Origin of the sequence: Leptospira sanjuanensis, from assembly GCF_022267325.1 — a bacterium.
Classification (GTDB): Bacteria; Spirochaetota; Leptospiria; order Leptospirales; family Leptospiraceae; genus Leptospira; species Leptospira sanjuanensis.
The window spans coordinates 1,732,573-1,790,243 of the sequence record NZ_JAIZBG010000001.1 but is presented as its reverse complement, the minus strand read 5'-3'; the positions used below and the strand labels follow the sequence as shown (position 1 = coordinate 1,790,243).

Annotated in this window: 50 protein-coding genes and 1 tRNA gene (1 of these 51 running past the window's edge); 24 read left to right on the top strand and 27 right to left on the bottom strand. The window is 46.7% G+C overall.

Annotated features, from left to right (window positions below):
* The 6 genes from LFX25_RS08085 to LFX25_RS08060 form a co-directional block, all read right to left on the bottom strand.
* Nucleotides 1-746, bottom strand: the 5' portion of a protein-coding gene (locus LFX25_RS08085; protein ID WP_238729796.1) for a TolC family protein. It extends 664 nt beyond the left edge of the window; the window shows 746 of its 1,410 coding nt (coding positions 1-746); the start codon lies at nt 744-746; the stop codon falls past the left edge of the window.
* Nucleotides 747-894: 148 nt separating this feature from the next.
* Nucleotides 895-1,272, bottom strand: coding sequence for a hypothetical protein (locus tag LFX25_RS08080; RefSeq protein ID WP_238729795.1), 378 nt, complete (start codon nt 1,270-1,272; stop codon nt 895-897).
* A gap of 102 nt (nt 1,273-1,374) precedes the next feature.
* Nucleotides 1,375-1,815 (bottom strand): hypothetical protein, encoded by a 441-nt coding sequence (locus LFX25_RS08075; RefSeq protein WP_238731546.1) that lies wholly within the window; start codon nt 1,813-1,815, stop codon nt 1,375-1,377.
* Nucleotides 1,816-1,871: 56 nt separating this feature from the next.
* Nucleotides 1,872-4,592 (bottom strand): preprotein translocase subunit SecA, encoded by a 2,721-nt coding sequence (secA, locus tag LFX25_RS08070; protein ID WP_238729794.1) that lies wholly within the window; start codon nt 4,590-4,592, stop codon nt 1,872-1,874.
* A 51-nt stretch (nt 4,593-4,643) separates the two neighbouring features.
* Complete coding sequence (locus LFX25_RS08065) at nt 4,644-5,327, bottom strand: type 1 glutamine amidotransferase (protein ID WP_238729793.1); 684 nt, start codon at nt 5,325-5,327, stop codon at nt 4,644-4,646.
* On the bottom strand, nt 5,324-5,899 hold the full coding sequence (locus LFX25_RS08060) for a TlpA family protein disulfide reductase (RefSeq protein WP_406600487.1): 576 nt from the start codon (nt 5,897-5,899) through the stop codon (nt 5,324-5,326). Before LFX25_RS08060 ends, LFX25_RS08065 begins: the two co-directional genes overlap by 4 nt.
* Before the next feature lie 486 nt (nt 5,900-6,385).
* Between LFX25_RS08060 and LFX25_RS08055 the strand changes: the two genes are divergently transcribed.
* From LFX25_RS08055 to LFX25_RS08000, 12 genes are all read left to right on the top strand, one after another.
* Nucleotides 6,386-6,964, top strand: coding sequence for a DNA primase (locus tag LFX25_RS08055; protein ID WP_238729792.1), 579 nt, complete (start codon nt 6,386-6,388; stop codon nt 6,962-6,964).
* Nucleotides 6,965-7,129: 165 nt separating this feature from the next.
* The gene (locus tag LFX25_RS08050; RefSeq protein WP_238731544.1) at nt 7,130-8,374 is read left to right on the top strand and encodes a 6-hydroxymethylpterin diphosphokinase MptE-like protein; all 1,245 of its coding nucleotides are present in this window, start codon (nt 7,130-7,132) and stop codon (nt 8,372-8,374) included.
* Between the two features lie 116 nt (nt 8,375-8,490).
* Nucleotides 8,491-8,979, top strand: a complete 489-nt coding sequence (locus LFX25_RS08045; protein ID WP_118956773.1) for a response regulator — start codon at nt 8,491-8,493, stop codon at nt 8,977-8,979.
* Entirely contained in the window at nt 8,915-10,246 is a 1,332-nt protein-coding gene (locus LFX25_RS08040; RefSeq protein ID WP_238729791.1) for a HEAT repeat domain-containing protein, read from the top strand. Before LFX25_RS08045 ends, LFX25_RS08040 begins: the two co-directional genes overlap by 65 nt.
* A gap of 3 nt (nt 10,247-10,249) precedes the next feature.
* On the top strand, nt 10,250-10,777 hold the full coding sequence (locus tag LFX25_RS08035) for an LIC_11959 family protein (protein ID WP_406600486.1): 528 nt from the start codon (nt 10,250-10,252) through the stop codon (nt 10,775-10,777).
* Nucleotides 10,761-11,366 carry an acyltransferase gene (locus LFX25_RS08030; RefSeq protein ID WP_238729790.1) on the top strand — a complete coding sequence of 202 codons (606 nt, stop codon included), beginning with the start codon at nt 10,761-10,763 and terminating at the stop codon, nt 11,364-11,366. The genes LFX25_RS08035 and LFX25_RS08030 overlap by 17 nt, the downstream gene beginning before the upstream one ends.
* 58 nt (nt 11,367-11,424) lie before the next feature.
* A tRNA-Ile gene (locus tag LFX25_RS08025) sits at nt 11,425-11,498 on the top strand.
* Between the two features lie 76 nt (nt 11,499-11,574).
* On the top strand, nt 11,575-11,919 hold the full coding sequence (locus LFX25_RS08020) for a DUF6968 family protein (RefSeq protein WP_238729789.1): 345 nt from the start codon (nt 11,575-11,577) through the stop codon (nt 11,917-11,919).
* 278 nt (nt 11,920-12,197) lie between these two features.
* On the top strand, nt 12,198-14,069 hold the full coding sequence (locus LFX25_RS08015; RefSeq protein WP_238729788.1) for an alpha/beta hydrolase: 1,872 nt from the start codon (nt 12,198-12,200) through the stop codon (nt 14,067-14,069).
* 55 nt (nt 14,070-14,124) lie between these two features.
* Entirely contained in the window at nt 14,125-14,697 is a 573-nt protein-coding gene (locus tag LFX25_RS08010; RefSeq protein WP_238729787.1) for a bifunctional nuclease family protein, read from the top strand.
* Between the two features lie 37 nt (nt 14,698-14,734).
* Nucleotides 14,735-15,094 carry a phasin-related domain-containing protein gene (locus LFX25_RS08005; protein WP_406600485.1) on the top strand — a complete coding sequence of 120 codons (360 nt, stop codon included), beginning with the start codon at nt 14,735-14,737 and terminating at the stop codon, nt 15,092-15,094.
* A gap of 76 nt (nt 15,095-15,170) precedes the next feature.
* On the top strand, nt 15,171-16,466 hold the full coding sequence (locus LFX25_RS08000; protein WP_238729786.1) for an MFS transporter: 1,296 nt from the start codon (nt 15,171-15,173) through the stop codon (nt 16,464-16,466).
* A 134-nt stretch (nt 16,467-16,600) separates the two neighbouring features.
* On the opposite strand, the gene LFX25_RS07995 is transcribed toward LFX25_RS08000, so the two are convergent.
* From LFX25_RS07995 to LFX25_RS07965, 7 genes are all read right to left on the bottom strand, one after another.
* A complete protein-coding gene (locus LFX25_RS07995; protein WP_238729785.1) occupies nt 16,601-17,212 on the bottom strand; it encodes a hypothetical protein in 612 nt (203 codons plus the stop codon).
* 117 nt (nt 17,213-17,329) lie between these two features.
* Nucleotides 17,330-18,484, bottom strand: a complete 1,155-nt coding sequence (locus LFX25_RS07990) for an Lsa36 family surface (lipo)protein (protein WP_238729784.1) — start codon at nt 18,482-18,484, stop codon at nt 17,330-17,332.
* A 42-nt stretch (nt 18,485-18,526) separates the two neighbouring features.
* A complete protein-coding gene (locus tag LFX25_RS07985; RefSeq protein WP_238729783.1) occupies nt 18,527-19,657 on the bottom strand; it encodes an acyl-CoA dehydrogenase family protein in 1,131 nt (376 codons plus the stop codon).
* Between the two features lie 18 nt (nt 19,658-19,675).
* On the bottom strand, nt 19,676-21,829 hold the full coding sequence (locus tag LFX25_RS07980; protein WP_238729782.1) for a cAMP/cGMP-dependent 3',5'-cyclic-AMP/GMP phosphodiesterase: 2,154 nt from the start codon (nt 21,827-21,829) through the stop codon (nt 19,676-19,678).
* 25 nt (nt 21,830-21,854) lie between these two features.
* Nucleotides 21,855-22,169 (bottom strand): thioredoxin, encoded by a 315-nt coding sequence (trxA, locus tag LFX25_RS07975; RefSeq protein ID WP_118956785.1) that lies wholly within the window; start codon nt 22,167-22,169, stop codon nt 21,855-21,857.
* A gap of 50 nt (nt 22,170-22,219) precedes the next feature.
* Nucleotides 22,220-23,035, bottom strand: coding sequence for a hypothetical protein (locus tag LFX25_RS07970; protein ID WP_118956786.1), 816 nt, complete (start codon nt 23,033-23,035; stop codon nt 22,220-22,222).
* Between the two features lie 118 nt (nt 23,036-23,153).
* Entirely contained in the window at nt 23,154-23,330 is a 177-nt protein-coding gene (locus tag LFX25_RS07965) for a hypothetical protein (protein WP_238729781.1), read from the bottom strand.
* Between the two features lie 163 nt (nt 23,331-23,493).
* On the opposite strand from LFX25_RS07965, the gene LFX25_RS07960 reads away from it, so the two are divergent.
* The 3 genes from LFX25_RS07960 to rktP are packed head-to-tail and all read left to right on the top strand — an operon-like array spanning nt 23,494 to nt 25,647.
* On the top strand, nt 23,494-23,745 hold the full coding sequence (locus LFX25_RS07960) for a Sec-independent protein translocase subunit TatA/TatB (RefSeq protein WP_238729780.1): 252 nt from the start codon (nt 23,494-23,496) through the stop codon (nt 23,743-23,745).
* Nucleotides 23,746-23,759: 14 nt separating this feature from the next.
* The gene (gene tatC, locus LFX25_RS07955) at nt 23,760-24,554 is read left to right on the top strand and encodes a twin-arginine translocase subunit TatC (protein ID WP_238731542.1); all 795 of its coding nucleotides are present in this window, start codon (nt 23,760-23,762) and stop codon (nt 24,552-24,554) included.
* A 1-nt stretch (nt 24,555) separates the two neighbouring features.
* Nucleotides 24,556-25,647 carry an Arg-Lys translocation region protein phosphatase RktP gene (gene rktP / locus LFX25_RS07950; protein WP_238729779.1) on the top strand — a complete coding sequence of 364 codons (1,092 nt, stop codon included), beginning with the start codon at nt 24,556-24,558 and terminating at the stop codon, nt 25,645-25,647.
* A gap of 395 nt (nt 25,648-26,042) precedes the next feature.
* Here rktP and LFX25_RS07945 read toward each other — a convergent pair whose 3' ends face one another.
* The 6 genes from LFX25_RS07945 to LFX25_RS07920 all read right to left on the bottom strand — a co-directional run bounded on the left by LFX25_RS07945 (nt 26,043) and on the right by LFX25_RS07920 (nt 39,522).
* A complete protein-coding gene (locus LFX25_RS07945) occupies nt 26,043-28,031 on the bottom strand; it encodes a TRAP transporter large permease subunit (protein WP_238729778.1) in 1,989 nt (662 codons plus the stop codon).
* 19 nt (nt 28,032-28,050) lie between these two features.
* Nucleotides 28,051-29,052: a putative solute-binding protein gene (locus LFX25_RS07940; RefSeq protein WP_238729777.1), complete on the bottom strand. Its 1,002-nt coding sequence runs from the start codon at nt 29,050-29,052 to the stop codon at nt 28,051-28,053.
* 45 nt (nt 29,053-29,097) lie between these two features.
* Nucleotides 29,098-29,973 carry a hypothetical protein gene (locus LFX25_RS07935; protein WP_238729776.1) on the bottom strand — a complete coding sequence of 292 codons (876 nt, stop codon included), beginning with the start codon at nt 29,971-29,973 and terminating at the stop codon, nt 29,098-29,100.
* Between the two features lie 442 nt (nt 29,974-30,415).
* On the bottom strand, nt 30,416-32,008 hold the full coding sequence (locus tag LFX25_RS07930; RefSeq protein WP_238729775.1) for a BTAD domain-containing putative transcriptional regulator: 1,593 nt from the start codon (nt 32,006-32,008) through the stop codon (nt 30,416-30,418).
* Nucleotides 32,009-32,262: 254 nt separating this feature from the next.
* Nucleotides 32,263-35,625: an Ig-like domain-containing protein gene (locus LFX25_RS07925; protein WP_238729774.1), complete on the bottom strand. Its 3,363-nt coding sequence runs from the start codon at nt 35,623-35,625 to the stop codon at nt 32,263-32,265.
* 348 nt (nt 35,626-35,973) lie between these two features.
* Nucleotides 35,974-39,522, bottom strand: coding sequence for a hypothetical protein (locus LFX25_RS07920; RefSeq protein WP_238729773.1), 3,549 nt, complete (start codon nt 39,520-39,522; stop codon nt 35,974-35,976).
* A 558-nt stretch (nt 39,523-40,080) separates the two neighbouring features.
* On the opposite strand from LFX25_RS07920, the gene LFX25_RS07915 reads away from it, so the two are divergent.
* The 6 genes from LFX25_RS07915 (at nt 40,081) to LFX25_RS07890 (ending at nt 46,318) form a co-directional block, all read left to right on the top strand.
* Entirely contained in the window at nt 40,081-40,356 is a 276-nt protein-coding gene (locus LFX25_RS07915) for an RNA recognition motif domain-containing protein (protein ID WP_118956799.1), read from the top strand.
* A 73-nt stretch (nt 40,357-40,429) separates the two neighbouring features.
* Entirely contained in the window at nt 40,430-41,617 is a 1,188-nt protein-coding gene (locus tag LFX25_RS20845; RefSeq protein ID WP_238729772.1) for a helix-turn-helix domain-containing protein, read from the top strand.
* A 67-nt stretch (nt 41,618-41,684) separates the two neighbouring features.
* Nucleotides 41,685-42,767, top strand: a complete 1,083-nt coding sequence (locus tag LFX25_RS07905; protein WP_238729771.1) for a fatty acid desaturase — start codon at nt 41,685-41,687, stop codon at nt 42,765-42,767.
* 206 nt (nt 42,768-42,973) lie between these two features.
* Nucleotides 42,974-43,840: a DMT family transporter gene (locus tag LFX25_RS07900; protein WP_238729770.1), complete on the top strand. Its 867-nt coding sequence runs from the start codon at nt 42,974-42,976 to the stop codon at nt 43,838-43,840.
* 3 nt (nt 43,841-43,843) lie between these two features.
* Nucleotides 43,844-45,553 carry a glycosyl hydrolase family 67 gene (locus LFX25_RS07895; RefSeq protein WP_238729769.1) on the top strand — a complete coding sequence of 570 codons (1,710 nt, stop codon included), beginning with the start codon at nt 43,844-43,846 and terminating at the stop codon, nt 45,551-45,553.
* Nucleotides 45,554-45,598: 45 nt separating this feature from the next.
* Nucleotides 45,599-46,318 carry an MORN repeat-containing protein gene (locus LFX25_RS07890; RefSeq protein ID WP_238729768.1) on the top strand — a complete coding sequence of 240 codons (720 nt, stop codon included), beginning with the start codon at nt 45,599-45,601 and terminating at the stop codon, nt 46,316-46,318.
* Between the two features lie 99 nt (nt 46,319-46,417).
* Here the strand turns inward: LFX25_RS07890 and lsa20 are convergent, their stop codons facing one another.
* The 3 genes from lsa20 to LFX25_RS07875 form a co-directional block, all read right to left on the bottom strand.
* On the bottom strand, nt 46,418-47,101 hold the full coding sequence (gene lsa20, locus LFX25_RS07885) for an LIC11469 family lipoprotein adhesin Lsa20 (RefSeq protein WP_406600484.1): 684 nt from the start codon (nt 47,099-47,101) through the stop codon (nt 46,418-46,420).
* Between the two features lie 13 nt (nt 47,102-47,114).
* Nucleotides 47,115-48,680, bottom strand: a complete 1,566-nt coding sequence (locus LFX25_RS07880) for an NADase-type glycan-binding domain-containing protein (protein ID WP_238729767.1) — start codon at nt 48,678-48,680, stop codon at nt 47,115-47,117.
* A gap of 230 nt (nt 48,681-48,910) precedes the next feature.
* Nucleotides 48,911-50,353 carry a M20/M25/M40 family metallo-hydrolase gene (locus tag LFX25_RS07875; RefSeq protein WP_238729766.1) on the bottom strand — a complete coding sequence of 481 codons (1,443 nt, stop codon included), beginning with the start codon at nt 50,351-50,353 and terminating at the stop codon, nt 48,911-48,913.
* Nucleotides 50,354-50,521: 168 nt separating this feature from the next.
* Between LFX25_RS07875 and LFX25_RS07870 the strand changes: the two genes are divergently transcribed.
* The 3 genes from LFX25_RS07870 (at nt 50,522) to LFX25_RS07860 (ending at nt 51,989) form a co-directional block, all read left to right on the top strand.
* Entirely contained in the window at nt 50,522-51,142 is a 621-nt protein-coding gene (locus tag LFX25_RS07870; RefSeq protein WP_238729765.1) for an adenylate/guanylate cyclase domain-containing protein, read from the top strand.
* A gap of 130 nt (nt 51,143-51,272) precedes the next feature.
* Nucleotides 51,273-51,611, top strand: coding sequence for a hypothetical protein (locus LFX25_RS07865; protein WP_238729764.1), 339 nt, complete (start codon nt 51,273-51,275; stop codon nt 51,609-51,611).
* A gap of 75 nt (nt 51,612-51,686) precedes the next feature.
* Entirely contained in the window at nt 51,687-51,989 is a 303-nt protein-coding gene (locus LFX25_RS07860) for a hypothetical protein (protein ID WP_238729763.1), read from the top strand.
* 8 nt (nt 51,990-51,997) lie between these two features.
* Here the strand turns inward: LFX25_RS07860 and LFX25_RS07855 are convergent, their stop codons facing one another.
* The 5 genes from LFX25_RS07855 to LFX25_RS07835 form a co-directional block, all read right to left on the bottom strand.
* Nucleotides 51,998-53,392, bottom strand: coding sequence for a PP2C family protein-serine/threonine phosphatase (locus LFX25_RS07855; protein WP_238729762.1), 1,395 nt, complete (start codon nt 53,390-53,392; stop codon nt 51,998-52,000).
* 14 nt (nt 53,393-53,406) lie between these two features.
* A complete protein-coding gene (locus tag LFX25_RS07850; protein ID WP_238729761.1) occupies nt 53,407-54,789 on the bottom strand; it encodes a class I SAM-dependent methyltransferase in 1,383 nt (460 codons plus the stop codon).
* Between the two features lie 4 nt (nt 54,790-54,793).
* Nucleotides 54,794-55,165 carry a hypothetical protein gene (locus LFX25_RS07845; RefSeq protein ID WP_238729760.1) on the bottom strand — a complete coding sequence of 124 codons (372 nt, stop codon included), beginning with the start codon at nt 55,163-55,165 and terminating at the stop codon, nt 54,794-54,796.
* Between the two features lies 1 nt (nt 55,166).
* Nucleotides 55,167-55,700 (bottom strand): ATP-binding protein, encoded by a 534-nt coding sequence (locus LFX25_RS07840; protein WP_238729759.1) that lies wholly within the window; start codon nt 55,698-55,700, stop codon nt 55,167-55,169.
* Between the two features lie 63 nt (nt 55,701-55,763).
* Nucleotides 55,764-57,242, bottom strand: coding sequence for an adenylate/guanylate cyclase domain-containing protein (locus tag LFX25_RS07835; RefSeq protein ID WP_238729758.1), 1,479 nt, complete (start codon nt 57,240-57,242; stop codon nt 55,764-55,766).
* Nucleotides 57,243-57,671: the final 429 nt, after the last annotated feature.

The following is a 57,671-nucleotide window of genomic DNA, read 5'->3' as shown; positions in this document are numbered from 1 at the left end:
AACGAATCGTCGTTTAACAAAACTCGCAGGTCCGCTTCTTTTTCCAAAATTCGAATATTCAATTCTTCTCTTTCTTTTTTGAGAAAGAAATAAAGAGCCTTTAAACGAAGCACTTCCGCCTGCAAAATTGCCCTTCTTTTATAACCCATTTCCGCGGAAGTGACCGTTCTTCCCAACGCTTCCAGGCTTTGATCGTAAAAGGAAATCGCCTGTCTGTAATAGTAGATCGCGTAGAATTGTTTTCTCAGCTTGCTTACGAGTTCGCGCGCGAGATCGTAAAATTCCTGCTCTCCCATTCTCGCATTGAGTTCGGCCACACGCACCCGTTTGCCGATTTTACCGCCGAGCAAAAACAACTGTTGAATCTGGACGACGGTTTGTCCGGAACGGGTAAAGTCGAAATAACGCTGCGTAGGTTCCGCAAAGATACTCTGATCGATAAAGATGTTCGGGTTCGCATAAAGTCCGGCTTGTTCGATCCCGGCTTTACGCGCGTCGATGTTAAAACGCGAGGCAAGCAGGAGTAAGTTGTTTCTCCAGAGTTTTTCCTCCGCGGTTTTCAAATCCAAGGTTCTTTCTTTGTCGGGTAGAACCTCGGGAAGATCTCGCTGGATCGGATTTGAAGATTGGCCCGGCGATTCGGGAATACCTAATCCGGACTCTGATCCGATCGGTAGAGGCGTTGTGCCTTCGGACAGAATCGGAACCATCCATAAAAAAAGTAAGAACGTGAAAATCTTTCTCATAGGGTTTCCAGGTTTATTTGTTTGCGTATCGGTGTACGGTTCTCCGCGATCGTTTTCTTTGTTTTTCGTTTGTAATTGGCGCAAAACGCCAAAACGACAAAATACGGTCCTAGCTTTTTAGCTTAAAACCGTGCTCAGTTGAATTCGATTAAACGACGGGAGGGGGTAAGTTTAGAAGTAAAGAAGATAATAAATAGCTAAAGTGATTTTTAGTAGCGTTGAACTTACGAGAAACGTAATAAACTTCGCTTTTGGAAAGTTCGAAGGAGCCGGAAAAAACGAGATCCAAGAAGTCATAACGTCCTCTGAGACAAATCGCGAGATCTTTCGCTTCGATCCCGGATTGAAACTCGGTGCGAGTTTTGTGACGAGACTGTGTGTGGATCTTTTTGGCAAAGGAAGAATGGATTTCCCCACTCTGCACGTCTAGAAAGGCAAGGTCAAAGGTTCCATCTTCTTCGCACGGCAATACGATTACCGCGGTCAAAAACAGAATTAGAATCCGACTGATCCAATGGACCTTCATTTGAGTCCACGATTGAAAGGATGTAGCGCCCTTACAAACCTTTTTCGGGGTTCTATGCCTAAAAAAAGGGCACCGATTGATTCTTTTGGGGTCTAAACGAACTTACGGTGCAACGTGTTCTACACGAACCACCGTTCCATTGCGTAACAAAACTCGAATTTCCTGATCCGGTTTTGCTCCCGGCTTAAACCGGCTGATCGGTCTTGTATAAATAAAGGCCTCGATGCTGTTGGTACGAAACTGAACCTGATCCGGATTTCCTAAGAATTCTTTTACAAAGATCCTATTCTGTCCTTGTAACGTGTCTTTGATCTCGGAACGAAGACGAAGATTCTTTTCCATTTCCGGATCGAGCGAAGGTTCCGAAGTTTGGTTTTGTTCCGTTGCGTTTGCGGAAGAATCCGCCGTTTGACCGGAGCCGAGAAGTTGTTTGAGAACGAGCTTCTCGCATTTTTCCTTATCGCCGAAGGTTTCCATACAATCCGCATAAATCTGCTTTGCGGAGCCCTTCGGCGGAGGAGTTGTCACACAGAAAGCGAACATTCCGATAACGAGCAGGAATGTTCCGGCCTTCCGTGCGGCGCCGAGACAACGGAATTTCACCGCTTTCTTCTCCGGCTTGTCTTTCTTTCGGTGCCGCCGCCCGAGCTGGTCGTTACGGTTACCCCTGCGCCATTGGAACGAACGGTTTTTCCTCCGGAAAGTTCTTCAAACCCTCCGGTAATTTCTTGACCGACTTTCTTATATTCCTTTCTTTCTTCCGGCGGTTTGGAATTTTCGGAAACTTCCACCCGGAAGAGAAAGTTTACTACTTCGTTTTTGAGATTCTCGATCGCAACGTCGAACATTCTAAAACCTTGAAGTTTGTATTCCACGAGAGGATTTCTTTCGCTGTAACCTACGGTCCAAATTCCTTCTCGGAGATGATCCATGGAATAGAGATGTTCCTTCCAACGGTGATCGAGAATATCCAGGAAAATATTTCTTTCCAAGAGTTTCCAAATATCCGGTCCGATCGACTGCGCTCTTGCTTCGTAACGCGCCTTTGCGGCCGCGTTCACTTTTTCAAACAACGCAAGCTGAGGATTTTTGGTCTTCTTAAAATCGTCTTCGCTGATCGCAACTTCCAAATCCAAACCTTCGAGCCATTCTTTCAACGAATCGAGATTCCAGGCGGAAGGATTGTTTCCGTCGCAGTGAGTTACGATTTGATTCTCCACCGCTTCTTCGATAAACGTAAGAAGCAGACCGGAGATATCCTCGTTTTCGAGAACCTCGTTTCTCATTTTGTAGATCACGATTCTCTGACGGTTCATCACGTCGTCGTATTCGAGAAGGTGTTTTCGAATGTCGAAGTTGTGACCTTCCACCCTCTTCTGCGCTCTTGCGATCGCGTTACTCACCATCTTGCTTTCGATTTCCTGACCTTCGGGCATGTTCGCCCATTTCATTAAACCCGAAATCCGATCGGATCCGAAGATCCGCATGAGATCGTCCTGCAAAGAAAGATAAAAACGGCTGGAACCCGGATCACCCTGACGACCCGAACGCCCCCGGAGCTGATTGTCGATCCGTCTCGCTTCGTGTCTTTCGGTTCCGAGAATGTGAAGACCGCCCGCGGCCAAAACTTCTTCGTGATTGGCTTTCCAGATCTTCACCGATTGTAAAATCTCGGACGCGCGTTTTTGTTTTGCGGAAGAATCCATCTTCTGTGCAAGATCGTCCGCCCTGCTCAAGTCCTGTTTGAGGACCGCTTCCTTGAATTGGCGTACGAGATCTTCGTCGTCCTTCCAAGATTCCAAACTTTCTTTATAAAGCTGCGCACCGCCGAGAACGATGTCCGTTCCTCTACCAGCCATGTTGGTCGCGATCGTAACGGCGCCGGGCTTTCCGGCGTTCGCAACGATTTCGGCTTCGCGTTCGTGAAACTTTGCGTTTAAGACGTTGTGCTGGATTCCCGCGGCGGAGAGCATTCTCGAAAGGACTTCGGACTTCTCGATGGAAATCGTTCCCACAAGAACCGGTTGTTTTTTCTCGCGGAGATCGCGGATCTCTGCGAGAATCGCGTCGAACTTTTCCTTTTCGGTTCTGTAAACGCGATCGGGAGAATCCTTTCTTTGCACGGTCACGTTAGGCGGAATCACGATGACGTCGAGATTGTAGATCTTTCTGAATTCCTCGGCTTCGGTATCTGCCGTTCCAGTCATACCCGCGAGTTTGTCGTACATTCTAAAATAGTTCTGGAATGTGATCGAAGCGAGAGTCTGCGATTCTTTCGCGATGGTTACGTTTTCTTTCGCTTCGAGCGCTTGGTGAAGACCGTCCGAATAACGGCGTCCCGCCATCAAACGACCCGTGAACTCGTCCACGATGATGACTTCTCCGCCTTGAACGACGTAATCCACGTCCTTTTGAAAGATCTTGTGCGCCTTCAAAGCCTGGTGAACGTGATGTACGAGGTCGACGTTTTCGGGAGCGTAGAGGTTTTCGATTCCGAGAATCTCTTCGACATGGGAAACTCCCTTTTCCGAAAGAAGCACGTTACGCGCCTTTTCGTCGACTTCGAAATCCTCTCCTTCGATCAGCTTAGGAATGATTTTATTGATGCGAACGTATTTGTCCGTGGTTTCGTCCGAAGAACCGGAAATGATGAGCGGTGTTCTCGCTTCGTCGATCAGGATCGAGTCGACCTCGTCCACGATCGCAAAGAAATGGGAACGTTGTACTTTGTGATCCTTGTGAGAAACCATGTTGTCTCTCAGATAATCGAAACCGAATTCGTTGTTTGTTCCGTAGGTGATGTCCGCGGAATACGCGACCTTTCTCTGTTCGTGATCCATATCGTGCTGAATCACGCCGACGGAAATACCGAGGAAGTCGTAAATCGGCTTCATCCAGTTCGCGTCCCGCTTTGCGAGATAGTCGTTCACGGTAACCACGTGAACACCTTTACCCGCAAGTGCGTTGAGATAAACCGCGAGCGTCGAAGTTAGGGTCTTCCCTTCTCCCGTTTTCATCTCCGCGATGTTGCCTCCGTGCAGAGCGATCCCGCCCATCATCTGAACGTCGAAGTGTCTCATACCCATCGTGCGCAGAGAAGCTTCTCGAACCGTAGCAAACGCTTCGGGAAGAATGGAGTCCAAGGATTCTCCCTTGGAAATTCGTTCCCGAAAACGGACCGTTTGAGAGGAAAGTTCCGAGTCGTTCATCCCCTTCATTCTTTCTTCCAAAGAATTGATTTCCGAAACGATGGGGATGAGTTTTTTTAAATCTCTTTCGAATTTGCTTCCAAGAATAATTCGGAGAATACTTTGAATCATATCAATTTTCCGTTTGAGTCGTATTTAAAAATGGCGTTGCCGATTCCGGTTTCACAGATCCAGAATCGCGTCGAAAATCTTGCGACCGGACGTTTCCATCTGAGACCTCCGATGTTCCGTTTCCGGTCCTGGCACCCAGCCCGCCGAGCGGATAAAATCCGCATGAACCCCTTGCCAAACCTTGAGCATAGGAGCCGTCACTTCCAAGTGACATTGAATCCCGAAGATCCGATCCCTGTAAGAGAACATCTGGTTCGCATACATATCGCTCCTCAGAAGATGTTTCGCTCCCGGAGGAATCGAAAACACGTCCTCGTGCAGATGAAACGCGGGGAAGGAAGAAGTTCCGTTTAAAACGGAATGCGATTCTTGAATTTGAACGTCGTAAAAACCGATCTCCGGTCCTTTCTCTCCGCGTTTTACTTCTCCGCCGAGCGCCCGGGAAATAATCTGCGATCCGAGACAGATTCCGATGACCTTTCGATTCGGCATCGATGCCGCATAACGCACCAGATTGAACCAAGGTTCGAAGAAGGGAGCGAGTTCCGGATCGGCGACGGATTGAGGACCGCCTAACAAAACGATCACGTCGAACACGAGATGCCCGTCCGGAAGAGGTTGAACCCTCGTGTCGTATGCGTTGTGATAGGTGATTCTATAATTTCTTTTCTTTAAAGAATCGAGAATGATCCCCGGGCCTTCGCAGTCCTTGAAACGTACGATTAAACTTCTCATGAAGATCCGGCCATCCTTTTGAAAAAGAGCAGTTTCTGATCGACGGAAAGTCTTTGAGGATTCGCCTCTTCGCTGATCGGTCCGATAAAGTTATAATAGAGAACGAATGGTTTTGTTTTAAACAGAAGCGTTTCGGGAGTTCCCGTTACGATGGAACCGGTTCTGCTTACGCGAAAGGGCTTCTTCATCAAAAGTGTCGGGACTTGAATTCCGTATTTTTGGATTTCTTCCTTCACGAGAGGAAGAGCTTTGGTTAAAAGTTCCTCTTCCGACATGGTTTCCGGTTCGTCGAAAAAGAGAGCCGGATCGACGGCCATATAAAATTGGATCTTCGGATCCTTTTGCATTTCCCGATACAGATAATTCAACGCGGGAATTTCTTTGATACAAGGCACGCAGTTCGGACCGTAAACATTTACGACCAAACGCGGAGCGACGACTTCGGAAAGTCGGACGATCTTTCCGTCCAGGGTAACTCCCTGGAAGTCCTGAACTCCGAGATTCGGTTGTTCCGAAGGGGCGCAGACGTTGACAAAAAGGGTTAAAAGTACAAAAAGGAAACTGCGATTCATCAATGATACATAACTTCCGGTGAAACGAGAAAAAACGGGACGGAAAACGGGTTCCGAATTCATGGATAATACCAAAGGAAAGCCTTCGGTTCCTAAATTCAAGGAATAAAAAAGAATCAGGAATCCGCAACTCCGGGGGCCTTTTCTAAAAACGTCCCTGATTAATTCGTGATCCCAAGTTTTGTAGGAACTCATACGATTCCCGAACTTCGGTTTATCCCCCATGAAAATGTGGGAACTCCTCGTATTTTTCCAAAGAGAAGACATCAGATTTCTTATCCCCCATGAAAATGTAGGAACTCATACGATTCCCGAACTTCGGTTTATCCCCCATGAAAATGTGGGAACTCCTCCTTCTTCGGAAATCCATCCGAGCTTTTACAACTCGCTTCGCAAACTCCTTATGAGACATAATCTACACAATTCCTAAAGAATTTTTCTAGGATTCAAAAAAAGAAGTTTCCTCGGAATCGAGAGGATAAGCGGTTGACATCTCTCACTCCCCTGATTTCATGGTATTTTGAAGCTTCTTTCCAATCTATCCAGGGAATCCGAATGAACCAAAATCCTGAATTTGACATCGTAACTCTTATCGAATTAGCAAAACGTAACAAATATGAAAGAGCAGTTGCCGGATTCCATACGTTGGACCGAATCGAAAGACTCGAACTGCCTAAAAAAATCAAAGCTAGAAAATTAGCCGTTCAGGCGATGTTCGCACTTGCAAGCGAAGAAGTGCAATACCAATACTTCACCAGAGAAGAAAGAATTCAACTCGATCAAGAAGCCAATCTCAGCAACGCATCCTACTCTAAATTCAACGGACTTTTCGAAGCTCCGCAAGCGCCGATCGCGGAAGAAGACACCGAAGAGGATTTCATTCCGGAAGAAGCACCCCGTCCGATCCTCGACGGAGATGAAGACGAAGACTCTCTCGACGGCGACGACGATGAGGACGAAGATGATGATGATGACGAGGATGAAGAAGACGAGGACGATGATGACGACCTCGAAGACGACGAGGAAGAAGAAGAGGAAGAAGAATCCGAAAAGGAAGAGGACTAAGAGGTTCCTTCGCCTATCTACCGTCTCGTATCCAATCCAAACGGCACCTTAAACTTAGAGGAAACCCAATCGGGTTTCCTTTTTCATTCCCGCTTCAACCCCGTTTCCGAAGGAGAAAGAATCTCCGAACAAATTCCGATTCCCGCCTCACAACGGGAAACGATCCTGATCTTCGGATTCGGTTTGGGCTATCACGTGGAATCCTTTCTCAAAAAAGTTTCCGAACCCGTAAACGTTCTGATCCTGGAACCCATTGTCGCATTAAAACCGATCGCAGAAAAATTCTCGGAACGGATCTCCAAGTCCTACGAAACGGAAGGACACAAAATTCGGATGATCTTCGGACTCGAAGAATTCTTATCCAAACCCTTGTCCTCTTGGCTTTTCGAAGGCGTCGACAAAGTGACTCCGTTCTTACACCCCGTTTATTCGCGTAAGTTTCAGGATTTGGCGCTAGGTTTTCTGGATTCTCTCAAACAAACTTCCCAAAGCCGGATTTCACAGAACCAGGCCGCCAAGGATTACTTCCAAAAAATCTGGACCCGCAACTTTGTGCGGAATCTTTCCAGTATATTCAAGAATTCGAATTCTTCTTCGATCGTCGCGGGAGCTAAGAAGGATTTCTTCCGGGATAAAACCCTTTTGTTCACAGGAGCGAGCCCTTCCCTGGAAGACGAAACCGAATGGATCCGCGAACACCGAAATCGATTTCATCTTCTCGCGAGTGACACGTCCGTCGGTTGGCTTTTGAGTTCTGGAATTTTTCCGGACGCAGTGCTCAGCATCGATTCCTCGCGCGGAACCATATTCCATTTTCGGAATATTCTTCCTCCCGAAATTCCGATCCTGACTTGGTTAGGAGCTTCTTCGTATTTGTTCGATCTTCCCAATCCGAAATGGATTTATTTTTCCACACATCCACTCGACCAAATTCTCCGTTCTCTCTTTTTCCCGGAGGCTCCTTTGTTGGAAAACCCGTCTCTGAACATGGCGGGGATCGCCGTCTCGTTCGCCAAACGGCTTTCCTACGGAAGAATTCTTCTCAAAGGCGTGGATTTTTCGCGAAGCGGCGGACGTACGCATTGCCGTGCGAGCGGATACGAAGCGTTCGACCGGTTCTTTCTTTCGCGTAAGGTAAGTTTGTCTCGTCTTCGTTTTCAAAAAACGAAATCCTGGGAACGAAGATTCTCCATTTTAGAACTGCTAAAGAAAGAATCCCCGGAACTTTTTCAGTCCGATTTCGTGTCTGATTCTTCGGCAAGGGAAAGCGCATCGATTGCGGACGGTTTGATTGCGGTGGACCCGAAAAAGATCGACTCGGATCAGTGGATTCGATTTTGCATCGCACAGCCGGATTTAGGCGGAAAGAACTATTTCTCGCCCCGGATTCTCGGCATTCCGTTCGCATGAATCCCGGTTTTGCGGGAAGAGTTATTCTCTCGAAATCGATATAACCTCTTGACATTTCCGCGGAAACCGACGCAATTCTCTTTCTGAAGAGACTTTCCGATTCGGGAACGGGGATTATGAATAAAGGTTATATCATTTGTGTCGATGATGAAGTATCGGTTTTGGAAACGATCCAGCAGCAACTTCGAAACGAATTCGGAGACAGCCACGAAATCGAAACCGCAAGCAGCGCGGAAGACGGTTTGGCTTTGATGGAGGAAATCCAAAATTCCGGTTACGTGATCGAAGTGGTGATCGCCGATCAGGTGATGCCCGGCATGAAAGGTTCCCAGTTTTTGGAAGAAGTCCACAAACGGCTTCCCGATTCGATCAAAATCATGCTCACCGGTCAAGCCGGTCTCGATTCCGCGATCCACGCGATCAACTACGGAGGTTTAAGCCGTTATGTGGAAAAACCTTGGAACATCGAAGAACTCACGGGAGACATTCGGTTTTTAATCGAAAAGTTCCGCCAAAATTTAGAGAATCAACACTTAATCAATGAACTCAACAGAAAAATCAAAGAGCTGGAAGAACAAAACCAAAAACTCCAGCACGAAACCTGAAACAACGACCCGTATCTTCGTGAAATACATTTTATTTTTTGCATATTCGATTCTTATTATCTGTTCGGGAACCGCGCTCGTTTCCGCTCCCCAACAGACCAAACCCCAAAAGCTTACCGAAGAACAGCTCGTAAAGAAGAAGGAAATTCTTCTTCAGGTTTTGAAATTCGGAACCACGAAAGAAAGGGCCATGGCTCTTCGGGAACTCGAGGATTTTCCGCCCGAACATTCAGGCGCCCTGATCGATCAGCTCGGTAAAATTCTGGACAAGGACCCGGATTGGATGATGAGGGTCTACGCGATTCGAACCGTCGCCGAACTGAAACTCACCCAATACGGAGAATCGATTCTCAAACTGTTAAAAAGCGAACAAGCGGACGTTCAGCGCGAATCGATCTACGCGACTAAAAAATTGAAACTCGAAAAGGCCGCTCCGATCCTTTTTGAAATCCTGAAAACCCAAGACTTTACGAAAAACTCCAATCTTACCGTGGGACTTTTGGACGCTCTCGGAGAATTTCCTCCGCAAGACGATGCTTCTTCCTTTTTGCTTGCACGATTGGGCGAAAGTTTTAACGATCCGGAAATCCGCGCGCAGATCGCCCTCTTTTTCGGAAAGAGCAAGGATAAAAAAGCGGAAGGACAACTTCTCGAGATTTATAAGGATTCGAAGGAGCCGATCACTCTCCGCAGCTTTTCCGTAAGTTCATTAGGAAAAATGAAATCGATTTCTTCCATGCCCGCCATTAAGGAAGAGTTGGAAAAGATTCGAAACCTGAAAAGTAAGAACGACGTTAAGGACTTTCAACCGTTGAAGATCCATTCCGTCACGGCTCTCGTCTCCATGGGCGACAAGGATATATTAGAAGAATTGTATGCGTATGCCAGAGACGACGATCCGGTCGTCCGTCTCAGAGCGATCAAACATCTAACGGACACGGGAGACATGTCCGTTCTGGAAATTTTAGAATATAAGGCGCAACGAGATCCGAGCGAAAAGGTCAAAAAAGCCGCCAAAGCCGCGATCGAAAAGCTGAAAAAAGGAGAATCGGGAGGCGACGTCGATTTGAAAGAATCCGATTCTCCGAAGTTCAAACCGGGAAACAAGGAAAGACCGATTCGTTCGGGAGATTCTTCTCCGTTACCCGGAACCTCGAACTCCGCTCCTGAAAACGGAACCTCCCCTTCTTCCGGAGGCGGAGGCGGAAACCCGCCTTCTTCGGGAACGAGCGGAGGCAAGTCGGAATCCGAAGACTTAGAGGACTAAAATTTGTGCAACTTTCTGAATATTCAAAAAGCGTTGTGGATGTTCCTTCCGTTTTTGGGACTGATCGTCGACGTTCCGGTTCCCGGAAAAACGCTTTTCGCGCAGGAAGTGCATCGCGCCGCGGCGACGTATCTAGGCTCGATCTCCTACTCGACACCGCGCGTCGCCGACGTTAAAGAATCCTTATCTTCTTCCTCGCCCGAATTTCCGGAATCGTTCAAGCTTTTCTTTCAGGAACTCAAAGGGAATTACGCAGTCTTTTACGATTGGAACGGAGAAACGGTATATTACAAATATCGAATCAATAAATTCGACAAATCAAGATTACGGCAAGTTCGTAAACTCGCGGAAGGTGCCGCCTACGAAGTGCGCGGCAAATGGGAAGGATTGATCGTGTTTCAAGTTTCGACGATTCCCCTATTCAAAAAAGCGAATGCGGTCAGCTTAGAGGAAAAAAAGGATCGGTTCTCGATTCCGGTCTATGATCTTGTGGAATTCAGGGAACTCGCTCTGGATGAAATCATTTACTGATTCGTTTGTGAACGCGGATCGACTCCGATTGAAATCGGTTCCGTTCGTTTTTCATTTCACCTTTACGTTTGCACTTTCTATTTTTCTCTTGCTGCTCGTTCTCGTCCCAAGTCCGTACGCGGAACTGTTTGCAGTAGATCCGCTTGACTCCGATCTTTCCTATCAATCGGAATCGACTCCGTTCGTTACGGATCTCGTCAAGATTCGCTTCCCGGAAAAGGCGGAAGTCAGACGGTTGGGAACGCAGAATCATTGGAAAATAATCCCGAGACAAGGAAGAGCTTGGATGATGATTCTCCGCGAATGGGAAGGCGTGATTTCCAAGGAAGAAACTCTTTCCGCTTTACTCAAAGAATTATTTCCCGAATCGAAGGATATACCCGTTCCCGATTTACGAGGAATCAAAATCGTCGCGGGTGAAAGAAAAGAAATCGTATCGGGCAATCCTCTCACGGTTCGTTATTATCTTTTGGAACAAAAAGGAAAAACCGTTTCCATCTATCTCGGATTCGATTCCGACAATAGAACGATTTCGGATTACTTCCAAACTCCGAAAAACTTTCTCCGCACTCTCTCGGATTCTTTTTGATCCTTACTGAGAAATTCACTTGAAGAACAAGACTTCCCAGAAAAACTGGAAACTCTCCGGGCCTATAGCTCAGTTGGTTAGAGCGGCAGACTCATAATCTGCGGGTCGAAGGTTCAAGTCCTTCTGGGCCCAATGGAGAAAAACTTTCCTCTCTTTAAACTTAAACTAAAGTCGCCCAGAAGGACCTGAAGCTTTTTCGTGAAAGCATTTGCAGCGATCCCTAGAGAGTGTCGCAAATGCGACTCGAGCCACGGATGACGAAGAGCACGAAAAAGACATCGGCTTTTATTGTCCGGTTCAAATCGAAACAACCGAATCCAAAAAGAATTATACCGCTGGGGATTTCGATTCCGTAAGTGCGATCCAAAACGCGTTTGTGATGATCGGACAATTTATAATTCTCCCTTTACGGAAAATCGACCCGGAACGACTGAAATTTTTGAAAGCGAAACACTTCGACTTTCCGGATCTATATCCCGAAACCGATTCGAATGAACACTTCATTCAAATCGCCACTTTAGAGAAATTAAATATTCAAATTCGATATGAATGACTTATACAACTGACTTCGCTTAACAATCGTTCGTTACACAGCACTCAAGAAATGAGGCAAAACGTTTTTTCGTAAAACGAGAATTCCCGCCAAACACGATCAGGCGGAAACAAAAAGCATTTAAAACGACTTCGAAACGCAGTCGAGACTAAGACGCAAATTTCAACTGAGCTTCGAATATTTGAATCATTTTCTCAAAATATTCGGCTTAAAAAAGGTTCAAAACGGCTTAAATCCAGGTTGGCAGAGGAGATTTTCCCAACAATTCTGGCATCAGTATGGCTGAACTCTTGGAAAAAAAACCGGCGACCCGCAAGCGGCGGGGAAAAAGCGGACTTAACGTAGCGGCTGACGACATCTTCATTTTTCCGATTCCGGACTACACGTATAAGTTTTTGGAAAAGGTATGGTCTTCGTTCGTGAACAAGATCGTAGCTCTGACGTTTACGAACAACCAGCCCATGTTCAACTATGCGGTCTTTGAAGCGATCCAAGACAAGAATCTCAAAATCGTAACCTCCTCCACTCACTTTAAAATGAAAGAGGTCGCGACCCGGATCGGACTCAAAGATATTCAAGAATTTATTAACCGAACTCTTCCCGTTTCCATTCAAGATTCGGACAATCTCTCCGCGAATTTCATCCGCGAAGCGATCATCTCCGTCGAAACCAAAAAACGTCCCGAAGTAGTCTTCAGCAGTCTCAAGGACGAAAAGATTCACCCGAACTTAAGACATCTTCTTTCCGGAACGATGAACTATGCGGCGGGAATTCCTCTCTTCGTAAAAGGAAATCCGATCGGTATGATCTGGGGAATCCGCAGAGACAGAATGACCGACGAACAACGGGAAGAAGTCCGCGAGCAGCTGAGTTCTTTTTACGACGTAGTCGACTTCGTCATAGCGCGCGAGATGGACAACAAAGCCGATCCTTACATCGCAAGAAAGAATATCGAAAAAGCGGATCTTCATTCCTACGCAAAACATCTTTACTATACGAGAACCGGAGGACAACAACATCCGGTCACTTCGATCATCTTCGACTGTCACACGTACAACTGTTCGTACCGTTTGGACGCGAGTTACATTATCCCGTCTAACAACGGTTTTTCGGTCAGCTTAAAACGTTTCGAGCCGGAAAAGACGAACGACACGGGTAAGATTCTTCTTTTGATCCCGGGTTTTTTCTGTCGCCGCTCGGTGATGGACAAGGTCGCGCGGGAAATGGCGCTCAAATACGGCTACCGAGTATTCTCCATGGATATGCGGGGCCGATCGAGACAAACCCTTCCTTACAACGGAATCAAGGAAGGCTGGACCATCGACGATTTTATCCAAGAGGATTTTCCCGCCGTTCTCAATTGGATTCGGGAAAGTTTTCCCAAGGAAAAGATCGTAGTCATGGGTCACAGTATGGGCGGAATGATCCCCCGTTATTACACCGCGGCTTACGAAACCTTCGTCGCAAAATATCCTCAAAGCAAGGTTCCTCTTCCCGATCCGAAGGAAGCGATTTCCGGAATCATCTCCGTTACTTCTCCGAACTTCGTTTCCGTGGGAACGAACATCCCCGGGATGAACGCGATCAAAACGGGACTCAGCCTTTTGCCCGCAAAGTCGATCAGCGATTTTATCTTCGACCTTACGACCTTTTCCCTTCAATCCACTCTTCCGACCGTGGACCTCAATAAATTTTTTAAGTTCTTATTGGGACTTCATTCTTCGTTAAGAACCGTTTCTTTCGAACTCAGCACGAAGGTGGTGAACCTGAGGGACTTCGTCGGTTACAGACAAATTTCTCCTCCGGAATGGTATTTTCTAATCGAGGATATTTTCTGCGAAGAATCGACGAAAGTGATTCTTCAGTTTATTCGTTCTCAGCTGAGCAAGGACCACGCGTTTTTCTCCTTCGACGGTTCGATCAATTACACCGAGCTTCAGAAAAACTTTCAGCTTCCGATCTATTCCGTCTTAGGAACCTTGGACAAAATCGTTCCGGTCGATTCGGTGGAGGAAGAATTGAAAGCGCTCCCATCTCCGAACAATCAAATCGTAAAATTCGATCAGGGACATTTGGGAATTCTATTTCACATGCCTACGGTTCGGGAAATGTGCGCCGGTTTTCACGACTGGATTCAGAAACTGGATTGATTTCCGCGGTAAAGCATTTGACACCAAAGGTGTACAAAGATAGCCTCCAAAGGGAATGGATCTTGTAGAAGCAAAAATTTCAGACATTTCTTTGACAAACGTTGGGTTCGCGGTTTTTCTCAAAACAAAGGACGATTCCGATTCCAGAGTGGTTCCGATTTTTATCGGCCCGCTGGAAACCCATTCCATCACTTCCGTTTTGGACGGAACCAAACCGCCGAGACCGATGACTCACGATTTGATGACCGTGCTTCTCACCACTCTCAACGTAAGCATTCTGAAAATCTCGATCGAAGAAATCATCGATAACACATTCTACGCGAAAATCACCCTCCGTAAAGACGAAGACGTAATCATATTAGATGCAAGACCGAGCGACTCCATCGCCCTCGCACTTAGAGCGAACGCGCCGATCTATCTCGCCAAAAAAGTGATCGAAGAGGCGGGAATCGAAATGAAGGACGAGGAGATTCCGGGAGAATCCATCGCCCGCGAAAAGATTTCCCAACTTCCGAAAACCCAATTGGAAATCCTGCAAGAATCCCTGAACAACGCGTTGAAAACCGAAGACTACGAAACCGCCGCGAGAATCCGGGATCAGATCAAAAAGTTAATCGAGAATTCCTAATTTACCTGATACAGTTTAGAAATAGAGGAGAATTAGATTGGAAAAGCTACTGATGGACATTTTAAACGCGGGAATCGCCCTGTTTCAAAACGGAGAAGGAAAACTCAAACAATCCCTTTCCGAATTGGATGTGATCTACCAAGAACTCAGGGAAAAGGGAGAAGCGAATCAAAGTCTAAAGGCCAATCAGGTTCGCGAACTTCTCAATAAAACGGTTCAGGACGCGACCGACATTCTTTCCAAAGGCGGAGAAGGCAGACAACAAGCGCTCGCAAAACTTCAGGAGAATTTCATCCGTCTTTCCGCGGAAATCGAAGCGTCGATTCCGGATCAATTCAAGGCTACCGCAAAAAACACTTTGGACGAACTCAAACGTCTCTTAAGTAAAAACCAATAACCGATTCTTTTTTCGAAAATGTTGAGACAAGGCGGATGGCTTGGAAGACTATTGTCTTCGGGCCATTCTACCTAGCATGAATAAATTATCCTTCGTCCTTTTCTTTACCGTCTTTATCGATATGATGGGATTTTCCGTGATCTTTCCCATTTTTCCCGAAACGCTCAAAATCTTTCTCGCTAAGTCCGGCGATCCGGTCCTGGATAAGTTCACCGATCTGACAAGAATTTTAATGGAAGCCTCGTCGGGAGATTGGTCCTTATTCGTCGCTCTCTTCGGTGGAATCGTCGCTAGTCTTTATTCTCTGCTTCAGTTTGCGTTCGCTCCGATCTGGGGAAGAATCTCGGACCGTGTAGGAAGAAAACCGGTGCTCGTATTTACAAGTCTCGGAAGTTTTTTCGGATACGCGGTTTGGTTTTTTTCGGGAAGTTTTTCCCTCTTCGTTTTTTCCAGAGTGATCACCGGAATGATGGGAGGGAATATTTCCGTAGCTTCCGCGGCGATGGCCGACATCACGAGCGAAAAGGATCGTGCCAAAGGAATGGGTTTGATCGGAGCGGGAGTGGGCTTAGGTTTTATAGCGGGCCCGCCGACGGGGGGATTGTTTTCAAAAGTCGATCTGAGCTTTTTGGAACTCGCGTTTCCGGATATTCCGTTCACCGTATTTCCCGCCTCCGCTCTCGCCGCAGCTACGATCGCATTGATCAATTTGCTCATGATCGTTTTCTGGTTTAAGGAAACCTTAAACGTAGATCGGGGAGTTCAGGAAAAGAAAAAGATCCATCCGATCATCGGAGTATTCACTTCGAACAACAGAGAAGTGGTCTTGTATTCCCTTCTTTACTTCGTATTCGTGTTCGCGTTTTCTGGTTTCGAGTTTTCGATCAACTTTTATCTGAGTCAATTTTTGAATTACAGTCCGATCGCGATCGGTTTGACCTTCGTGTATATTGGACTGATCATCGTTTTGATCCAAGGCGGAGTCTTTCGAAGACTTTCCGGCAAGGTAAAGGAAACAAGACTCGTACGAGCGGGCGCCCTCTTCCTGATCGTCGGATTTTCCCTTCTCTATTTCGTATCGAACTCGTATCAGCTTTTTATATCGCTCACTTTTTTGGCTTCGGGAAGCGCACTGCTTCATCCTTCCCTTTCCACGTTAGTCTCTCTTGTGTCCGGAAAAGAGGAACAAGGCACAAATTTAGGAATGTTTCGAAGCCTCGCTTCTTTGGGAAGAGGTTTGGCTCCGTTCGCGTTTTGTCTGATCTATTTCAGTTACGGTCCGGCTCTCTCCTTTCTAACCTCGGGAATTATCTGCGCGGCGTTCTTAGCGTTTATCTGGAAGTTGAAACAACCCGGTCACGGACATCCCTGATTCGAAAGTTTCATAACGACGCACTTCGACGAAAAGGCTTCGAACGTCCGAATAATGTTGAGTCGTGTTTTCTTCGAGATCCGATTTTTGACTTCGGCTTAATAACGACAAAAAAAGCCGTTTTAACGTTGGAATTAAAGAATCGTTCTCAAAGCGGTGGACAATCTTTCAAAGTGAAGCGTTTCTTCGAGTTTGTTTCCGTTTTCGAGTCTCAGTAAAAACGTATCACGCACGGAACCGGAGTCGGTAACCGCCTTAAACGAAAGAATATCGATTCCATATAAAAACAGAAGCTGGGAAATTTCAAAAATAATCCCCGGTCTGTCCTTCATACGGAGATCCATAACGGTGCAATCGCTTCCGTGGGAATTGAATAAGAACAATTCGATATTGGATCGATCCTTGTTTTTCAGATATTCGGCTTTTTCGGGAAACCGTTCCAAATAACTCATAACCGAAACGCCTTGAAAAAACATTTCCTTGAGATCGGAATGAATCGTCTGTAGCATCTCGTCCGTCATCGGAAGAAGATCCACATTCTTAATGATAAAAATATCGCTGATATATCCGTCCTGCGACGTTTCCGCGACGGCTTCTCCGATATTCCAGCCTCTCACGAAAAGCGCCGCGGTCACTCGGTAGATGATTCCGATCTCGTTGTTCGAGATATTGACCTTCAGAGCGTACGAATCGTCTCTAGGGATGCAGGAAATATGAACGGAAGATTCTGTAGATGTTTGTATCATTGCGGTTCCCTCGAATACATTCTGTTTATTTCTAAAGCAATCATCCCATAAATCTAGAATCTATGGGATGAAAATCGGAAGATATAGATCAGAATGCAAGAAACGTGCCGCTTCGTTTTAGAGGGCGAACTTCACGCCGACGTTGGCGGAATAAATTTTTTCCGCAACCATTCCTTCCACCAAAACCTTAAAGGTAAGAAGGTTGATTTCAACACCGCCTATGAGATAGTTCAGACTGTCCTTTGCTCTTGCATCCCCTTGAGTTCGGATCGAAAGATTTCCGGTCGAAGAAGCGGAATATCCCTGTAAGAATTGCATCGGCAAACCGGCCGCGGCCGCATCCAAAGTCAAAGTAAGCGGTCCGCTCACGGCCAAACTCAAATTGGAACTTCCGCTATTCTGACTGATTCCCGCTCCGGCAAAGATCGTAAGAAAGTAAAACAAACGGACGCCGGTTCGGATATCGATCGGCAAGGATTCGGATTTCGCCCTATAATCCATCGTAAAGTCGGCGTCCCAACGTCCGCTCGCAGGACCGAAAGATACTTTCGGAATCGAAGTCGGAGAATAACCCAAACTCATTTCTTCGGTCTTACGATGGAATCCAAGTCCGAGACTCAACCCGGTAAAACCGAAAAAATCCAAACGTGTATAACGTTCTTTGATCAGTTGAAAACGAACCGTAGCACCGAAGGAATTATAATTTCCGGAAATTCTATATTGGTCCGTTTGATTGTTGAGATTTCTCAAATCGCCTTGATCGAGTTTGCCTTGAAATCCGTGAACGTAGATATTGATTCTATGAAGAAAGGAACGTTTCTCCTCTTCCTGATCGGAAGGACCGTTTCCGGTCAGCCAACCCAGGTTGACTCCCGCCATCAGAGTCGGGCTTAAGGAAGCTCCGCCATTCGGAAGATTCGGGAGAGTCACTCCCGCATATTGGATTTGAATGTCTTCGTTTTTAACGCCCGCAGCGGAAATCCCGCCACCGATTTGGAATCGGTTGATGGTTCCGGGCCCCATCATCGAGGAATTGATCGTTGTCAATAAAGCAGCGTCGGCCATGGACTTCACGACTTCGTTCAGATACTTGGTCCGAATTTCATTTTCCAGTCCGTTGAACTGGGAAGAAATGCTGCTCGGTATGATCGTACAAGCCTGTCCAGTACAGGTGACTTGTGCGGTTAAGGAACCCGCCGGAACCATTCCGGCAAAGGATAGAATTAAAATAGGAAGAATTCTTCCTACGCTAAAGTTACGGCAGGTATTCATTTTTATCCCGTTTGATTCGACGGGAACATCAGGAAATTTATTTCAGAGTCCCAGGCTTCTGCCTATGATCTCCTTCATGATTTCCGTCGTCCCCGCGTAAATTGTCTGGATTCTCGCGTCCAGATACGCTCTGGCAATCGGATACTCCATCATATAACCATAACCGCCGAAGAACTGCAAACATTCATCCGTATGACGTTTTTGCATCTCGGTCGAATACCACTTCACCATCGAAGCTTGTGCAGTATCCGATTTTCCTGCCATAGTATCCAGAGTCACCTTATCTGCGAAAGTTCGGCACATCTCCAGTTCCGTCGCCATCTCAGCCATCTTAAATTTGATATGCTGGAAGGAGCCGATTTTTTTGCCGAAAGCCTGTCTTTCCTTGATGTATTGAAGGGTTATTTTCTGAACGAGTGCGGTCGCTTCCACGGCAGCCAGTCCGAGGACCAAACGTTCCGTAGCCAACTTCTGCATCAAATATCGAAAGCCTTGTCCTTGTTTGCCGATCAGGTTTTCTTTCGGAACGATCACATCGTTGTAGTAAAGTTCCGACGTATCCTGCGCTTTCAGACCAAGCTTTTCGAGTCTTCTTCCTCTTTCAAAACCCTTCATCCCCTCTTCCACCATGAGGAGGGACATCGTGCCATTATCATGTTTAACAGCCGTAATCACTAAATTTGCCAATTGTCCGTTGGAAATGAAGGTTTTTTGTCCGTTGACCACGTAGTGATCGCTCTTTTCCACTGCGGTAGTCCGAATTCCTTTGAGGTCCGAACCGGCACCCGGCTCGGTCATCGCGATTGCAAGAATGCTATCCCCGGAAGCGCATCCGGGTAACCAACGTTTTTTTTGCGAATCGTCCGCGTAAGACGAAATGTACGGCGCGATCACGTCGTTGTGTAAGGAAATAAAGAAGCCGCTATTTCCCACTTTTGCGGATTCCTCTATTATGATTACGTTATATAGAAAATCAGCGTCGGATCCGCCGTATTCGGAGGGAATGTTCGGGCAAAGAAGACCGTTTGCGCCCGCTTTTTTCCAAACTTCTTTCGGAACGATTCCTACTTTTTCCCAAGCTTCATGATGCGGAGCGACTTCCGTCTCGAAAAATTTTTTAGCCATCTCACGGAACGCTTCGTGTTCTTCCGTGAATTGAAGGACTCTTTCCATTCTAATCTCTCCCTGCGTCTACGAATAGACTGTGTTCATTCTCATGTAAACGCCGGGATTCTTCTTCACGTAATCGATCAGATCATTCTGCTGAATGGAATACAATTCCGTATCCACTTCAGCTCTAAACGTATAATTCGACACAAAGTTTTTGGAGATGTTGTATATCTCTCCAACGAAGTCCCCGTCGGACAGTTCGGCTAACAAATTTCCGTTCTGATAGACGTTTACTTTTCCATTGCGGATGATATAGGCATCACCGTAAAATTCTTTTTCTCGCACAAGAATTGAACCCGCGTTCACTTTATGCAAGGTCATGATCAATTCCAGTTGTGTAATCTGGTGACTGGTCAATCCGCGGAAGTGTCTCGACTCTGCAAGCGCCTTCCAAGAGTTGGAATCTCGAATTTCGTTTAGTCTTGTTAGGTTATTTTTCAGATCCGAATTACGAATGAATTGTAAAAACTTATTCTTTTCGATGGTGAGAGCCAGAACGTCCGTCTCCGCGTATACGTCCGCCGCTCTCGGAAGATCCAGTACGAGAGAAGCTTCTCCGAAATATTCATAAGTTCCGTATCGTTTGATCGGCCCTTCTCCGTCTTGATTTAAACCTTCGAACTTTACGTTCCCGGATGCGATGATGTAGAACTTATCTCCCGGAGTTCCTTTGCGGATGATCTGGTCTCCTCGTTTGTATCGTTCCTCGTTTACGATCAGAAGAAATTCTTTCGCCTTCTCGATCGGAAATCCGTGAAAGATATCGATCTGAGTCATCACGTCGAGAAGGTTATACGCCTCGATATGTTTCGGCGGAGTGATTTCCGGATACAACGTATTCTCGATTCCGAAACGAGCCAGTTTCAGTTTGGTTCCCGCGGGCATATCTTTTCTCGCGATATGATATACTGTGATCTTTTCCTGAATTTCCGGAGGCAAGGACGCGAGGTAACTCACTCTCGTATGCAACGGAGGAATTCCCGCTTCGTGATAGATGATTCTGCGTTCCCAAGGAAATTCTTTGAAAAACTTCCAGCGGGATTCGGGAAGAATTCCGGCCGCATACATCTTATCGTGAATTTCGGGCTCGTTCAAATGATCCGACGTGTAGATGAAAGACTGATCCTGGAAGAAGAATTCGAATCCGACCGACGGAATCGAATGAAGCGCATAATGAAAGTTGAATTCTCCGCCGTTGATCATCGTCGCTTTTCCGATGATGATCGGCTGGAAGTGAAAGAGTTCCTGAAGTTCCTTTTTAGGAATTTTGGTGAGCGCCGAATACTTTCGCAAGAAGCTGTCCATCACGGTTTCGGTCGCGTGGATCGTGATCTTGTTTTCTTCGAGAATCTTTTGAAACGTTCCGGCGTCGTGATCCGCGTGGCAGTGCGTTAAAATGACGTGGTTGATGAGTTTCGGATTTACGTTCGATTGACGCAGCCACTCGGTCGAGTTGACCGGAGGGTCCACCATGATTCCCTGATGGTTCAACCAGATGATAAAACCGGAGGTATTGTCCTCCGGATCGAATCCGTGAGACGGTCCAAGACAAGTGATTCCGATGATCGGAGCTTGAAACGGTTCGGTCGGCCTTTCCCCGATATCGTATTTGATGTTGAATCCTACTTCACCGGGAACTTCGATTTTTCTTTCTCCGTCCTCGATGAGAAAGTCCCCGCTTTCCAGTTTGAAAAGAATTACGTTTCCATAATATACTTTATTGTCGTTGTCGAAGACCTTGAATTCTACGACGTCTTCTAATCCCTTGTATCCGCGGAAGTAGGCCATCTCCGCCTTCATATCGGGAAACCCGAAGGATTCTTCCCCGTTGAGATATTCGCTCTTGAGGTTGATATTGTCCGGTCCCATGAGAGACTCTCTGAGTACGGTAATGAGCTGAACTCGTTGTTCTTCCGTACATACGATACAAGTTTTTTTCTGTCTTAAAAAGAAGTTATAATAGATGGGGAATTCGAGTTCTGCTGTACTGATTCCCTTTTCTACGTGAAAGAATTTGTTCGGTAGAATAAAAACCAACGGGGTTTTTTTCTCGAACCCCATTGTGTCTTTGATCGTTTCCGGTGGAGAGCCGATTTGAAGGTATCCTTCGGAGGTATCGATCAGATACCCTCCTCTAGGCAATTCCGTATAACCTTTGTATGTTTCTTTCAGCATAGTACGTTCATGAAAGGAAAAAGAATTATTTGTGTCTTTCGATAAAATTCTTAATTTGAGCTTTCGGAAGCGCTCCGATCACCTTATCCACAAGTTGTCCGTCTTTGTATAGCAAGAGTGTCGGGATGGAAGAAATTCCCAAGCTCTGTGCCGTATCTTGGTTATCGTCCACGTTGAGTTTTTTGATTTTTACCGTTCCGTTCATTTCGCTGGAAAGTTCTTCAAGAACGGGAGCAACCATCCTGCAAGGGCCGCACCATTCCGCCCAGCAATCGATGAGGACCAATCCTCCGGATGTTTCACTCTTAAAATTTGAATCGTTGACTTCTGCCAATGCCATCTTTGATTCAGTCTCCTTTTTTCCTATAATATATATCAGACTCGTTCGGTCTATTTTTTCTTTTTCTTTTTCTCTTTATCCGCTTCTAATGATTCGACTTTCTCTTTGAGAGATTCGATCAATGTTTTTGTTTTTTCCAAATCCTCCGTTTCTCCGTCACCCGTCGTCTGAAGAATCTTACGGTTCACCTCGAGCATCGAGATGGACTTTTTCAGATCCCCTGCGTCTTGGGTGGAAAGGTCGAACTTGGCGCGGTATTCTTGTGCGGCGTAGTTACACAATTCGAGAATCAAATTAAAGTGTTCCTGTCTGATATAATAATGCGGGTTTTCCAAATCCCTTTCTTTTTCAAAAGCACGGAAGTCGAAGACGTTCTTACACAAAACCGCGATCTTAAAATGAATCTCGGGAAAGCTCCATTTCCATTTGCTGTTGGTTCCGAACGCATCGATCGTTTTGTTAGTTACCTGACGGATCGCTTTGATAAAATTCAATCTTTGAACCGGACTAAATTCGGTAATTTTTGCGAGAAGATCCTTATTTTCGGCTAAACTTCCTTCATAGTCGGCACCCACGATCTTCTCCATAACGGAGATGGCGTTGTAAATTTCTTTCCTTCCCGTATTCAGGTAGGTATCGCTTTTGATATCGAGAATCGCCACGCTTAGATCGTTGACCAAAAGGCAGGTGTTGATCGTTTTGATCGCGTTGATCGACAAGGCGATTTGATAATAGGGCTCGAGTTTGGGAACCTTCTTTAGTTGGGACTTAAAAAGGTTACTTTCCTTTTTGAGATCGTCTAAGTAAACTTTGAAGTCCGTCAGTTTTTCGGCGAATTCCTGCTTTTGTTCTTTGGTGAGTGCCATGCTAAAATCAGTTTTTTTCCCAATCGGATTTGTTATTCAGAGTATCGGCCATTTTCAAAGTTCAATGGATAGAACCGCCGGGAATCCCTCCGTTTTCAGGGAATTTTCTTTCCTTAAGCTACGCCTGCGTATCGACGATTCCGCCCGTGGACGAAATCGGATCGGAAACGGGAATTCCCTCTTGCTTTTCCGGCAAGATCGAAGAAGAAGCCGATCCGGTGGAAACCGGTTCCGGCGTTGCAACGACTTCGGGAGAAGCGGCGCCTGCGGAGGAACTGAGCGAAGATATTTCCATAAAATCAGCTTTCTCACGGATTCTCGAAAAAAGAAACCGTTTTCCGCATTCCAAGGAGAACCGTGACCTGACAATTGTCCTTACTTACTATTTGACAGATAAAAGCAAAGGGAAAGTCTAACAATCAGGCTTTGCTTTCAAAGCTGTTTTTGAGGTATTACTTATGTTAGCACCACTGGCAGTCTTCGGATCACTCGGTTGGACTGAAATTCTACTGATTCTTTTTATCGCTCTCCTACTCTTCGGAGGAAAGAGATTGCCTTCTCTCGCAAAGGATCTCGGAGACGGAATCCGTTCTTTCCGCAAATCCTTAACGGGAGAATCGGACGAACCGTCCCAGCAAATCAGCCAAGAACAATCCGTTCCTAAGGAAGAAGCGAAAGCTTCCAAATCCAAAAAATCCAAATCCGTTTGACGACCATCCGCGGAATGGCCGGAAAGAAAAAAACCAAAACGACCTCTCTCCCCCATCCGACGCCCTCGAAAGAATCGTTCTCTCGAGATCGGGAAAAGTATATGACCTTGGGGGATCATCTGGAAGAACTCCGGATGGTTCTCATTCGATCGCTTCTCGTAATCGCCGTCATCATGGGAATCTCCCTTTTTTTCGGAGAAGAGATTCATAAAATTCTCGTTCAACCTTACAAGAACGTTTTAGGTCCGCAGGCGACCTTCTATCAGATCAAACTGATGGCTCCGTTTATGATCTATCTCAAGAGTTCGTTTATGATCTCGGTTCTTTTGGGTCTTCCGTTCGTTCTGTTTTTTCTCTGGGGTTTTATTTCTCCCGCGCTCGACCCGAAAACGGATCGTTACGGTAAGTTCTTAATTCTTTTCAGTACGCTTCTGTTTTGGTTCGGAGTTTGGCTTTGTTGGATGGAAGCCTTTGAAAACCTTTTAAAAATCTTTTTGGTGAACTTTATCCCTCCCGACGTGGAAGCGAAACTTCCGATCGACGAGTATTACGAAATTTTTTTTAACATCCATTTGATTTTCGGTTTATCTTTTCAGCTTCCTATTGTACTCATTCTTCTTGGCAGTTTGGGAATCATCCGTTCTTCTTTCCTGCTTTCAAAGTGGAGGGAAGCGATCATCGTTCTGGCAATCGCGGCCGCGGTTCTTTCGCCCGGTCCGGATTTGATTTCCATGTTGTTCCTGTTCGTTCCTTTGACGATCCTGTTTATGGTCTCGATCGTTTTGATGAAGGTGATAGAGAGAGAATAACTTGTTAAACAAAATTCCTTCCAAACTCAAACTTCCCATCGCCGTTTTCGTTCTCAGCTTTCTGTTCTTTTTGATTTATACGGTAGCGGACGACATCATTTTGAAATCCCCATTGGGTCAAAACAAGGCAATCTCTCTTTCGATCCGTCTCGCATTTGCCCTTTCCTTTTCGATGCTTTTGGCCTCTCTCGTATTCTATTCCGTAAAACTAATATACGCTTCGATGCGTTCTCTTGTGACTCTCGTTCAAGACTGGGGAAGCGACGTTTATGAGGAACATCCGGTCGCCGATCGGGACGATGAAATCGGTGAACTCGTTCGCGCGTTTCGTCTGAAATTCTTTCAACAAAAGGAAATGGAAGACGAACCGGCTCAGGAAGCGATGAATGAAAGAACGAGGGAGATCGCGGACTCGGTGCAGCGCGCATTTTATCGGATTCAACTTCCCAAGATCCGCAACTTGGACGTTTCCCTTTTCCCGAGAATGAGCGGAGACTCTAACTGCGATTATGTGAACGTCATTCCGAGCGCGGACGGTTGTGTGGGAATTCTCGCGGGATTTCCGAGTCCCGGAGTTTTAGAATCCGCATTCAAAGCGAGACTCGAAGGAATTCTCTCCTTAGCCAACGAAACCTCCGGCGTCCGCGGAGAGGAAATGGTTTTAAAGATCGGAAAAATTCTTTCCAAGATGCCGATTCCGTTCTTAAACCTTTCCCTCTTTTATCTAGTCGCCAAAACGGGAGAATTGGGTTGGATTCATTTTCAGGAACTTCCCGCTTTCGTGTATAAAAACGAAACGTTAAACGCATTCGAAAAAACGAAAGTTCGTTACTTCGATTACAAAGCGGTCGATTTGGATCTCAAAAAAACAACCTTAAAAGCGGGAGAATATTGGATCTTGGTTTCGGACCGGATCTATTCCGCGATCGGAATTCCTTCCGGAGAGTTCACGAAACAATTTGAGACCGCTCTTGCGGGTAAGAATTTCGGAAATTCCAGAGATCTGGTTTTGGATTGCGGAAGAATCATCGAACGCAGATACGGAAAAGACGTCCTAGAAACTTCCGCGTTTTTAGCCGTTGCGCGAAAGTGATCGTTCGTTTGTCCGCGCTTGCATTTGCTTTGCAAGAAAATGGGAACGGAAAATATCCGATCGGGAATGTCTGGGATGCAATTTAAATCGGAAGACAATCTTTCATCGTTTTAGATCATTCCTATCAAACGGCCCTCATTGGATGTCAAGAAACCAGCCTCTGAATCCGGAAATCCTCAGAATTAAATTCAAAATCCATACTATTCAAACAAACTAAATCAACCAAACGCCGAGAAACAAACCCATAAAAATAAAAGCCCGAACGTTTCCGCCCGGGCTTTTGATTTCTGCGTCGCGTCCTTTTACGACGGATCGACCGCTAAATTTTTTAAAAACGATTCATCGGTCTTCTTATCGTTGTCACACCGTAAGAATCTCCGTGAATTGCCGGTTCTTTACTTGGAGCCCCAGCCCTGAACTATGATCGGACCGAAAGCCGTTACGATCAGTGTCAGAAAAAGAACGATGATCGGAACGATCACACGCTCGTATCTTGAAAAGAAAGTTGCGTGATGAATTTCCGGTTCGTTCTCTAAATACTCGCGCACGACGTGTTTTGTCAAAAGGTGATTGAGCGCAACCGGCGGAGTCAAATATCCCAACTCAAACGAAACGAGAGCCGTCATCCAAAAGTTCAACGGATGAATTCCGTTCGCCTTTGCGATCGGATACAGCGTAACGGAAACCAAGATCACCGCACCGTAAGGATCCATCAGCATACCGATGATTACGAGTACGATCGTCAAAACGATCATCGCGGACAAAGGAGAACCCAAATGTGTCGGAAAGAGATTGATCACGTTGGAACGTTCAAACACCCCTCCCATACAAGCCGAAAGCCCCATGAGCATCAAAAGGGCTCCGAGGTGGGAACCCGTGTCATACGAGGTTCTAGAAATCTTCACGACATCCCGCGCGTTCGAAGCCGGGTGATGCTCTTTCCGACTCTGTTTGTGATCCCAGTAAATCAAAGCAAGCATCGCGATCGGTAACATATACGGAGCCGTATGTTCGTCGAAATGAGTATTCAGACCGAACACAAGCACGAATACGATCACAACCGCGAGCAGAATATACAAACTAAACGGTTTAAAAACGGACCAGGTCGTTTTTATCGCGCCGGATTCGGGCTGAATCTTCCAGGATTCTTTGCGTAAAAACCAGCTTACGACCAAGAACAAGGTCGTAGAAACCGCGAATACTCTCCAGCCCCAGTGAAAGAGTTCGTCCGTGGTCACGTCCAAATTCAAAGAAGCGACGATCACCACCAAAAGACAAGGAGGAAGGACCACTCCCAAACTTCCGCTCATCGCGGTTGCGGCTAACGCTCTTTCTTGGGAGGCGCCGGCCCTTCTGAGTTCGACGAAGATCGTCGCACCTAACGCCAATACGACGATCCCCGAGGCGCCGCTGTAGGCGGTCGGAAGCGCGGCCGCGATCACGACGATCACCGCTAAAAGTTCCGCGGGAAGTTTCCAAGGTTTCAGAAGATCGAAAAATCTTCTTCCGAGAGAAGTGTCTCGGAGTAAAATCCCCGTCCAAACATACAAACCGATCTGGATATACAGAGTCGCATGCGCGGTCAATTTCTGCAAATAAATCGCGAGACCGGCGGGATGATATTCGATCAGAGTAAAATAAACTCCGCAAACCGCCGCCATCCAGCAATACAATGGGATCGAGAGAAGAATCTCGGAAACCCTGCTTTTTTGCCGGTCGGCCGGGATATTGTTAAATTCAGAATTTCGAATATTATAAACGTTCAATGCGCCCAGAAAGACGAGTCCTACGATCCACAAAATCTGGATCTGCGCGTCCACCCCCTTGCTGAACGGAAGCATGGAGGCCGCAGAAAAGACAAGGATCGCATTCGCGAGAATCTGACTTAACTCCGAAGCGAGTTCTTCCTTTTTATTTTCGGGGTTTTTGAGAGCGATATGATAACGTCTCGTAGTCGAGACGATCCCGGCGACCAGAAGAAGAATCACCATCGTCATCGGAATATAATCGATGGCAAAGATCGTGATCGAAGAAAGTTTTCGTTCCGTTCCGCAATAGAGTTTTTGTCCGAAGCTGAGTTCCATCGGAGGGAGAACGGAAGAAGCCGCCGTCGTAGCCGCGCCTTCCTTTTTCGGAGGAGCTTTAGAAGCGGAATCGGTTCCTAAATCCAGTTCTTCCAAAAGGGCGGAATCGGAAGCGCTGACTTCCACCTTTTCCAAAGAATTGATTTCGGACGCGATGCAGTGAATCCGAATCTCCGCATAACGCGGCCAGATGGATTCTCCAAGCTCGAGCATTCGAGCCTGGACCAACTGACCGAAACTTTGAATCAAAGGAACAAAAAGAAAGAGCAGTACTGCCCAAGATACGATTTTTTTTGCCATGCGTTCTCGTTCTATCCGGTTATTCTAAGGAATCGGAACATTCTTCCGCACCGGCGTCCGCTTTACAACGAACCCCTTTCATCAGCTTGAGAATGGAAGCGTGATATACGCCCTTGTCTCTCAATTTAATGCGAACTTCCCTGAATTTCTCGAAGTAACCTTTGACTTCTTCTTTGGGAACTTCGAGCCAATACTTGGCGGGAACTTCTCTTTCCGCCTTTCTGGTCAATTCAAGCATCGTATCAAACTGAGTCGCCGCCCATTGTCTGGATTGATTTCCGTAATCCGCGGGAAAATCCGCGGTCTTTCCAACGATTTGAAACGTAAGTTGTCCGATCGGAAACTTTACGATTCCGCCGTTCGGCATAACACCTTTCATCAATTCGAGAGGTTTAAAACCGACCGCGGGAGAATAACAAGCATCCGCACGTCCGTTGTTGAAAATTCCCGCAAAGGTAGCGATCTCCGCGGGAACCATGGAAGAACCCACAACGTCGACCATCGTAGTCGCCGCTTGATCGTACGTCAAAGTAGCGATCTTCTTCCCCGCGAGATCTTTAATGGAACGGAGATTCTTGTCTCTCAAAAGAAGATAAACCGCGCCTCCGGGAAACATCGCCATCGTTTCGTATTCTCCCGCAACGTTCAACTGTCTCGCTTTCGGATTAGCAAGAACGTCGATCGTTCTTTTCAGAAGATCATACGAAGGAAGAGCGCCGATCGCTTCAAGAGAACCGGATTGAGGAACGTAACCGCGGACGCGAAGGCTCGTCAAAAATGCGAGATTGCACTTGCCTGCCTTGAAATCGGAGTTCGCAACGACTTCGTCCGTGTAAGCCTTCGGTTCGAGACGGATTCCCCAGTTCAGAGCCTGTGCCTGATAACGAAGAGCGGACTTATAGATATCACCGTGCGTTCCGGACGGATCGAAGACGCAGATCGTCTTATTGATCGGATCTGCCGCCGAAAGCGAAGACGCAAGAGCCAACGCAAGAACGGTTAGAATTTGGAAACGGATCATGGATATTCTCCTTACTATTGAATTCTCAGTTAGAATGACTTTGGATCAAAGACCTTTGAGAAGATCGTCGTCTTCTTTCAGATCGCGTTTGCCTTGCGGAAAACTTCCGAGAAGCAAAGGACCACGATGGCCTTTTTCTTTGATCCAGATTTTATCGGACTCGTGTCTGGAAAGTTGTTCCGCATACGATTCAAGAAGTTGAAACTCGGGATTCCCCTGACCTTTCTCTAAAATTTTCGCGTGTTCCTTTACGGCCTTTTTGATCGCGTCCTGATTTCCTCTTCCGGCTAACGCTTGGATATGAAACGCGCGGGAAAGACTGACGCCCGCTTTATCGCCTAACGCGACCGCACGATCCAGCTGCTGAAACGGATCCTTGCCGGCAGGAGTTGCGCCCGGAATCGAAAGCCAGATGATCGCTTCGAGAGCAAGGGGAACTCCCCACCATTCTTCCGCATTTAAGCATTTGGACGCGTTAGACACGATCGATGGGATGTCGGTGGGAACGTTTGCGACACCTTGCGCGGCTCGGTCATGAAGAATCGCAAGTAGACTCGCGGAAAGACCGATCAAATAGTAGAACTGATCTTCTTTGGAAAGAGAAGGACATTTACCGTTCCATTCTCCGAAATACAGATTAAAACGTTTGTAGGCTTCGCCGTATCGTTTTGCGGCAAGACCGTGGTTGCGGATTTCGACCGCTTGATGATCGGTCGCTTCTTCACCCTTCCCTCTGCGGACTGCGGAGAGATAGCGAAGTTCCGCTTCCTGAGCTTCTCGTTCCGCGCACATTCCGGCACCTAACATCGCGACCAAAATCGGAAGATCGGGACGTGGGGCAACGCGCTCGAACGAACCGATCAAGGGCGCCAAGCTCACACCGGCGTTGCAAACCGAGTCCAAATCCTTGGACTGGAGCATAAACGGGATTAGGTGATCTTCTGCATAGGAAGAAATCGTCCTTCCGGTGACGTTATAAACGAGGGAACAAGAGAGAGCGTTTATTGTAACAATCGTTACAAATAAAAGTAAACCAAACTTCGACTTTCGATTTCTCATTTCAGGTACATTTATCGCTTAAGAGATTTTGATGAAAGTTAATCGCGGCTTCAGATCCGTCCATGATTTTTTTTAGAATGCTCGTTTTATTTTGGGCGAGTCGCGTACTATAGAGAAGGTCGATTGTAAAAGTGGAATCTGTGGTAGTTCCTACATTCTTTCGTAGTTCCGGGAAGTTTTTCGTGGTAGTTCCCACGTCATTTGTGATTCAAAGCAAATTCCGCCCGGTAGAAGTCCCTCCAATTTTCCGTGAATCAAACTTTGTAGGATGTACAACAGATCAAAACTTCCCGTCCCAACCGTCCTACGCCCGACTCACAGCGCCGGAACGAATTCGTTCGATCAAACCGAGAGTTTCCGGTTCCGGATCGACTCCGAGTTCCTTTCTTAAGGACTTTTTGAATTCTTCGTATTTGCGAAGCGCCTCGTTTTTCCGATCCAACTGCAAAAGCGCCTCGAAATGAAATCTCCACGCTCTTTCATCCAAATCATCCAAACGAATCCAGCTCGCGGAATCTTCCAGAAGCCCCTCCATCTCCTTTCGTTCCCCGTCTTTCTCGCACAAGAAACGGAAGATTTCGATCAAACTCTTGCGAATGTATTCTCTTCGAATTTCCGATTCGGGAAAATACAAATCGAACTCGAAAAAGTCTCCGCGATAAAACGCTCTTGCAAAACGAAATTCCTGAATCGCAAGTTCGGTGTCGCCTTTTCGAAGCGCCTTTGCCCCGCCCTCGTAGTGTTTTTCGAATAACTGAAAATCGGTCTGCACCAAATCCTGTCTGAAAAAAAGACGATCTTCGGAAAAGACAAGCGCCTCCGGATTTCCGATGATTCTCCGCAAACGAAAACAAAGTGCGTGCAAACTGTTGAGCCCGTTCTTGTCCGTCATTCCCGGCCAAAGAAGTTCGAGCAGCTCCTCTCGATGAATTCCTTTCTCGAAACGAATGAGAAGAATTTTGACGAGCTTCAACATCTTCTTTTTGCTCGAGATTTCCGTTTGAGGAATTCGAACTCCCCCCCGTTCCAATTCCAAGCCGCCGAGCGCTCGGATAAAGATCTGATCTTTTTCGGAATGAGGAGAACCGATCTTGGAATAGGCGGCGTGAACTTCCTCCTCCTTCGTTTTGTTTCCTTCCGTTTGTTTTTCGGAAACGAGCTCGAATTCTTCGGGAGAAGTCAAAGCGTGTTTCAATTCCTCTCGAATTTCTCTTCCCGATTTGTTCAAAGTGAGAAACGAATCCACGGAAAACATCAAAATCAAAAAGCTAAAATGGGACGTATACGGAAACGGAACGATATCCATCGCGACGAGAATATCGAGAAACACGTTCGTGCAAAATACGATCAAACCGACGAGCAGAAATAAATTTCGAAACAGGTTCCGCACGAACTGAGTGATCACCTTAAAGAGAGTCCAGATGATCATCAAAATTCCGGACAGATAAAAATACTGAACGAGCAAAGGCTGGTCCGTTTCGTAGATCACGATTCCCAGCGCGGGAAAGGCTCTCTGGTGCGCGAGCCCGATATGATACGAATTCGGATCCACGAGGATGACCGCGGACAAGAGAACATTGAGAAGAATGTAGAGATAAACGAAATCCTTACTGAAAATTCTGCGATAGCTATTTACAAAAAGAATCATCGTCATTCCAAAAATAGGAATGAACGCGTTTTCAAGCCTTTCCCAAATCAAGGCCTCTTGTGCGTTAGCCGTATTGATCGTTTTTGTAAAAAACAAGAGATAAAAGCCGTAAGAAACCTGTAAAAAAGCGAAATGTAGGAGATACACCTGCTTTCTGTTCTTATAATATAGAAATAGATTATGGAGCGTTCTATAAGCGAGGATAGTCGCGACTAAATAGCAAGAAATCTGATAGAGCGTTATATTCATTGATTTTCAAATACCTTTTTTATCTTACAACCGTTCAGTTAAATTGTGAATAAAAGCTCATGATTTTTTATCAATCAAAATTCTTTCGCACGTATTAGAATGCAGAGAATCACGATTTTGAAATTAGTTTTTTAGAGAAGAGAGAGTTTTTTTAAGACAAGAAGAAGACAAAAACTTATTTTATGGCATGACCTGAAACTAGAACGGCCTGCGATTTTGCAGGCCTCGTAACGAACTTGATTCGCTATGATTTTTTAAGGGCAAATGATCAGCGAACTTGGATCGCTTGCAGCCGCTCCTATGAATCTCATTCCGCCTAACATATACGGATCCGACGTATTCTCCGTGGCGAGAGTAAAGAACTGAATCACGTTGCTTCTCGCGTTGATCGCACACGCGGTGTTATTCGTCGGATGTCTCAGTTTCGGAAAGTTGATCTGCGGAGGAAGGGGAACCTCCTTCAGAATACTATTGACAAGAGGCACCACGAGCGAAGTGACTAACGGTTCGATCACACTGTTGATTCCGTCCGGATCGAGTCCGAAAGGATTGTTTGCGATTCCTTCCAAAACTTCAACCGTATAATCCAAATTATTCGTGGAAAGAATCACCTGAAGAGCATTCAAGTTTTGTAAATTAGGATCGTTGTTCGGATTGGAGAAAGTGATGAATTTGAATTCCGCGTCCGCGGCCAAACTGATCCGAACCGCGCCTAACGTGTATGTGTATCCGTTCGGCCTCGTATCCGCTCCGCAATCCGTCAACTCTGCTCCGGTGAGTCCCGTGCAGCTCGCCGGTTTTTTCGCGACGATCTTCAACTGCATCTCGGTAAAATACAAACGCAGTTTCGGAATTCCCGGTCCCGTCATCGGTTTGAATTTTACGCTCGGAGCCAGCACCGGTTCCATCACCATCTCGATATCGTCATAAGGTTTTGCGGCCGGTGCGAGTGCGTTCGATCCGTTTAACCCCTGCAGTTTTTCTCTCCCCGGCGCTAAGATCGTAATGATCGGAGAGGCTTTGAGCAAAGTAGTGGTCAATTGAAAGAGAGGATTTCCTCCCGAATAGCTGTTGATCGTTTCGATGAAGGATTTATTCATCGTGATGTCCAATCCTCTTCTTTGCCAGAGATGAAACGCAGCTTGAGAAATCGTATCCGAATGAAGCGACAACAGAAATCCCGGATTCGCATTGCTCTGCGTAAACTGATACGAAGAAGGGAACGGTGTCGCGGGGTTTCTCGTGATGATCATTCCCGTTTTGGCGGCCTGATTTCTGAGTCCTCTTCCCTGCGGGTCCACGTAGTTGCTCGAAAAGGAAAGATCCAAATTGCTCACGAGTCCTTTATTCACTCCGTCGTGTTTGATCACGCTGTCCGTTCTGAGCTTCATCTTTACAGTCAAAGGAAAATTACGGAGCGGTTCGGGAAGATAACTCGGCAATTGAATCGTAACCCCGTCGTCCCGAAGCGCGCCGACCACGGAATTCAACACGTTCGGCGCGATTCTTTGTACGATGTCTTTTAGCATGTACTGGGTGATGATCCCTTTTACGTAAGGCACCGTTCCGCCCGCTAGATTCTGAACCGTTCCTCTTCCGATCAAAGGAACAAGAATGTTATCCACCCCGCCTTCGTTGGATCCGGAATATTCCATCGGAGCGGTATACATAAAGTCTTTCGTGTCTTCCACGCCGGAATAAATTCCCATCGGAAGAAAGGTCGGATTGGACCAAGGCAATACGAAGAAGTTATTCGTTACGGAATCGATGTCCGCGTTGCTCGGATTGAGAGGGAACACCGTATTGTTCACTGCAAACGGGCTTCGCACCGCCATCGAAACGGTTCCCGTTCCATCGACCGATAAAACGTTTCTCGCTCTTGCCATTCTCAAAGAAGGAGTGGTTAAGTAAATATTCGGAAGCTGATTGTTGCCTCCGTTCAAACCGGGGTCCACATTCGGATCCCAATTCAAACGCGCGGTCGTCTTGAAATACATCAATGTTCCCGGCGAAATAAAGATCGTATACCAGTCTTCATAACGGGAAACGATAAAAAGATCCACTTCCACATAACGCGAACTCAGATCGAGCCCGAGTCCGGGCGCGGTGTTCGCTGTTCCCGGATTGACCCGCAAGTCGGCGGCTACGTTTCCAAGCTGCGTGCCGGAGGCATTCTTCACAAATGCGGGAAGGCGCATATCGGTTACATATACGTCCATCGTCATACTCGCCGCGCCGAGCGAATCCTCCAGAGGAGCGTTATAACGGCTGAAAGGCGCGGCCGCTTTCGGCCATTTGTCGAACGCCCATTCTCCCTGATCCTCCGCTCCTTTCGGCTCCACTACCGAAGTCGGATATGTCGGATATGCGGAAGAAGGAACCCAACAGTATCCTCTTCCTTCCGCGCCGGGCTTTGCGCCCAACACGGATATAAATTGTTGATTCTTGAAATCGTCGAACTTGTTCGTTCCAGGAGAACCGGATTGTCCCGGACGAATACAAGCTTCTCCGATGTTCCACTGACCGTTATCGTAAAATTTCTTTTTGGAATGATCGGGTAATCCTATTAGGAATTCTTGAAACGTTCTCGGAGTCCCGTTTACGTCCTGCACCTTGAACGCTCCGGTGGTAAACTTCTGAATCACCTTCCCCAAAAACGGAAGCATCTGTGCCTCGTCCATCACTCCGTTCGAAATGTTTGCAAGAAGATTGTTCGCGTTGTTTAGATTTCCGTAATTGAAGCTGAAGTATTTTTTATACGTCGGACCGAACTTGGTCTGAATCTCATAATAATACGTGTTTCCGCCGATCGTAGGCGGCACGGAAGAAGTCGAAAGATTCACGCTGATCGCGTTCATCGTACAAGTCGATCCGGGAAGAGCGCTCGGACAAAGTTTTACCGAAGACCCGCTTCCGCTTTTTCGGAGATAAATCGAATCGATGTAATTCTCCCCCGCGACCGGATTTTGAAACGCTGAATTGACGGTGACGTTCGCGGACGTATCCAGAGAAATATCGTCGGTCCCGTTGAGCGCCTTGCTCATCGCACCCTGCACGATCGAGTTGTTCAGAGAGTAATTCAATGTCGTTTTAAATTCCTGGCTGTAAGGAAGAAGCGGTTTATTCGAAACCGTGAGCGCGTCTTGACTGATGTTGAGCGTGTATTTTTCTCCGGGTTTGAGTTCGCGGTACGGATTGAGGATCAGTCTTTGTTCGCTGGCCCAGTAAAATTCCACACCGATCCCCGGACCGGCCAAAGGTCCGGAAGTTCCGGTCAACGTTATGCTCGCTTCGGTGAGCGCGCGGTTCATCGGTTTGGAAAACTGGATTTCCAGATCCTTATACCGGTTTACGTTTTCGTACGAATTGATAAAGAGATGCGCCTGCGGTCCGGCGTTTCCAAAATTTACCGGAAGAGTGGCGACGTTATTGTCCACGTTGTTGTAGGGAGGAATGACGGAATTGTTCGAAACTTCTCCGCCGGACGGACTTCCTAAGTCGAATAACGCCATCAGATCAAAGCCGGAATCTTTCTTTTTATCCGAGCAATCGACCGTGAGCCAACAGAGAAACAATACGGTTGAAATCCATTTGATTCTTTGATTGAGCATCTGCATTCCCTTCCTATTCCACTTTTTTCTTTTTAAAAACAGGGGTAAGAATACGAATCCCGTCCGATTTCATACTTATCTCGTACTTATATTCCGGATTTTTTTTCGAATGTTCGAATAAAAAAACCTTTTTCTAACGATTGTTTTTTAAAAAGGGATGAGTGAAACTGAATACCGCAAATCTTCCTGCCCGAAAAATCACACTTCCATTCCGGCTCCGATCCAAAAAAAACGCGGGCTTCTTCGCATTAAAAAAAAGCCGGTTGGAACTTCAACCGGCGTTCGAATTGTTTGCATCGTTTTGGATCGAACGATGCAAAGCGGCTTTTAGAGTTAGAGACTTGAGGGTTACGATTAACGGCTAAAGATCGAAGTGAGATTGTCCCAATATGTCGTCGAATCCTCGTTCTTGTTGAATCTGTCCCAGAACACGGTTCCGTCCGGAAACGGCTTTCTTCCCTTTTCCGTGATGTCCGCAAACAGATTCATCAGAACTCCCGCAGTATAAAGAAGCGAACGGTTTCCCGATCGGCTTTGAACCATATCCGATACGGTCAATCGATCCAAATCGTCGAAGATCTCGCGGATCGTATACGGAGTGTTCATGTCCGCTTCGAGATAACTGAAGAATTCTCCCGTTAAGGAAAGTCCCATGAGTACTCCATTGACGCACCTTCCGTAAACGGCGGAGACTTCGATCAACGCGGGCGTGTCGGAAGTCAAAAGATTCGTTACGAGATAGTCTCGATTGCCGGACGAATTTTGAAAGATCGATCCGAGCAAGTTGAGAACATGTACGATCTCCGTCTGAGACGGTGTTACGTCCAAAACCAAATCCATTGAAAAGTCGAACATCGGAATCAAGGAATACACCGAATCACGGGAAAGATAATCCCTCAATCGAACCGCGACCACTCCCATATCGTCCCAAAGAGGATCATACACGTTCGCCGGTCTTGTATCGGGATACGCAGCGAGATCGGTTCCGAGTTTTTCCAAATACGTCTGCAGGTTGAACTGAACGGAGGTCGGAGTTTCCGATGTAAGTTTGATTTCACCCGCAACGGAAGCAAGACCCGCAAAGAAAAGATCCGCCCCCGGTTGGCGGCTCGGTCTTCCCATTTCCGCAAGCATGTGAACCAGATGAGTCAAAAGTTTTGTCTTGGACACAAGGTTCAAAAGTCCGTCTTGAAATCCCCTTTCCTTTTCGATCAACACGGACAAAGGACTGCGAATGGGTTCTTCCGTGATCGGATCGCTTTGACGAAAGAGATATTCTTCCGGTCCCGCAAAACGGTTCCTGAATTTTCCGTTGGGAAGCGCGGTCTTAACGACCGTGATCGTTCTTCCTCCCGAATTCGTTTCGAGATCGGTGGTTTGTGTCAAGAGCGGTCGCGTCAACGCAGCGCTGAGTCCGGTCAAAAGTTGAAACGGATTCTTATTGTTCGCCGAATCGGATTGATCCGTTAGAGTTTTTGCAAGGGATACGATCAAGGGAAGAAGTTTGTTTCGTTTGTCCCAGTAAGCATTCACTTGAGAAGGCGATACCGCATCCGCCGTTAAAAACGAAAGGCGTTCCATAACAGGAAAATTGAATGCGAATACCGGAGGCAGAACCCCGTATTGGGAACTCGGCGGATAAAAGATATTGTAAACGTTGGAATCTCCGAGACTGTTGAACGTGATCGAACTCGTTCCGCTCGTTCCGTAATCCCAGGCTTCGAGAAAGAACATACTGTCTCCCGGAAGAGAGGAAAAATTCTCCTCCAACACCTGCGTCCCCGCAACGCGAAAGTTCGGCTGCGTTGAAGTAGCGCAGCCCGGTTTCCACAACGAACCGAGAACGTTCCACTTTCCGTTTTGTTTACTCGCACAGCCGCTTCCGTCTTGAAACTGAGGTTTGGCTCCCATCAATCCTTTGAGTCCGTTCGCGATCACGGTAACAAACGCGGCCATCTTATAAGGAACTCCCGGTCCGAGAGAAGCGCGCAAAGGAATCACCGCGACCATTCTTTTTTCGGAAAGAAGCCACTGAAAATTCTTATAAAGAACTTCTTCGTCCGTTTCCAGAGCGCGCTCGCTGGAAGTTTTCGCGATTTCCCAAATCGGAATGCTCCATCCTTTCGTTCCGCTTGCGTTCACGCCGGACGCGACCTGCGTAAATTGATTGTTCAGATAACTCGCGTTAGACTCTCTTCCACCCGGTCCCACCCAGCGACAAAGACTTCCCGCGGTGCAAGTTCCGCTTCCCGTGTCCGAAACCTTGATTCGATAATCGGAACTGGACCAGGAAGATTTATAGATGAGATCGTTTCCGTTGGAATCGATGTACGGTTTACCGTCGATCGTGTAAATATTTCCCGCTTCGTCTCTTCGGTTCTTATTGTAGTAAGGACCGCCGCCGGAAAGAACCACGTTCACGATGAGCTTCATCATAAACGGTATCGTTTTGGTAAACACGGGATCGTTCGCGGCGGGAACCACGGACGGATCGGGAGATTCGAGAAGAGCCAAGGTAGGAGTGTTGATTCCCATCGTAAACGGAATCGGAGTTGTCGCGTCTCCGTTCCGATAGACGGCTCCGTCGTTCGCGCTCTGGTTTAAGAAAGCTTTGACTCCTAAGTTTCCGGTCATCGCGGAACCGAGCGCATAGATGCTGTCGCCTACGGTCAAAACTCCGTCGGTCATCGGGCCGCCGTTCACCGAACCGTTCGGTTCCAAACTCATGATCGTGCTATCGCTTGGGTTCTCCCAGCGAAAGCCGTACGTATCCGCAAGCGTTAGGAGAAACATCAACTGTTCCAGCGCCGAGATTTTGTATTCGAATCCTCCATACGCGCGGTCTCTTCCCAGATAATCCAGACGGATCAATTCTCTCAGAGAAAAATCGACATTCTCCGCTTCCGTGGGAAAGCCCAGGTTAAAAAGGTTTTTACTCAGTTCCTTCCCTAAAAGCACGTTTGGATTTTTCGTATAGGCTCCTCCGGCTCCGAGCATGGGCCGAAGATATCGAAACGCTTCCGTCATCACGACGGAAAAATCGGAAGGATAGTTCGCGTCCCGGTAATCGTCGATTCCGGAAGAATCGTGAACGCTTCCTCCGGGTGTATAATACTTTTCTAAATTAACGATGAGATCCTTAAGAGCCGTATCGGAGGATTTGAAATCGCTGAAACCCGCTCTTTGCTGAAACGAGTTTCCCACTTCGGCGATGAGATTGATCATCTGTGTTTTGAGAACTCTGTCCCCGCTCAAAGTTGGATCGATCATTCCTTTGAGAATGGATTCCACTCCGGATCTAGCGTTCGCATTTAAAACCAAAGACTTATGAAGAACGGTTTCCAAATCTTGAAACAACTCGATCATATCCGGATCTTTCAGGGCGTTTGCTAACTCTCTGTATTTGATTTCCGTTTCCGAAGCGTTGTATGTTTTGTAGAGATAGATGAGCGCGGCTTGGCTGATCGGCGAAAGATTCCGAACCACCTTTCCCGGATATTTTCGGATTCGTTCCAGCCAAGGAAGAACTCCTTCGAAAGCGCCGGAAGGGGCTTCTTTCAAACGATGAATGAGTGTGTTCGCTTTGAGAAGGGATTCGCGGACCCGAGCCTCGGGTTTTAAGAACATGTCCGAAGATACCCGCAAGAAACCGGTGATGTCCTTGCGCGAGGGTTTGCGCATCGAACTGTCCAAACGGAGGTTGAACTGTTCCGGTTGGAGACTTTGAAATCCCGCCTTCAAGGAAGGATAGTCGTCCAACAGATTGAACAAACGCAACCCGCCGTCGCTCGTGATATTATCATAGAACGTAAGAGCGTCGAATTTTTTCTCATCCGGTTTGCAGGAAAGAAGTTCAAACCCGATCGCTAAAACCGTCATCCATTTCCAAACGAAGCCTTTCATTTCCAATTCTCCATTTCAAATCCGAAAGGAAAGAATAAGGCCAACAGATATAGTTCCCTTATTTCGGGCTTATATTCCGTCTGAATCGGTAAAAAAATTCAAAAAAGAAGAAAGAGGTTTTTCTAAATTTTAAATATATCAATTGATATTTAAAATTTCGCAGGCAATTTCTTTGTTTTCCAAAGAATTCGAATGATAAATCGGCATTCGTTTTGAAAGATCAAAGAATCCTTATATTTCAAAAGAGAGCTTTTACTCATGTATACAAGAGACATAGAACAATTTTGCCACGTTACTACGCAAAAATCGTATCTCGATTCGGTTTTTCTAAGAGTGATTTCGCAAAATATGAGTTTTTCTTGACAATTTTTTGACTATGAATACCCTAAGCGCGACTGGAATCTTTAGCTGCCTTTTCCCGGGTCAGTTGAGAACTTTTGAACAATAGAGCAACCAGGAAAGGTCCTTTCTCTCTCCCATACACCGATGATGGATTGGTCTCGCCTTAGCTTCTATTCGGTTTTAGAAGCCAGTAATTTTTTGTAAGGACCCTTTCTCATGAACATTTATATAGGCAACCTCGCCTATCAGGCAACCGAAGACGATCTCCGTAAAGCTTTCGAGTCTTTTGGAGAAGTAACCTCTGTACGCATCATCACCGATAAACTTTCCGGCAAATCCCGGGGATTAGCATTTGTGGAAATGGCGAACAAAGACGAAGGAACCGCTGCAATTGACGGCTTAAACGGAACACAAATCCGTGGAAGAGAAATCAAAGTCAACGAAGCGCTTCCTAAAAAACCTTTCCCGGAAAAATCCAGATCCAGATATTGATCTTTGACAAGGGAGAAAGGCATCCGCTTTTCTCCCTTGACAGAACTTCTTCGACTCTGTAGCGTTCGCTATTGTGTTTGAGCTTGCGCTTCTTCCTTTTCCCTCCTCCTTCTATTTTCCCCAATGGTTGATTTCTCTCTTTTACGGATTCGGACTTTTCGGTACGGCTTTGGGTTGTCTGATGTTTTTCGGTCAGATCGTTCTTCCGAATAAAAACCGACTCAATTATCTTCTGGGAGCTTTATTTCTCGGGATGTCCGTCCTCCAAGGAAGTTCCATCGCGATCCTTTCCTCTTCCGATCCTTCCTTTGTCTGGTTGATTCTGCTTCATATTCCCGCGTTGTACGGTGTCGGCCCTGTTTTATACGGAATTTATAAATCCAGCACGGGAGAATCCTTCCTCGATTCGATACAAGACCTGTTGCTTCATTCCGTCTTTCCCGTGTCAGGAGTTCTTCTTTACTTTGTCGTTCTTTTCGGGATGGAGAATCTTTCCGAAACCATCCGCAGATCGTTTACGGAAGCGGTATTTCCCGGCCGGTTGGATTGGATTCTTTTGCCCGCGGTGATCGGAATCGGCTTTTACGTTTTTCTCGTTCTCAAAAGTTCCCGAGATCTTTGGAGATGGGAGATTTGGAAATCGGAACCGACTGCGAGAATTCTTTCCTTTTTGGTGGTCATGTCTTTGTTTCATCTAACGCTGGGGGCGCTCTTTTTCATTACCAAAACGCCGGACTTTCTCGTATTCACGTCGGGGGGAATGGGCATCGCTCTGTGCGCGGCTTATGTGATCGGACATCGATATCCCGGCTTCTTTCAAAAGTTGCAGGAAGTCACACAAGCCACGCGGGAAAAATACGCGCGTTCTCTTTTGGTGGGAATCGATCGCGCGACCTTAAGAGAGAATCTGCTTCATCTCATGGAAAAGGATTTTCTCTATCGGGAAGAGGATCTCGGACTCGGGGATCTTGCGGACGAACTCGCGCTTTCCACGCACCAGGTTTCCGAATTCTTAAACCAAGAATTAGGAAAGAATTTTTCCGTCTTTGTCAACGACTACCGAGTCTCCGAAGCCTGCCGACTTTTGACCGCCGAACCGGACAAAAGCATTTTGGACATCGCGTATTCCGTCGGCTTTCGGACCAAGTCTTCGTTCAACCGCGCCTTTCAAAAACATACCGGTTTGACTCCGAGCGAATATCGATCGCAAAGCGCGGCGCAATTTATCGATTCGGTCGAAACGCACCGTCGGAATCGATAGAATAGGACGACCGAATCCGAAAAAGAGCCTATCATTCGGTCATCCTAAGAATTGAAAAGGAGTCACAATGAGCACTCTGACATTGGCGAAAAACGAAATTCTTCCCGAAAGAAAACCCAAAAAATGGCAAACCCTCGCAACACGAGAGCGAAACGTAAAGATCATGCGTTGGATCCGATTTAGAGAACGCAATCTTCGTAAAAAGTTTTCCGTCTTAAATCATCAGAACTTTTTAGGCGCGACGATCACGTTCGGTTCGGCCGCGATGATGATAGCAACCGCCGGACTTTATATCGCGGACGTAATCCCCGCGTGGCTTGCAATCGTTGCGAACGCGATCTTCGCTTCCCTTTTGCACGAGATCGAACACGATACGATCCACAATCTGTATTTCAAAGACAACGAAAGAATGCAGGATCTTCTTTTTTGGACCGTCTGGATTTTCCGGGGAAACACGGTCAGTCCTTGGTACCGCAGAATGATTCACACTCTGCATCACAAAGTTTCCGGTCATAAGGACGATATAGAAGAAAGACTGATCGGCAACGGGATGAAGGCCGGAATCGTTCGCTTCTTTGCGATGATCGACGGAAACGTTTCCGCCATTCTTAATTTTAGAAAGCTCGTCAAAGACGCGCCGAAGTTCAAACGAAACGAAATCGTTCGCGAAAGCTGGCCTTGGCTCGTAGTCTATTACACTCTTTGGTACAACTTTCTCGGGCTGAATCTGTTCCATTACGGAAATCTGTTTCTTGGTTCTCCGATCGAACTCACTTTTTCCGAACTTCCGGAATCGGTACGTGCGTTTTTAAACACGGCCGCGGTCGTGTATCTAATTCCGAATTGGATCCGTCAATCGAGCATTCAGATCGTTTCGTCCAACATGCACTACTACGGAGACGTGAAAGGAATTCACGAACAAACGCAGGTGTTGAACTCTTGGTTGCTTGCGCCTCTTCATCTTTTCTGTTTCAACTTCGGAAGCACGCACGGAATCCATCACTTCGTCGTCAATCAACCGTTTTATATCCGTCAGATGGTGGCGCCCTTCGTTCATCCCGCGATGAAACGATACGGAATTCGTTTTAACGATTTTGAAAGTATGTTGCGCGCCAACCGCTACAACCCGGCCGAGTCGCAAGTCGCCTGATTTTTTTGAGGCTGTCTTCTCTTTCTTTTTCATTTCGAAGAAGAGAAGACAGTTTACAGTTTCATAAAAAATTCCTTTCAAAAGAGTTCGGGACGGTTTTGTTCCAATCCGCGGAGTTTCCCTTTTTCGAGTTTTGTTCCTCGTAAAAAATCCGATTTTGTTTTCCAAGAACGGGGTTTATCGTCTTTTGGTTGGAGAGAAGCCTCATGTCCTCCGATTCGAAAACCAAGATATTCCTTGAATTCCAGTTCGCGATGATCCTCATCAGCGGAAATATTCTTTTTGCCAAACTCATCGACGAAAGCGTTTGGATGATCACCTTCGGAAGAACCGTGTTCGCAAGCGCCGGTTTGTATCTCTTTTTAAAATGGAGGGACAAACCCCTTTTTTTTCCGAGCGCGATCGAAAACAAAGCGGCCTTGGGTGGAGGAATCCTTCTTGCGATTCACTGGGTTCTATTCTTCGCTTCCGCAAGGCTCGCTTCTCCCGCGATCGCGGTTCTTACGCTCTTTACGCATCCGGTCATCACCGTTTTTATCGAACCTCTTTATTATCCCGTAAAACCGAAAGGCAGAGACGTTCTTCTTGCCCTTTTGGTTTTACTAGGAGTCGGAATTCTCATCCCCGAACTCAAATCCGGAAACGATCTTCACTGGGGAATCATCGCCGGTCTTATATCCGCGCTTTCGTTTTCGTTCCGCAATTTATTGACAAAAAAGTTTTTATCTCATCACGGAAGCGCACAGGTGATGTGTCTTCAATCCTTTGCCGCGGTTTTCGTTTTGGCTCCGGTTTGTTATTTCGAAACGATTCCCACTTCGTTACGATCCCTAGGTCTGATCTTTTTACTCGGAAGTTTTTTTACCGCGTTCGCTCATACGCTTTACGTAAAATCGATGTTTCAGCTCAAACTCAAAACGGCGGGAATTCTTTCCAGCATTCAACCGGTCTATTCGATCCTTCTCGCGTGGCTTCTCTTGGGAGATATTCCCGGTTATCGAGAGATGATCGGCGGAGCCTTGATCCTCGTCGCGGGAACCTTGGAGACGATTCGTTTCGGAAAGGAAGAATAACGTATGAAATTGGATTTAGCCCTTATCGATTCGAGCGCTCCGTTTTTCGTAAAGGCTCCGGGAAAATCCCAGAATTGGTCCAAGGCTCCGATTGCGCTTCTTGAAAAGAATCGGAAATTCAAAAAGAAAACTCATAAAAAGATACGGGAGAATTTCGATTCGTATGTGAAACGCGTGCGCTCCTTCGGCTACAACGCGATCACGATCGACGAACTTTCCTACCTCGCGAACTTTCATTTTTATCCCGAACTTCTTCGAAATAAAATCCGATCTTATCAAAAATCCTATCAAAAACTTTTTCGAACCGCAAAGAAGAACGGCCTGAAGGTTTTTCTCACGAGCGACTTTTTGTTTTTCAATTCATATCTCGAAGAACAAACCAAGGGAGAATTCGATTCCGTCGCGGAACTTTTTGTTTCCTGTCTGGAACGTCTCTTTTCCGAGTTCGAAACCGTGGACGGAATCGTATTGAGGATCGGAGAATCGGACGGAGTCGACGTGGATGGGGATTTTAAAAGCAGACTTTTGCTCAAAACCCCCGAGGACGCGAACCGGTTATTGAGAATAATTCTTCCGATCTTCAAAAAACATTCTAAAACTCTAATATTTAGAACCTGGACGATCGGAGCGTATCCGATCGGGGATCTGATCTGGAATCCGGTGACCTATAAAACGGTATTCGACGGAATTCCCGCGGAAAATCTGATCGTATCTATGAAATACGGAGAAGGCGATTTTTTCCGTTATCTTTCGATCAATTCCCTCTTTTTCGAGGATTCTCTTCCCAAACTCGTAGAATTTCAAGCGCGGCGCGAGTACGAAGGTTTCGGCGAAGTTCCTTCCTTTGTCGGATGGCAATATCTTTCCTACAAAAAAGAACTCGAAAAAGCCAAGAACCTCGTCGGCTTCAGCGTTTGGTGTCAAACGGGAGGATGGTCCTCGTTTCGGAATATTACGTTTTTAAAGAATACTTCTTATTGGAACGAACTCAACACGTTCGTCTGCGCGGGTCTTTTCCGCAAAAATTGGGGAGTGAAAAAAAGTCTCCGTAAGTTCTACGGAAAAAAGAATCTCAAAGAGTTCGTTCGGTTTCTGCGTCTTTCCGATACGGTGATCCTGAACCTTTTGTACGATCCCGAATTCAGCCCGCTTCCGCTTTATATCCATCGGGTTCGGATTCCTCCGCTGCTGCACATAACTTGGGATCGGGTAACGGTCAGCGATCATTTCCGAATTCTATATTCCGCTTTTTGCAAGAACCCGGAGGAATCGGTCCGGAAGGGATACGGGGCGATCGAAAGCCTCAAAGAGATGGGAAGAATCGCGAAACGGATCGGACTTCCCTACGATTTTCGGTTTCACTACGAGACCTTTCAGTTATTCGCCTTTTGCAGAGAGCTGATTTATCTTCCCGATCCGGAACGGGAACAATATCTTTTGGAAGAAACGATTCATCTGTGGAAATTATATTCCGAAAATTATCCCGATGCCTATCGGTTTCGGATTCTCCCTCGAAAAAGAATCCCGGGACTTATGTCCGAAGCGTTGCTAAAGATGTTCGTCCGAAAGAGAAAGAACACAAGACTTCTGGATCGGATTTTGTTTCATCCGCTTATGCGACGTTTTTATCTTTTCTTATACCAACGAATCCGTGCAAAACTTCCTTCGTTTATCAATCAGCAGGCTATGCCCGTCTCCGAGCTCCTAAAATAGAATAGAGTTTGACAGATTCCGCCGCGATAAATAAAATTTTGACCTATGAGTGTAAGTGAAAACGGTTTTATTTCGTATTCAAAAAATATGATTCTCTTGAGATCTTTGCAATCCTTCTCCGTAGGGAACTTTGACTCTAAAACTCTCTGTTTGGGAGTTATGTTCCTTATCACCACCGTACATTGTTCTTACGGGGACAAAAAGATGGCGCCTAACGAATCGGCAAGCGGCGCAGGACGTTCCGCATACTACGAGGACGAAAGACCGAGCGAAGAAGACCAACCCTCTTCTGCATCCAACCGATCCGTAACTCCCGAAAACGAACCGCCTTCTCCCACAAGAGGTTGCATCCAAGGGGATTGTACGAACGGAACCGGAACCTACGTCTACGACAACGACGACGAATACCGCGGTTCGTTCACAAACGATCTAAGAAACGGTTCGGGAAGAATCAAATATAAAAACGGAGACCGTTTTGACGGGACGTTCAAGGACGACGTGAAGGACGGAAAAGGCACTTATATATTTAAAAACGGAGCGATGTTGGAGGGCAATTTCCAAGCGGGAAAGATGATCGGTCCGGGCAAGGTACGCTTCCCCGATACGAGCATCTATGAGGGAGAATTTCAGGACGAAAAGAATTCTTCCGAGGGGATCTTATATTCGGCTTTCGATCATTCCCGAAAACACTGTAGAATCGAAAATAAGGTCGTTCTCTGCGGCGGTCCCGTTGCGGAATCGAGCGATATCAAACCTCTGCACTAAAAGCACGGATTTCAACGTTCCAAAAGAATTCGATTTTTTGAACGTTCCATCCGAAAGCGCGCACAAGATTCGTTCTTCGTGTGCGCTTTTGTTTTCCGATCAGTCTTCCGTCGATCCTCCGGTTCCGATCCGTTTTTGATAGAGTTGAATCCGATCTTCGTCCATGCCGACTAACGTATGAGTAATCCTCATCTCTTTGCCGAGGGTTTCTCCTCCGGTCCGTAATTCGACGACGCGATACCAAATCTCTTTCGCGGGAACGTAGAATGCGTGGTTCACGCACAAACATTTGAACTTAAACCCGAGGGAAGCTTCCGCGGGAACCATCGAATGCGGGGCCGCAAAAAAATAAAAATCCCGATCGGACGTATTCTTTACGACCAATACGAAACGTTTTTTCGAACCGGGTTTTAGATAGAGATCGTTCCCGGAAATCTTTTCGGAGACGGGAGCCTCCGATAAGGTTTTCACGCTGCCCGTGGCCCAGAGATCCACGGGTCTTTGCGAAGCTCCTTCATACAGTTCCATTTCCAACGGAAAACTTTTTTTCTCCCAGAGAATTTGAACTTGGATCTGACGCTGAGGATCGGAAGCGAGATTCTCCGCTTGTGTCGCATCGGAACCGTCCTTTTTGCAAGTCATACAAACAATCAGCAAAAGAAGAATCGCGATTTTACCGAGCCTCGACTTCCGCCGGTTTTTAATCGCGTTGTTCCCGACCGAACACGTGCAAGGAACGAGTTTCAAAAAATTCGTTTTCCAAGGATACAAAGTAGATTTCATTTTTTGAATATTCTTATTCCAGAGACATTTCCAATGTCTTAAAGTCGAGCTTTCTGCTCGGGCTGGTGTTTTGAACATACACGTTTCCGTTCAACTTTTTGATCGTCACGAAATCCTGGAAGATGATCTCCTTTTTATCGGGATCTTTGTCCGCCATATTGCAGTCCCTTCCGCAACCGTTGCAGTCCATATCCCCGTGTTCTTCCACGTAAGAAGATGAGTATTTTCGCATATACCCGAATACTCTCAGTTTAAGCGAATCCACGGAGGATTCTTTGACTTCGTAGTTGCCGATCGCGTAGAACTTGCTCGTTTTATGAAGCGTTCCCGAACCTCCGTCGCTTAAGTCGCGCGTGTCCCCTTCCATAAAAAACGAACCGTCCGAACGCATCCGGAGAGACCAATTCGATTCCACTCTTTGTTGATCGGATTCTTCCGTCGTTGTAGGCGCGGTTTCGGAAGAAGCGATGGTTTCCGTGCTTTGGATTTCGGCGGGCAATTCGCTGACTTCCATTCCTCTCAAACCGTGATTTAAAATTCCGTCCAGATCGGGCGGAGTGAATTGAAGGTGATTGGATCTGGCGATGCTCTGCGATCTGTGGATCGGATTGATGAGAACCCAATTCTTATCCAACCCGAAACGGATTTCGCTTAACACAAAACCCTTATACATCTTTCCCGCGTAGATATCGTCCACGGTAAGACGAAGCGAAGTTCCCTCGAACGTTTTATCGAGAGCGATCTCTTGCGGACCGAGAACGTCCTGCAATTGAATCCTTTGGGAATACCCGTTGGCACCCGTAAGAGTCGCCGTCTTCAGCCTTCCGTTGGAATAACAGTGTTGATCCGATCTCTGATATCCGTTCCAGATTTTGATCGTATCGAACTTTTGCGATTCCTTGAATTTAAAATCCAGAGTCACACCCTTCCCTTTTTTATCCGAAGCCCAAGCGTATTCGTAACGGGAGTCGAAAAGATTCATCACATCGTACGACTGAGCGGGGTTTGCGGTTTCGGAAGCGACCGCCGAACCTTCCACGATCTTCGGAAGTTTTAGGGAGAATTGTTTTTCCTTTTCGTCGTAGAAACGGATTTCACCGATACAAAGTTCCTTGTTCTTACGAAAGTTGATCGTAACCGAACGGGCAAAGACCGCGTTCTCAAAACGAACCAGCGCCTTTTTACCTGCCAGCTCGGCTGCGGCGCTCAGTTCGTCGAAGTTGATGTACGCCGTAACCGCATCGGTGAATTCTCCCTTGCAGGAATCGACTTCCACCCTCCTCAGTTGAAACCCTTCGTCCGGATAAAAATGAAGTTTCACGAATTCGGCTCCGTCTTCCGGTTTCCAACTTCCACCGCCTAACGCCGCGAAGGCGAGCTTATCGCTCAAGGAAGTCGAAGTCGCCATGGAAACGCTGAGCTCCTTTTTGCAATCCGCGATTCCTAAGGCGAACAAAAGGACGGACAAAAGCGCAGCCGCTCTACGGCTCAGGATTCGGCGTTTCGACAAGGATTTACGAAATGGGAATTTACTGTTTAACAAAGAAATACGATGGGACCAACGTTGGATACGGTTCATTGAGGAATTCTCCAGGAAAGAATTTTCACGATTCTTCCTATGAATCGATCTCTGTCAAATGCAAAGAGCAGGAAACGGATCGGGTTTATCCCTCCCAGGAAGTTTTGATGGGAACGGGAAATTCTTGACGTTCCATGCGGTTTCTTTTGGTTGGCTCGATTGACAATGAGAATTATTTTGTTATCAATCTACACAAACGGAGAGAAAATCATGAAACTAAAATCCGCGGTTCACGGGCCTGCGTATTGAATCAGCGTCTCGAAAAGGATCGTGGAGCCGAGTTTTAGATTTTCCAGACTGATGTTCTCGTCTTTCCCGTGCAGACTTTCCGTATCTTTTGCGGAAAGAATCGCGGGATTTAAACCGTAACATTTGATCCCGATTCTGCGAAAGCGCGCGTTATCCGTTTTTCCCGCGGACATAAACGGAGCGGCCACGCTTCCCGGAACTTTCGAAGTGGATACGTTCGCAAGAATCTGAAACAGATCGTCGTCCAGAGGGGAATCGTCCGGTCCGATCTCGTCGAAAACCTCGACCGCAATTTTAAATTTGTTCGCGACGGCTCGAATCCTTTCGATGTATTCCTTCGAATCGACTCCGGGAAGAATGCGAACGTCCAGTTTTCCGAACGCATCTCCCGAAAGAACGTTGTATCCTTCTCCTTCGAGAGTTTGAATTCCCGTGATCGCTTTCGTATTCCGAGTCATCGCGGAAAGATGTTTGTTCTTTTTTAAAGTGCCCGTAAGCAACGGTTTGATCAAAGGATTGGAAGCGTTCTTTAAAAAGAAGGAAGTGGGAAAAGAAGCGACCGATCCGAGTTGATAAAAATAAGCCTTCGTTTCATCCGTGATGTGAATTCCCGAATCGAAGGAAAGAATCTCTTCGTAAAACCGGATCAAATTCAAGGTCGCATATTCCGCGTTAGGCGCGCTTCCGTGTCCGCTTTCTCCTTTGGCTTTGAGTTTCAGCCAGATGTTTCCCTTTTCGGCGTATTGAATGTTGAAAATCGTGGCTCCTTGAATTCCCACGTCTTTGGTCGCGACACCGCCTTCGTTTAACATCGTATCGAAACCGCGAAATACGTCGGGATGATTCTCTGCCATATAACGCGCTCCTAAAAAGCTCCCGCTCTCTTCGTCCGCAAGCGCCAAAAACATCACCTTTCGATTGAGTTCGATCTTGGATCGTTTCAATTCCAAAAACGCCATCAACTGCATCACGGCGAGCCCCTTCATATCCAAGGCTCCTCTTCCGTATATTTTTCCGTCCACGATGTTGCCGCTGAACGGAGGCACGGTCCATTCGTTGGAATCCGCTTCCACAACGTCCATATGATTTCCCAAAATGATTCCCTTCAAAGAACTCGGCTTCGAAGGTTCCAGCACCGCAACCAAGTTCGCGCGTTGGCGATTTTCCTTGGACGCATAAATCTTAGAAGCGATTCCTTCCTTTTGAAGAAGTTTCTGAATGTATAAAACGGCTTCGAGTTCGTTGGAACGTTCTGTGCGAATTCGAATCAGATCCTGAAGAATTTTTACGGCTTCCCGATTTCGTTCTTCCCAATCGACTGTTTGCGGCATCGACTTGAGAGAAATCGTTCGAATCGGAGAAGTAGAAATACATCCGCTCAAACACGAAATACAAAGCGCAAGAAGAACCAAAATATTTACCATAAATCCAAACAAGAAGCGCTTATTCTTGGAAAGAAACAAGTAACTTTTTTCATCTCGTTTACTTCGATGCGCGCGTCTCGAATTTCCGGAGGATTTTTATCCGACAAAAACAAGATTCGTTGACGAAAAAAAGAATTCCCGTTACAAAGTTCGGATTCAAGAGGCACTATGGCATTTCGTAGAACGATCGGAGCGAGCGCATCCGAAGACAGACTGGAAAAGTTGATTCAGGATCGATTGAAACCCGGAGCGGATAAAACGAAAATCGATCAAAGGATCTGGGATCTTTTCGGAGAGGATTGGTGCGTGATGTTTACGGACCTTTCCGGTTTTTCCAGAGGAGTTGAAAAGTTCGGAATCATCCACTTCCTGCAAACGATTCACGAATCGGAACGAATTCTTATCCCGATCATAGAAGATCACGACGGAATCCTTTTGAAATCGGAAGGAGACAGTTTCTTGGTCATCTTTCGAAACGTGGGCAAAGGGATCGAATCTGCGATCAAGATGCAGCAGGAACTCGTAACGTACAACCAAGACAAAATTCCCGAAGAAAAAATCCTTCTCTGCGTAGGACTCGGGTACGGTAAAGTGTTGAAGATCGGCGATTCGGACGTGTTCGGTTCCGAAGTCAACACCGCGAGCAAACTCGGAGAAGACACCGCAGAAGCGGGCGAAATTCTCGTCACCCATTCCGTTTTCGAACAAGTCGTGGTCAAACACCTTCGTTTCGAGGAATTAAAAGAAGCGCCCGCCGGAACTCAGAAAGCATACAAACTCCTCTACTGATCCATTCTAATATTAGAATATTCTAAATCAGATCGAAAAACGAGTCACCGATCCCATAGGGCAAATCACCCTATGGGTCCGGAATGTTCCGCAAAGATTTCGGAAGATTCTTTCCTTGACCGGCCGGACAATGAAGGATTCAATCAAGGGAGTGTTTCCCAAAGCGCAATCATTCAAGACGGGATTCTTCCTTCTTTTTTTGTTTTCGACGTTTGGAACCTGTAAAGCGAAGACCGACGGCGAATTGCAGATTCTTCTTCAATCCGCTTCCCTCCTAGGCGAAACAAAATGCAGCTGCGAAAAGGTTGAACGAAAAGAAGGGATCGATTCCGAAGAACTCGCGATCTGTCTTCGTCTTTTGGAAGAAACCCAAAGAAAATACGGGGTCTATGTTCGGAAATTTCCGGAAACCGCGAAACAAAGCGAACTCGTCGTCCAAAAATCCTATGCCAAAAATTGCCTGCGCTAAGTCCTTAGAACGAATTCCCGCGCAAGAAATTCAGAAACGTTCGTTTAATCATTCGTATACGGGTTCCGCGATTTCATGAAACAATCTATTCACACACAAGGCCCCTTCCCCGACCTTTCGGGTTCGTATCAAATCACCATTACGGAAACTTCGGTTCTCGCGGTTTCCGCGACGATTCGCATCGAACAGGAAGAGGATTTGATCCGGGTCAGCTTAGAATATAAAAATCCGAACAAGGCAGATTCTCCGCCGAAACGTTTACAGGGAAGAATCACCGAGCGAAACAGACATCACGTGATCGTTCGGTTTGAAAACGGAACCTGGGAACGTTATGTGTTTCATGAGGGAAGGTTTTCGGGACACGAGTTTCTGTTTTAAAAGTGAAACTATCCCCGGTTTTTCAAAAGCACCAAGGTCATATCGTCGCTCTGAATCTCTTCGAACGTTGTGACCGTGGAAAATATCTCCGTTCCGAGCTGCCGCAACGGAAGTTTCGCGTTGGATTCCAACAACTTCATCAATCGTTCCTCTCCGAACAAATCCTCGTTTTGATTTCGGGCTTCCGTGATTCCGTCCGTATATAAAAGTACGATGTCTCCCGGAGACATGGGAATCCTGTGATCCTCCAGGACTTCTCCCAGATCGTCCACGATTCCGAGCCAAGATCCGTTGGTCGGTACGACTTCGACCTTCTTCTCCTGCGCGCGGTAAATCATCAGATCCAGATGTTTTCCGGCCACGAGAAGATGATCGTCCTCCAATCGAAAGAGCATCATCGTCATATATCGATCCGTTCCGAGACGCGCGATGTTTTCCTTGATGACTCGGTTGGTTTCGATTAACACTTCGGAAGGGCTGAGCATCGCGTGCTGCTGAACGATCGCCTGAATCGCGGTCTGCGCCATCATCATAATAAGACCCGATTCCACTCCGTGACCCGAAACGTCTCCGATGCCGACCCACTTTTTGCCGTTAGGCGCATCGATGATGTCGTAATAATCTCCTCCCACCGAATCGGTGGGAACCATCAATGCCGCCACTTCGTAACGTCCTATGTTCGTTCTCCTCGGAAGAAGCGCGGTTTGGATCATCTTTGCGAGTTGCATTTCTCCCCAAAGAGCGTCGCGGGCCCGCAGCAAATCCGCACGGGACTTGTCCAGATTCTGATTCGCTCCAACCAATTCGGCTCGCAATAAATATTCGGAACGAACCAGTTTAAACCGAACCCAGGAGATCGCGGCGGTGATGATGATCGTGGAACCCAAAAAGAAAAGATTGTTCACGAGAATTCTCGGATCGAACGGTTGATCCTCCCAGGCGTTGAATCCGAGATAAATCGACAACGTTAAAAATCCGTTGACTACGGAGTGAATCGGTCTCCAAGAAAGAAGAATATTCACCGCCATCAACACGAGCATCAACCCGGCGTAATAACTCGAATTGAATCCTCCCAAGTCCACCGTCATGAGAACGATCATCAGACTTACGATGGATGATATGATATAACCGTGTACCGGATACGAACGATTCGGATGCGTAAAACGGATGAGAAGATATTCTATGATGACTAAAACAGTCGTCGCTCCACGATAGATCGCAAACCGCAGATGCAAATGCGGTGGCTGAGTGTAATAGTCCAATAAAAGAAAGAAAGGAATCAGAACGATACAGAGCATGGTAAGAACCTGCATCCATTCTCGCACGATACCCTGAAGGTATATTTCGAAATCATGATTTACTTTCGAATCGACGATACTGTGTTCTTTTGCTCTAAACGTCATTTCTCTTGACCGCTTTAACCGTTCGATACGCGTATTTCGAGAAACATCTGGCAGCCGGTCTCCTCGAAAAAAATACGACTGTGTCCCGGAAGATTCGAAGCAAGTTCGAGCATCTCTTCCTCCGTTCTGTGATACAAAACCCAATCCAACCAATACTCCATAAACGCCTTATTCGGATTGCTGACGTGAAAATTTCCAACGACCAGCTTTCCACCCGGCCGCAACATTTCGAAGAGCCGAGCCAGTACGGCCCTTGCCACGGGCGGAGTCAGATAGTCGAAGAGCCCCATCGAATAGATAAAATCGAATCTTCCCCAGGCTCCGGGAAGATCCCGAATGCGAAGCATGGATCGAACCGAATCGTTGACGTATTTTACGTGAATGGAAATTCCCTTTTCCAATTCGAGCTGATTGACGGTGTTCATCGCGACTCGAAGCGCTTCCATATCCTGATCGAGAAGAGTAAAATGAATCTTCTTATTGGTCTCTATATCGCTGAAAGCGTCTCCGATTTCCTCGGCGGGACCGCACGCAACGGACATCGCCCTAAAATCGGAGCTGTTGTGATTTTCCACCGCCGCTCGTATTTGATCGGCAATCATCCTGCGTCGATTGCGAACCGCGTTTGCGGCGGGAATTTGAATCGGATAACTGTGAAGCAAACGCGCGAACAACGTTTTTCCGATGATATCGTTTTCGTAGATCATTCTCATCATCTCATAGTCGCCCGCGTAACCTCTCGGTTTTAAATTGGTTCGGAGCATAAACGCTGAATGAAGAATGAAATCCCAAACCTGTTTTCTAAAAAAGAATCCGTGGGCTTCGTTTTCGTCCTTCGAGAAATCCTTCGTGTGTTCTTCAAGTTCGAGAACCTTCGATTCGAAGAATTCCATAAACGTCTGGCCTTCCCTTTCGACGATCATCTGATGAAGATGATCCTGAACCGGACCCGGTTCCTTTAAAAATTTACGATCCAATTCGTCGAAGAATTGTTTATATACGTTCAGCTCGAAGGTAAGATTGGAACTGTATTCCTTAAAGTGCTGCGTTACTTTTTCTTTTTGATTGAGAATGAGCTGAAGATTAAAAAGCCCCGTATCGTAAACCGTGAATCTTTTTTTGCCGATCAGATCGGACACGTCGATCGTGTCGTCGAGAAGAAGGACGATGTATTGAGGAGTGGATGCGTCCTTGACCGGAATCATTCTGCATCGGCCCAATTCGATTTTTTTTCCGTCCAACTCGATAACGAATCCGTCCGCGTTGAACGGTACGAAATAGGAAGGCGGTTGGGGAAGACGAATCTGAAACGAATAACGCGTATGACCGCATATTTCCACGCCGATGGCGCTTCCGTTCGTCCGCAGTTCCCCCGAAATCGTATGTTCCACAATCATAAACTCATTGCCCTACTACTTGAATCCTTCCGTCCTTAGTCTCGAAAATTCGAAGAGCCGAAAAACTCAGATCCTGCCATTTTTTGGCTTTGTTGTAGATGAGTTTCACCTTACCGGTTCCCTTCTTGACCGTCTCCAGAGTTTTGATCACCGGAGTGATCGTGGAAGAATTCATATATTCCAATTGTCTAAAGTCCCAGATAACGGCCTTATTCTGCATCGCTCCTCGTTTCATGACATCGGCCAACGTCGGTATGATGAATTGACTCGGGTTTCTCTGAACGCTTTTGCCGAGCCAACGAATTTCGATCTCGTCCCCGTCAACAACCTCTAACTGAAGCTGGTCTTCCGAAAAAATCTGATTGTTTAAGCTCATGTCAAACCACCTGTTCCCTGTCCAATTTCGGTTGTAGCGCCGAGACATAGAGGATATCGTCTTCGTTCACGTAAAAATCCAGAATGGCTTCTCCCTCGTATGCGATTCGGATCAATCCGAGACCGCTTTCGTTGTCCTCCAAAGGTTGTCCCGCTACGAGTTTTAACCTTTCCAAATAAGCTTGAAACGGAGATTGATAACTTCGGATCCATTGAATGATGGAATCAAGTCGTCTTAAATTTTCGACAATTCCCGCGGATGGAAGAGGACTCCAAGCCTGAACGAGCATTCCGTCTTTGCCGGATTCGAGTTTGAACGTGAACTCCTGCGTTTCGCTCGTAAAGTGTCCGTATTTGATCGCGTTTTCGAGAATCTCCGATGCGATCATACAAAGGGCGTCTCTTGTCTCATCGGACGAACCCAACTCTTCTAAAAAGCTGCGGCAGCTTTCCCGAGCCCTTTCGATTTCCGCCCAAACCGGGCGAAGTTTCATTTCAAGCAATTTGCCTTCGTTATTTTTTTGACTATTTTCCATCCGAGCCTCCGGGCTTTTTACGGCCGCACATCCTCTCCAACGTTGGATGAGACGCTGGAATCTTCATAACATACCGACCGGGAAAAATACTTCCTGCGGTTCCTTTTTTCCCCGAAGCTGAAACATTCCCACTGCTTCGACGTTGATTTCGTGACGGATCGATTCGTACGTGAGCGAATCGATCAGTATATCATGACCCGTCGTTTTGGTCAATGCCTCGAGTCTGCTCGCAGTGTTCACTGCATCGCCTAACACGGTGTATTCCATGTGACGCGAAGAACCGATATTTCCGGCGAATACGTTCCCCGTGGAGATACCGATTCCCATGGCGACCGGCGTTTTTAATTTCGGATTTCTGCTTTCGTTAAATGCCCTCAGATACTCGCGGACTTGAAGCGCAAGACGGACACAATTCAACGTGTCCTCGTCTTCCGGAAACGGACAACCGAACGTGATCAAAAGCCCGTCGCCTAACAGTTTGTTGACGGAGCCTCCGTTGGCATATGTAAGATCCATAAGTCCGGTAAAGAGTTCGCTTAAAAAAGCCGCGAACTCGTTCGGATGAAGTTGTTCCGCGATTCCGGTGGAATTACGAACGTCGCAGAACAACATCGTTGCCTGAACGTTCTTGCCTTCGAGTTCCGTTTGTCTTCGCTCGTCGACGAGATAATCCACCAAATTTTCCGGAAAATATTTTTCCAAAAGACGTTTCGCTTGTTCGACATCCTCCATACGTTTGCTGAGTTCTTCCGATTTGGCGTGCAATTCGCTGATATCTCTCAGAGTAAAAACGCATCCTTGGGAAGAACCGTTCACGTCGTGGATGGGAGCGATCGTACAGATCACGGGAATACTCCTTCCATTGGAACCCGAAAGAATCGCGTGCTCGAATACGAAAGGAGAATGATTGATCGAGGCGTAGGAGATCAGGTTTTCGATAACGGCTCCTTTATCGTCTCGGAGATTCATCACCTCGTCGACGATTCTTCCTCGGACGCTCCTTTCTTCCATGCCCAAAAGAGAAGCCGCAACCGGATTTAAGAACTTAACTTTAGAAACGGAATCCGTCGCGATCACTCCGTCGCCTATGGAACTCAACGTGGTGGTAAACCAGCTCGCGTCTTCCCGAAACCGTCTTTCCATCTTATGACGGTATAAGCACATCTCCACCGTGATCTCGAGTTCTCGAACGTTTACCGGCTTGAGAATATAACCGAAGGGTTCGGTAACACGCGCTCTGCGAAGCGTTCCCTCGTCGCTGTGCGCGGTGACATAGATGACCGGAACGTCCAAAACTTCCTTCAACTTAACGACGGTTTCCACGCCGTCTATGAAACCCGTACCCAATACGATATCGATCAGAACCAGATCGGGTTTTATCATACGCGCCATCTGAAGCGCCTTTTCGCCGTTAGTCGCCACTCCGATGGAGGAATAACCGATTTTTTGAAGAAACTCCTGAATGTCTCTGGCTACGATCCGTTCGTCTTCTACAATCAGAATTTTGGAGGCCCGCGAAACCTTATTCTGGAGATCCAACATACTACGACCGCCGGTCACAAAGAATCGTCTTACGGATTCGATACGAACGTGGAAAAGAAAAGAACAAAAGCGGAATATCGAAAGGATACGTTTTCGATCCAATTCTGTTTTGCATCGTCAAAACCTGCTTTTCGTTCGTAACGAGCTGAAGGCGATCGAGGTTCGATTCGTCTCAGTAGCCTGAAACCCTGAATTTGCAACGCTTTGAAACTAAAGATCGACGACCTTTTCAGGTCTCGGTAGCTGTTGCGGCAAACCGCCAGTACGGACTAACAGATTTTTTGACATTAGTCAACTAGTTATTTCCGGATCCTTAAAAATGAAAAAACGGAGAGATTGAGAACGGCGGTTCGATCCGTAACGATCGATATTTCATAAAAATTGAATGTAAGCTATAAAAGAAATAATTTCTTTGAAAACGGAGAATCC

Excerpts from the sequence above, each read along its gene's own strand:
- LFX25_RS07880 (WP_238729767.1), bottom strand. The coding sequence starts at position 48,680 with ATGAACCGTATCCAACGTTGGTCCCATCGTATTTCTTTGTTAAACAGT.
- LFX25_RS07840 (WP_238729759.1), bottom strand. The coding sequence starts at position 55,700 with ATGGAAAATAGTCAAAAAAATAACGAAGGCAAATTGCTTGAAATGAAA.
- LFX25_RS07970 (WP_118956786.1), bottom strand. The coding sequence starts at position 23,035 with ATGGCACTCACCAAAGAACAAAAGCAGGAATTCGCCGAAAAACTGACG.
- LFX25_RS07920 (WP_238729773.1), bottom strand. The coding sequence starts at position 39,522 with ATGAAAGGCTTCGTTTGGAAATGGATGACGGTTTTAGCGATCGGGTTT.
- secA (WP_238729794.1), bottom strand. The coding sequence starts at position 4,592 with ATGATTCAAAGTATTCTCCGAATTATTCTTGGAAGCAAATTCGAAAGA.
- LFX25_RS08080 (WP_238729795.1), bottom strand. The coding sequence starts at position 1,272 with ATGAAGGTCCATTGGATCAGTCGGATTCTAATTCTGTTTTTGACCGCG.
- LFX25_RS07850 (WP_238729761.1), bottom strand. The coding sequence starts at position 54,789 with ATGATTGTGGAACATACGATTTCGGGGGAACTGCGGACGAACGGAAGC.
- LFX25_RS07960 (WP_238729780.1), top strand. The coding sequence starts at position 23,494 with ATGTTAGCACCACTGGCAGTCTTCGGATCACTCGGTTGGACTGAAATT.
- LFX25_RS07935 (WP_238729776.1), bottom strand. The coding sequence starts at position 29,973 with ATGCTCCAGTCCAAGGATTTGGACTCGGTTTGCAACGCCGGTGTGAGC.
- LFX25_RS08030 (WP_238729790.1), top strand. The coding sequence starts at position 10,761 with ATGAAATCATTTACTGATTCGTTTGTGAACGCGGATCGACTCCGATTG.
- LFX25_RS07980 (WP_238729782.1), bottom strand. The coding sequence starts at position 21,829 with ATGCTGAAAGAAACATACAAAGGTTATACGGAATTGCCTAGAGGAGGG.
- LFX25_RS07945 (WP_238729778.1), bottom strand. The coding sequence starts at position 28,031 with ATGGCAAAAAAAATCGTATCTTGGGCAGTACTGCTCTTTCTTTTTGTT.
- LFX25_RS07990 (WP_238729784.1), bottom strand. The coding sequence starts at position 18,484 with ATGAATACCTGCCGTAACTTTAGCGTAGGAAGAATTCTTCCTATTTTA.
- LFX25_RS08045 (WP_118956773.1), top strand. The coding sequence starts at position 8,491 with ATGAATAAAGGTTATATCATTTGTGTCGATGATGAAGTATCGGTTTTG.
- LFX25_RS07835 (WP_238729758.1), bottom strand. The coding sequence starts at position 57,242 with ATGTTGGATCTCCAGAATAAGGTTTCGCGGGCCTCCAAAATTCTGATT.
- lsa20 (WP_406600484.1), bottom strand. The coding sequence starts at position 47,101 with ATGAAATCTACTTTGTATCCTTGGAAAACGAATTTTTTGAAACTCGTT.
- LFX25_RS07895 (WP_238729769.1), top strand. The coding sequence starts at position 43,844 with ATGAAATTGGATTTAGCCCTTATCGATTCGAGCGCTCCGTTTTTCGTA.
- LFX25_RS07995 (WP_238729785.1), bottom strand. The coding sequence starts at position 17,212 with ATGATACAAACATCTACAGAATCTTCCGTTCATATTTCCTGCATCCCT.
- tatC (WP_238731542.1), top strand. The coding sequence starts at position 23,760 with ATGGCCGGAAAGAAAAAAACCAAAACGACCTCTCTCCCCCATCCGACG.
- LFX25_RS08065 (WP_238729793.1), bottom strand. The coding sequence starts at position 5,327 with ATGAGAAGTTTAATCGTACGTTTCAAGGACTGCGAAGGCCCGGGGATC.
- LFX25_RS07940 (WP_238729777.1), bottom strand. The coding sequence starts at position 29,052 with ATGATCCGTTTCCAAATTCTAACCGTTCTTGCGTTGGCTCTTGCGTCT.
- trxA (WP_118956785.1), bottom strand. The coding sequence starts at position 22,169 with ATGGCATTGGCAGAAGTCAACGATTCAAATTTTAAGAGTGAAACATCC.
- LFX25_RS07930 (WP_238729775.1), bottom strand. The coding sequence starts at position 32,008 with ATGAATATAACGCTCTATCAGATTTCTTGCTATTTAGTCGCGACTATC.
- LFX25_RS08015 (WP_238729788.1), top strand. The coding sequence starts at position 12,198 with ATGGCTGAACTCTTGGAAAAAAAACCGGCGACCCGCAAGCGGCGGGGA.
- LFX25_RS07985 (WP_238729783.1), bottom strand. The coding sequence starts at position 19,657 with ATGGAAAGAGTCCTTCAATTCACGGAAGAACACGAAGCGTTCCGTGAG.
- LFX25_RS07870 (WP_238729765.1), top strand. The coding sequence starts at position 50,522 with ATGGCATTTCGTAGAACGATCGGAGCGAGCGCATCCGAAGACAGACTG.
- LFX25_RS07900 (WP_238729770.1), top strand. The coding sequence starts at position 42,974 with ATGTCCTCCGATTCGAAAACCAAGATATTCCTTGAATTCCAGTTCGCG.
- LFX25_RS07965 (WP_238729781.1), bottom strand. The coding sequence starts at position 23,330 with ATGGAAATATCTTCGCTCAGTTCCTCCGCAGGCGCCGCTTCTCCCGAA.
- LFX25_RS07855 (WP_238729762.1), bottom strand. The coding sequence starts at position 53,392 with ATGACGTTTAGAGCAAAAGAACACAGTATCGTCGATTCGAAAGTAAAT.
- LFX25_RS07915 (WP_118956799.1), top strand. The coding sequence starts at position 40,081 with ATGAACATTTATATAGGCAACCTCGCCTATCAGGCAACCGAAGACGAT.
- LFX25_RS07845 (WP_238729760.1), bottom strand. The coding sequence starts at position 55,165 with ATGAGCTTAAACAATCAGATTTTTTCGGAAGACCAGCTTCAGTTAGAG.
- LFX25_RS08060 (WP_406600487.1), bottom strand. The coding sequence starts at position 5,899 with ATGAATCGCAGTTTCCTTTTTGTACTTTTAACCCTTTTTGTCAACGTC.
- LFX25_RS07875 (WP_238729766.1), bottom strand. The coding sequence starts at position 50,353 with ATGGTAAATATTTTGGTTCTTCTTGCGCTTTGTATTTCGTGTTTGAGC.
- LFX25_RS07905 (WP_238729771.1), top strand. The coding sequence starts at position 41,685 with ATGAGCACTCTGACATTGGCGAAAAACGAAATTCTTCCCGAAAGAAAA.
- LFX25_RS07925 (WP_238729774.1), bottom strand. The coding sequence starts at position 35,625 with ATGCAGATGCTCAATCAAAGAATCAAATGGATTTCAACCGTATTGTTT.
- LFX25_RS08000 (WP_238729786.1), top strand. The coding sequence starts at position 15,171 with ATGAATAAATTATCCTTCGTCCTTTTCTTTACCGTCTTTATCGATATG.
- LFX25_RS08010 (WP_238729787.1), top strand. The coding sequence starts at position 14,125 with ATGGATCTTGTAGAAGCAAAAATTTCAGACATTTCTTTGACAAACGTT.
- LFX25_RS07865 (WP_238729764.1), top strand. The coding sequence starts at position 51,273 with ATGAAGGATTCAATCAAGGGAGTGTTTCCCAAAGCGCAATCATTCAAG.
- LFX25_RS07890 (WP_238729768.1), top strand. The coding sequence starts at position 45,599 with ATGAGTGTAAGTGAAAACGGTTTTATTTCGTATTCAAAAAATATGATT.
- LFX25_RS08040 (WP_238729791.1), top strand. The coding sequence starts at position 8,915 with ATGAACTCAACAGAAAAATCAAAGAGCTGGAAGAACAAAACCAAAAAC.
- LFX25_RS08075 (WP_238731546.1), bottom strand. The coding sequence starts at position 1,815 with ATGTTCGCTTTCTGTGTGACAACTCCTCCGCCGAAGGGCTCCGCAAAG.
- LFX25_RS07860 (WP_238729763.1), top strand. The coding sequence starts at position 51,687 with ATGAAACAATCTATTCACACACAAGGCCCCTTCCCCGACCTTTCGGGT.